The following is a 57671-nucleotide window of genomic DNA, read 5'->3' as shown; positions in this document are numbered from 1 at the left end:
GGGCAAAAGAAGATAGCCCTTGGCCTGATCTTCGGCTGGGACATCCGCATCAGCCGCAGCGAAACCTGGCTGCTGCGCACCAACCTGCGCTATACGCCCAACCTGCACCTTAAAGCAGAAGGAGAAAAGGTGATGTTTGACCAAATGGAGTTCAATTTCATCCAATTCGTCTGGTTTGCCGGACGCCGTAATGCCCTGAAAAACATCCATTAAAAACAATCGTTTGTCATCGCCAAGTACCCCCTACCAACTGTCAACTAAAAATGGAACCCTACAAAATTATTCTCCTTATTCACGTCGCCTTCGGCTTTTCGGCTCTCGCGACGGGCATTGTTCCCATGGTAGCCAAGAAAGGCGGCAAAGTCCACAAGTTTTGGGGCAATGTGTACTACTGGTCGATGTTCGGAGTGTTCGTGACCACGCTGATGCTCTTCGCCTTGAAACCCAAGGAATTGAAACTACAATTCTTCCTCGGCATCGCTGTATTAAGCTTTTATTTCACTTTCTCGGGCGACCGGGTTTTAAAGATGAAAAAATCGGCAACCCAAGCTACGGTGCTTGACCGCGTCGCGGCAGGGCTTGCTCTGGCGTGTGGGCTGGCAATGTTGGCCTACGCAGTGTACGGCATCATTGGGTTGCAGAATTACTTCATCGCCATTCTGTTTACCGTATTTGGGGTGTTAATTTCGGTCAACGCCCGGCACGATTTGCAGTTATTCTCGGGAAAAATTGAATCAGGAAAAATGCACTGGTACTTCGGCCACATTGCCAAGATCATGGGCGCGTACATTGCCACAGTCACAGCCTTTTGCGTAAACATGACACGCTATCTACCCGAAGATTCGTCAGTGTATTTGCAACTAATTCCATGGCTGGCACCCGGTATTCTGCTGGGCGTCGGTACAGCTTACTACAGCAAGCGGCAAAAGGAAAAACGAAATATGCCCGTCAAGTTTGGTTTCCTAACGGGCATGGTACGGCGGGTGCTGGTGCGGTAAAATCAGGCATAGCTCATTTCCTGCGCCCCGAAAATTTCTACGCACGATTGCAGGAACTCCCGGACCTCCCGCCGCCGCCGCCGCGCAATGGAAAGTACCGTGCCGTTGGTCAGGGTGATCTCGTCCTGGTCGTAGCTGGCGATATGGTCTTTGTTAATCAGGCCGGAGCGATTGACGCGGACGAAATCCCTAGCTGCCAGTCGCTCCTGAATAATTTTCAGAGTAGTGGCTACGGTGAGCTTGCGACCATTGGTAAAGTGAACATGGGTGTAGTTGCTGTCGCCCTTGCAGAGGACGATTTCCTCCGGACGGGCATGTTCGTAACCGCCAATGTGAACAGGAATCTGGGGAACGGATAGTGATGGAGTATTCATGGCTAACGGATTTAGAATTAAGTTTCTTTTCTAATCTGTTAGTCGGCAATAGGGTACTTTGGGGAAACAGCGGCAGGTTGGTTTTTTGAAAGAACTACAAACAAATGCTGTCCAGGCGAGCATCCGTCGATGGATGATCGGCCAGAAAAAATTCGGACGAAACGCCCTGAACCTTTATTTCATAACTACCCCCGGCGGGTAGCAGAAACCCTAGCAGCCAGTCCAGCGCCGCCCGACGACTACCTCCCGGCAGAAAATGAACCGGCGGATCACTTGAAGATGTGGCATGCAACGTTATCTGATAATGCGGACAGTAGCTTTGCAATTCCCCACCCAGCAAGGTTTGTGCACCCAGGGTACTTTGCGATAATCGCCAGGGAGAAGGTACTCCGAATGATTGAGAATTGGCTGACTGAAGTTGGATGTCGTAACCCGTCAAGGTACCCAATAACTCTATGGTTAGGTCATGCAATCGCGCCAAACTACCCCGTCCCAGAAGTGGCAATTTTACACTAATCGGCAGTAGCCAGCTCTCCGGCACAAAGGCAGGAATCTGCCAGAATTCCCGCAGGGTTTTAAAAAAACCCACGCCGGGTCGTAAATGGAACGCCCTGCTCTCCCGCTGCTCGTTGCGGATTTTGGCCAGAAATATTTCCTGTTCCAGCGGCAAAAAGAAAAGCCTCGATTTCATTTCCTTTTCCCGCTCACGCTTCACATCAGCCACTTTTTTGGCGACTGTGGGCGTGGGCTGGGTGCGCAGATGCAGCAGCGACTCGGGCAGATGATCGTACACACCGCTGCGATTCAGCTCCATGATCCGGCCCCGGAAGCGGTTGAGTTCCCCATCCTGCACGGCTGCGATATCAGGGCTGAACCTTCGCTTGAATGGGCCTATGGGCCGCGCCAACAGCTGCTCGGCCGGCAATCCCGCTTCCAACCAGCCAGCGGCCAGTACTTCGGCTTTTATATCCGAATCCGGTTTCTGCCCATTCCCGACCATAGTGGTATCTGATTTTTCCTTCATGGCTGAACACGGATGGGCAGCGCCAGCGAGCTGCGGCGGTCGATTTTGGTTTGCAAAAGTTGGCAGTGTACCCGCCAATCGCTAGGGTCCAGGACTCCGCCTGCGGGGTAAGGTTTTACCAGCACGCAACGCTCGAAACCTGCTTTGACCGACGCCCCCGGCATAAAGGCGGTAGTGACCTCCACTTTCCGCAGCAAATCACCCAGTTCGGCGTAACAGTAGGCGCGGAGGTCTTCCAGAGTCAGGAGGCGATCATGGGTGAGCAGGTTTTTACGGAGTTCGTGGACGTGTTCTTCGCCTTCGAGCGCGGCCCGCCCGCCCGCACTGCGAGTCAGGAGTGTGAGCGGACTCGAAATGCCCCCCGCTGCACCGTAGGGACTTAGCCGGCTGCCGGTGGGCAGTCCATTGGCGGCTTCGGCCTGGGTACTCCAAAAAGCCACCGCCAGCACATTCGCTTGTCGCTCGGGTGACTCTACCACCAGGAAAGGGGGAGGGCTGGTGTCGGCGGAACGTTTTGTGCCTAGTTTTTGCTCCATGCGAGCCAGATTCTGGTTGAGTTCGCGCAGTAGCGAAGCCAAAAACTCCTCTCCTTGCGCAGAAAAGGCATTCTGTTCGTCGCGCAGCAATTCCGTCAGCTGATACAGCAACTCTTTGGCCTCGCGACGGTCAAAGCGGCCCACGCCCCGGCGGCGCAACTGGTACGATGGCGTGGCTCCCTGCTGGTCGCTGACGCTGTGCATGGCCCAAAACGACTCGTCGGTGTCGAGCATAATCGCGTTCAGGCCCGTGCGCAGGCGGTAGGTAAAGCGATGCAGTTGGCGGTTGACGACCGGAAAGCCGTTGAGCGCCACGGTGATATTTTCCAAACCCACCAAGGGAAATGAGCCAGGAAAATCTACCCTGATCCAAAGAAGAGGCTGCGTGAGTTTTTTTAGTTTTTGTTCACCAAAAATCTCTCCTACTTCCTCGGGATAAGGCGCGGTGGCTTTTCCTGACCAATGGTTATTTTCATCGATATGAATAAACTGCTTTTCCCAAAGCGCGTCGAGGTCGGCCAGATGCGCATCGGATGAATTTTGTGGTACTTCCGGACCCATACCTATATGCACCGACAGCGGCGTTTTCGACAGTATCGACCAGGTAGTTTGTCCCAAGTGCCCGGCAAAGCGCGTTTGCTGCTCGGGCGTGGGCCAGTCAAAATAAAAGCGGAAGCCGCGCCACGATTCCACCGAAGCTGCCACGTCCAGCCCCAGCCAAAGGCAGCGGGCTCCCGAAGGCCGGGGCAACTCCGTTATCGGCCGGCGACTGTTATCCGCCTCATTCAGTTCAAAGATTGCCGAAGGCGTGACCACGCAGTGCAATGCCGCATTAACAACCGACACTGCCGCCGGGGGCGAAAAGTAAAATTCGCGCGACGCGGCATTCTTTCCGCCCCGTGCTTTAAGCAAAAACTGATTTTCCGGCACCAGCCGGCCCAGCGCCTCGGCAGGCTGCCCCTGCGCAATGGCCCAGGCAGGGCGCGGGCGAGTGGCGGCATCAGGCACCAGTAGGGCGGCCAACTGTTCTAGCATCCGCGTTTCGGAATCCTGCATGGCGTGGCCCACCTTCTCCAATTCCACCGCAGTGGCTTCCATCAACAGCCGCACCAGTGGGTCAAAGTTCTGCAATTCACCTTCGTCGTAGCCCCATAGCATGGCGGCCCGGCGAAGAAGGCGATCACGGATGGCTTCTTTGGTGAAGTTTGTCATAGTTAATTTGGAATTAGTGAATTAGTGAATGTCGGAATAGGGCGAAAGCTGTATTCTGACATTCACTAATTCCAAATTGAAACTTACTCCGCCGACATGGGCGAGATGAACACTCTTTCAAAAAACCGAAATGGTTCTTTGGTGCGGGTGATGGTCCCATCCACACTAACGCCGATACGCTTGCGGATGTAATGGTTGGCTTTGGTCATTACTTCGTATTCTTCCATCTCCACTTTCACTTTGAGGGCCGACAGGCGCGGCTCGTAGCGGGCGACGGTCTGCTCCACGCTTTCGCGAATGAGGTCTTTCCATTTCAGCGACGACATAATGGAAAAGTCATGATCCCAAAGGGCGCAGCCAAAGGTGGCGTCGTAGCGGGTTTCATCGAAGTGCGTGACCAGCAATAGATAGATATGCTGGTAGATGGACTTATGCAAAGTACAGCGCAAGTGGGCTCGTCCTTCGACAAGTTGATCCAGGTCCATCGGTAGAGTATAGTATTCTTCCTGCATGATATGCCGTACGCTAAAGTTAGGCTTGCAAAACTGGTTGGGAATCTTATTTTTGCCCACGCCCTTCCGAAACCCTTCTTCCTAAAAAGATAAAAAATGACGCCCTCTGTACCCCAGCCAAAAGCCGTGACCCGTTCCGCTGTTTACGCAGCCATTGCTGCTCTGCTGCTAACGCTCGCGGGTAGTCTGGGCCTGGCAAATACCGACTTCGGGAGCAGTTACGCCTTAATCATGTTTGCCTTTCTGGTCTTGGGGTGCGTGCATGTGTGGGCACTGCATCACTGGCTGCCGGAGAAAACGGGTTCGCTGGTTAAGGAATTCGGCTTTACGCTTCTCCTAACCTTGCTAACTACCGGGCTGCTGGCCGCTCTGTATCGTTTCGTGGCAGAAGAGCTGCCCAGGGGCCTGGGCGTAGCGACGGCTTTGGTAGCTTTCGTTTTTCCGATTGTAGCAGCCGGGGTTTACGCTGCTTTTTTGCGCATTCCTCCCAAAGAATACAAGCAGTGGTACTATCCCGTAGGTCAACCCCTGCCTGACATGGATCTGCTGGACCTGTCAAGAGTTCTGGTGATTCAGTTTGAATTTACGAAGCAGGCCGATGAAACGGCTTTTACCAATTTCCGGGCCAAGGCCCCGGTATCAATGCTGCTTGGCGAGCTTTTTTTCATCTTTCTCAACGATTACAACGATCGCAATCCCGACAGCCCCATTGCGTACCTCGACGCCGCACAGCGGCCTTACGGCTGGACTTTTTACAAAAAAACAAACTGGTACCAGCGCCGCCGTTATCTCGATCCCGATCTGACATTCCAGGCCAACAAAGTCGTGGATAATGAAACCATCGTGGCAGTTCGATCAACGTAATTGATGATGGTAGAACGGCGACACGGTAAGTGCGCGTCGCCGCCTTATTTCCTTACCATCGATTGAGGTGAGGCGTTCCGAACAGCTTGATTTCCTTGGCGGTAAGCGTCAGCGAGGTCGTCATGGGCGTGGAGCCTTGCTCGGTGAAGCTTTCACTGTACTGCACGCAGTACACATCCGAGAGTTCCAGTTCTTTCTGGGTCTGCTCTTCATCCACATTCTTGAAGGTGATCTTGGCTGTGGCTTTCTTGCCGTCGGGGTCCACCATCCATTCCCACAGGCTTTTGCTGTCGTCCTCGCCGGAGGAGTCCACTTGCAGAAAAACGGTTCCACCATAGACTTTGGACGACACGCGTCCTTTATCATCGATGGATTGCGACAGGGAGTAGTTGCAGGCAATCACGGCGATTCCGTCGCCGGAGGGGCCGCCCTCCCAGGTAAAATAGGCATCAAAACTTGAAGCTGGCATAATTGAAATTGGTTTGGTTGTGAAAAAAATTGATTAAGTTTTTATAGAGGGACAAAGGGGCAAAGTTCCAAAGGCACAAAGTGGCTTACGCCGGATCACGGACATTTCTTACACTTAATGGACTCTGCAACTTTGTCGCTTAAAATCTTTAGTTGATCTGGACCAGCGAGCCTTTGAGGATGGCTACGCCTGAGCTTTTTACCTCCGTGGTGGCGTCACCACTTATTTCTACCTGCCCGCCCTTCATTTTAGCGGCGGCGGTGCCCTCCATTTCAAGGTTAGCGTTGGCTTTGAGAGTGATGTTCTGGTCAGCATTGGCCTCGATGCTTCCGGCTTCCAGAGTAATATTCTGTCGGGCCTTTAATTCGATGTTTTCCGAGGCCGACATCTTTATGTTTCTTGAATTGACCTCCACCAATCCATTTCCTACGTTGATCTTGATCCGGCCATCATCGCTGAAATCCAGGAGAATGTGTGTTTCGGTCTGCTCCCGGTTGCTGATTTGGATCTGGGCTTCGCCGGCTTTATCCGAAAAAATGATCATGTTACCCGAGCGCGTCGCAATCACTTTAAGATCATTGTCGGGAGGAGAGTAATCAGTATCATCATCTGGTTTGCGGTAAAGGCTCGTGAGCACCACGGGGTTCTCAGCCAGATTCTGCTCGTAGCCCACCAGGACCTGAGCACCCAATTCCGGTATGAAGTTGGCCCCGCGCCCTTCGGACGAATGGAATGTCCCTACCCTGATCCAGTAGGATTCCTGATCTTCGGACTGCGGCTGCCCCCAGTCAAACCTGACACGCACCCGGCCCAGACTTTCCGGATCACCATTGTCGATGACTTCGGCCAGTTCGTTTTCGCCCAGCGGGTTGGTCACGCTTGGGTTGGCGGGCGGATGCCGTGCCGACTCCGGCACGGCCCGGAAGTCGTTCTGGTAACTACCCGCCGTGTTGACCCGATGAGTGATTTCGGTGACGCGGTACTTGCCGAAACTTTCCTCGTAGCGTTCGCCACGATCATTTATACGGTCACCCTTGACGTTCAGGATGGTACCTACACTCAGGTCAGGATTTTCACCCTGACCGCGAAAATCGACCATCGAAGAAGTAAGCGCCGAACGCCTCATGCGGGCCAGTTCGTCCGCTTCCTGCTGGCTACCCACGGTTTCGGGGGCGGTGAGCAGGGCACCTGCCGCGAAGAGCTCATCGGATTGTTGCAAAGCAAATTCGCTCAGAGTCGTCAACCCTTCCACATCCTGCGCACTCGACTCCCCCGTGAAGGTTTGGTGCTCGGTGTAGTCATAGCCGAACATTGCGAAGCGGGCGGGCTGCATGACCATTGCCAGGTCAAAATTCTGGGTGCCGTCCACCCGGAAGTCGGTTTCGGGGCTGTTGCCAGGCCCAAGTACCAGTTCACGACCGTCGTAGTAAAACCACTCGGCGCAGCGATCAGCCACGCGGCACAGGAAACGGTAGTTGCTTTCCTTGTATTGGATAAAGGGAATCTGGCGTCCGCCGTTGTTAGGATTCAGATTCCGACGTAGCAGATTTTGCGGGTAGGGCCGCAGTACTTGGTCGAAGAGTTCCTGCACGCTGCCCCGGATAAAGGACCGCCGCTGGGGCGAATCTTCCAGCAAGATCGTAGGACTGGCCCCTTTCAGCACGAAGGCGCTGCTCATATCGCTCAGGCTGCGCAACCTGATTTCAGTCACAATGCCCTGAAAGACATACTCGAATTCGTCGCCTTCCCGCCGCGGGCTAAACGTAAATGTGATCTTGCGCCCCAACGCATTGCGATGCGACTGATTGAAAAAATGCTCCCCCGACGTCTCCAGCTGATCGAATGGCACCAACAGCTCGAACCGGTGGTGATCGAACAATCGCTGCTCGATTACCAGCCCCAGGTGGCGAGAAATCTCATTTCCGCCTTCCAGTTCGATTTTTATGTTGACTTGCTTTGCCATCGGTTATTAATTTTAAATCGGTCCGCCGAAGCGAAGTGAGATATAGAATAATCTGGATAATTCGCCCTTGGACTCATGGACTTACTTAGCTTGGTACTTCGGCTCCTTCGATGAATAGATTATCGGCGGAAATGACCAGATCATAAGCACTAACTACCATACTGTTAGTAAAAAATTCGCCACCCCGGTATTGGGGTTGGTAGTTGGCCGAGTCAGGCACATAGACCATCGGTACTTCACGCAGCAAATTGAGTTGCTCGTTCTGAAAACATTCCCGAAAGCCCACGCAGGTAGCTCCCTCGAAATGTACCCGTCGTACCTCGGCCGTTCCTTCGTCCAGTTCCCCGAAAACCATGAAGCCGTCCATTTTCTTATCACTATTCAGTGCCCATTCGTAGAGTAGTCGCACGTAGTTTTCCTGATTCCCCCTTATCCTGATTTTGACTTTCACCATCGACCGCTTGGGCGCATCGGTGGGAGCGCCCCGCTCGTCGGCATTGCGGTTCAGGCCGTACTCCGCGCCTATGAGCAGAAAAGCGAAGTCTTCCATGTAAAGCTCGCCTTTGACAGCGTGGGAAAAGTCAACCTCGTTGGCCATGATTCAGAAATTGGTAAGGTTTATGTCCTCCAAATCCATACGGCCAAAAGTGACTGTCAGGCAAAGGATCATATTATATCCCTGGTTGATCCGGGTCCGGTTGACGTCTTCCGACAGTGACTCGAATTTCTCAACATAGCTGACACAGTACCCCCGCTCGAACTCCAGAGTCTTGAAAGGAATGTCCGGCGAATCGTGATACTGCTTCAACTTAAAATCCAGGGGCCGGCTCGCCGCCAGTGCCCATTCCAGCAGCATCAAATCATTCTTGGGCGGCAGATGCAGTTCCAGATACAAGTACGGGCACTGCACGGGCGTGTTGGTCTGCCCGTTGTCGTCCACGCCCTGATGCGCCTCCAACTGAGTGTAAAACGCCTCGTAGGTGTTGCCTTCTATTTCCAGATGCGCGAGGAATGACATTGTTGTTTGGGTGCTTGGTGACGTTAGTTTTTGGGTTAACGGTTAACGGTCAAAGGTTAAAAGGCTAAGCGTACTCAGATTTTTTGAGTTGGTAACTATATGCGCGAACTACCAAAGAACGCCGTTTGACCTTTTAACCCTTTGACCGTTGACCCCCTTCTTTCTACTGCTGCGCGTACTCTGCGGCCCACTCAGTCGCGTCCATGTCCTCGCCGCGTTGTCCGGTGAGGCCGATCATGAAGTTTTTGGCCGGAAAGTAGGGGATCATGTGAATATCGAGGTAGATTTTGTCCTTTTGCTTAGGGTCTTGCTCGAAGCGCATGACACTGAATTTCTCGATGAGTTTGCCAGGTCCCGTCACACTGTCCAGGAACTTAATGATCTGCTTTTTCAAGTCGTTCTTGGTGTTGTAATCAAAGTTTTCGAAAGCGCGGCGATTCAGGAAGTCGATAAGTACCTTGGTGATGTAGTCGAAAACCCGCACGACGGAGTAAGTCTGCAAGCCTGCGTTGTCGCCGTTGAAGAGCGTCTTGGCCGAAAAAGCCATCACCTTGCCGTACTCATTGACCATCGGAATCAGGCCCATCTTTTCCAAATCGGCGATTTCTGATTTTTTGAGCGGGAAGCGCACGCCGTCCACTTCGTTGAGGGTACCGTGCTTCTTGCCCGCCGCCACCTGCGACATCAGGGTTTTGTAGACATTCCCCGCCAGGGCCGACGAAGGCGGCAGGTACAGGTCGTCCTCCTCGTCGAGGTCGGCGTGTTTGGCCCGGCCCACCAGCCAGTTACAGGCCATCATCACGTTGGAAAGGTGCGCGTCGCCGCCCGTCAGGTTGGCCATCTCGAAGAGTTCCATCACGTCCTCAGGGGCGTCCAGGTGTTCGAAGTCGGTCACGAGCATCGTCTTGTTTTTGTGTGCCAGCTTGGCCCATTTATCAACTACCTTACTGGAACCCAGATAGCCCGGCACGCTCAGAATCGAGTAGTTCTCGCGCAAATCCAGGCGGTCGAACTTGGCGGCGAGTTCCTCGCCCACGGCGTCGATGAAGGTCGTCACGTCCAGATCTTTTAACTGGTCGGGATCGGCGTTTAGGAAGGTGACATTTTTGACTTTTTCCTGTTCGGTGTTTTTGAAAAACATCGCCACGGCCCGGTACGACTGTTCCAGCGTCCGTAGCTCCTCCACTGTTTTACCAAGATTTTTCTTCAAGAGTCCCGAAGCCTCCTCAACCTCTTTCTCACCTTTCTCGATCATGTCGGCCACCGATTCGGAGCTGCCGAGTAGTTCGGTCCAGAGCTGCAGGCGTTTTTTGAGTTGCTTGCGGTCGCTCTTTTTGTCAGCTTCGGTCAGGAAGATTCGCTTTCGGGCCTTCTTAGCGGGATTAATGTTGCCTACACCCTCGATAATGGTTTCGAGCAGATCGAAACTACCGTATTTGGCCAGGAGCGGCAGGCCTTTTTCCAGCGGAAGCGCTTCTATTTCACGGTAGCCTTTGTCTGCTTTTATGGTTTCTTCTTGTGCCATGAGTTCTTCAATTTTGAATGATAGAATGAGTGAATGATAGAATACCGGACTGCGCTTTCAGCTGGGCCTATGGAATTCGTCCGTAATCCAGTTGGGCGGGCTAGCCTAAAAACCTACTTGTCCGCTGCTTCGATCTCTTCGGCCAGGGCTTTTAGTACCCCGAGGAGCGCTTCTTTTGCTTCGGGCTTTTCCAGGGCGGCTTTCAGGATTTTGTTGGATTTCAGGTGGCGGATGATTTGCTGGAAATCCGTAGCGCGGGCGTTAAGATCTTGCAGGAAACCGCTCTGGGCGATGATGCCGCGCTGGCTGAAATCGCCCACGTTTCTGAACCGCAGCGTTTCGTTGATGAAGCCGCCGTCGGCGTCCTGAAACTCCACGTCGGCCTCGGGTTGGTAGTGCGCGAAAACTTCCTCCGTGGTTTTAAGGTCGTAAACCGTCTCAGGCCGCACGGGTGGGTCGTTGGTGAGCTTGGTCACAAAAAGTGTCCGGTTCTGGGGGATGTCGGCGATGCCTTCGCTTGCCTGATTCAAATCCCGTTCGTTTCCTCCTATTCCGTAGTTGAACATGGTTGATATTTTTGTTTAAGGGTTTAAATATTGAATTGTGTATGGGCAGCCTGTGCTGTTGTCCAATTGTTTGGTTAGGGGGCGTCAGGGGTTCCCTCGCGATAACACAGGTCAATTGCCCCCTTTAACCGCTTGACCCTTTACCCCCTGTTTCTTCTCATCCTCCAATCAAAACCGTCGGACAGCCGATCGTGATCGTGCCACCGTGTACCGTCGTGTCGCCCATTCGGGCAGCGGGTTTGCCGCCGATCAATACCGTCGCGGAGCCTATCGCGATGCTATCGGGCGGACCGACGCAAGTACACATATCCCCGGCGGTGACCGCAGGCATTCCGCCAATAAGTACCGTCGGTACGCCTGGCCCGATAACCGGGCCACCCACGTGCGGCACGGGCGGTGTGCCGGGCGTCACCATTGGGCAAATGTGCATATCTCCTATCCGGGCAGCTGGTTTCATTTTCGTTTAGTTGTAGGGGCGAACCTATGTGTTTGCCCTGGGTGCGTCAGCCATCGGGCGAACCTATGTGTTCGCCCCTACTGATATTCTTTCCTCCACTTCCTACCGCTTCGCCTTCTTGAAATTCCCCAATGACGTCAACCCTATCCCGACACCGACTGCGGCGGCGCCCGCTGAGATGTAAATTCCTGGTGCGGCGTAGGAGGTGATTCCTTCGGCATTAGAAATCCGTTTTTTGTAGTCGGCATGGTCGCTGTTCAGCATCAAAAATGTAGCAGTACCGAAGGCCAATGCAGCTACCCCTACTCCTACTTTGATCAGGGCCGTTGTCTTCTGTTTTTGGGCCGAGGCCGAACTGACCTGTTTGCCCAGATTTTTCACCGAAGCGGGCGTTTCTTTTTTCGGCTCGGCTTTGGCCATATCCGTGGGTTTCTCGGCGTTGGTCGAGGTACTTACGGGCAGGGCAGCGATGTTATCCTGCATGGCGGTCGGGCTTTGGAAAGCCAGGCGCGTTATGTAGACGATCCACTCGTCGTCCACGCTGGCGGCGATGAACTCCGCCACCCGTTGTGTGGGCTTGTAAGGTGTAGTGATGCTTTTATGCTTTCCTTTGAATTCCGAAGTGAAAAACACCTTCACGTAGGGATACTTTTCTCCAGCCTTCACATCGCCCACCACGATATTGGAAAACTCGATGGTGTTGGTGGTACTTTTCTGGTAAAACAAATCCAGATTGCTGAGGTAGCGGTCGATGACCGCATCTGACCCGGCAGCGGGGGCCGTGTGGGCGGGATCGATGTCGTCCTCCACGATCACGCCGTCGTTAAAAAAAAGCTGATCGTTACTCGGCATATAGCTATTCAGAATAACGTACTTACGATCGTAGGTAGTCAGGTCTTCATTGGCAATAGCATTTAGCAAATCGCTTAATGCCTTGACTTTCTCCCGCGCCAGCGCCCGGATCTGGTCCGTTGCCCGGCGGTTGAGTTCCGGCGTCGCGGTCGTTTTCTTCTGGGCTGACGCGGTATTCAGCGCGAAGCTCAGTATCAGAATGTAAGAAAGTATGATGCGTCGTTTCATAGCATTTTCAAAAATTATCCATTGTCAATTATCGCCACGGGGCTGCCCGCACTGTTCATTAAAAAATCACCTGAATACTCGCCCTTCGATTGGCTTGCTTGTTTTCCTCCGTGTCATTGGGGGCAATAGGGTACTTACTGCCCACGCCCGTCCAGTAGATACGCTCTGGCGGAATGCCCGCCCGGTGCAGGAAGTTGGCCGTTACCTTGGCCCGAAACTCTGATAGGGTCTGGTTCAGGCGGGAGTCGCCGACGTTGTCGGTATGGCCGACGATACGCACCGTCGGGCCGGGGTTGTCTCGCAGCCACTCGGCCAGTCGCTCCAACTTCCACTGCTCCACGGGCTGCAGCTTGTAATCGCTCTGGGCAAAATGAATGAGTTTTATCCCTTCCATGGAAGACGTGTCGACAAGGCTAGCTTCGGGAATCGTCTCTTTCTTCATCGATGCTGCGGCTTCTGAAGCTACCATTTCTTTGGCGGCGACCTCCTGCTTTTTCCCCTCGGAGATTTCCACGTAGCGCAGGTTGAGTCCGGCAGTCAGGGTAGCAGGGTACTCTTCGTGCAGGAGTTGTCCCGCTTCGTTGCGTAGCACTACCCGGTAGCGCTGCGGTAAGGTAATGTTGGCCGAAAAGTACTTTGTCCCGTTTTTTTCCATAGTAAAAGTCTTGTTAACGGCATCGACCAGGCGAATCTGTACGGTTTCCCGGGTTTTGCCCAGCGTCAGCGACAGGATCGAAATCTGGGGCTGCAGCCGAATTTCGTACAAGCGTTTGGTAGCATTCAGTTGGTCCATGATCAGGTTTCCGTTGTAGGGCTGGTAGCCCGTGGCCCGCACTTCGAGGGCGATGATATCTTTCTCCGCAAAAACTACCTCCCAGGTCGGATGGGTGATGTCCAGTTTCTGGCAGACTTTCTTTTGGGTCTTGGTAAAAAACAGGCATACCTCTGCCGCCAGGGCCTTGTTATTCGTCACGTCCGATACCCGCACGATTCGCGTAGCGGTCGCTTTTCCCCCAGACTCTGCCGTGTTAAGCACGAAGTGGGCCTGCTCCGATTGCTCGTAGGGCTGATCACTTATCTGCTTCTCCAATGCCCGCAATGTGAGCGGCACGAAGAAGTCAAGGGTACCTTTTCCATCCAGCGAAAGGGGTAGTTTGAGGGCCTGGTAATGACTGGCTTCCACAATCAGCATTTTACTCTCACAGTCCAGCTCGACCCGGTAATTTCCGGCGGCGTCCGTTTCGCCGATTTGGATTTTCCGGTTTCCCACTTTCCCAAACAATCTGGCTGCCAAGGGCTCTTGCGTTTCCGCATCTCTCACCGTTCCCACCAGTCGCGCGCATTCCGTGGCGGGCTGACTCACAGCACTTTCTGCTCCATGTTTGTCCCAAAAAAGTACCCAACCGAGATTGAGAAGAAGCGTACAGATTATGAATTGTCCGTTGTTCATTGTCACCTATCCATTAACTCAATCTCTCTCCGCCTCCAATCCAATATTTCCCAGCAACACGCCCCAGTTCGTCGTGGCCCTGCCATCGATGACCTTCTCGTACGATTCGAGCTTTACCTTGATGTTTTTCTTCGTTACGTCGCCGTAGGCGATGCTCTTGCCGTCGCGTCCGTACCCCTCGAAAACCTGCTGTCCGGTGATCGTACCATAGTAGTTGCCATCCGCTTCCTGTTTGAGTTCTTCGATGTAGCGTACTTCCGTCCAGGTGACGTTGATACGGCTGTACGGCAGAAGTTTCACGCGATTGAGATATTCCCGCACGGGGTAGCGGCTTACTCCCCGCGACCCGCTCACCGACACGGTGGCGCTGGGCTCAAATAGCTGGGCAGCCTGGTTCACTGCCTGATTGCGGTCGGAAAGGCTCTGCGATTTGTCCGCAATCACTTGCAGATAGTTGGCGAATTGATGCACTCTGGCAATTCCTTTCTCGCTGTATTCCTTATATTCCTCCGCGCTGAGAAAAGGATGAGCCGGTCCGGGCGGTGTGGCGACTTCTTTTTCCTTGGGTTCAGTTTTAGCCATTAGCTCTTCTACCTTTGGTTTCGGCTCGGGTTCAGATTCTTTTATTTTATACTCGGCTTCGGCCTGTCGGATATTGTCGTGGGCCAGGGCCAGCAGCGGGGCTACGTCGATGACATCGCGCAGGATTTCGTGCTTGCCGTCACGGTAGATTACCGCGCCTACCTGCTCCTTGTTGATCGAGGCCGGATCACCGCCAGGCGTTTGGTAGTTGAGCACCTCGTCGCTCTCGTAGGAAATGACGCCCGGGATTACCGTCAGCGGGACGGTCTTAAGGATTAGGTCAAACTCTACCTGGCGGGGTGGCAGGGCGTATAGCTCCTCCATCTGCTCCTGCGCCTTTTTGGGGTTATTTTCCAGATCGGTGATGACGATAAAATTCCCCTGCGCGTTGAACGCCACCAGAAACCGCTTGCGGTGGTAAATGCGCGGAATCCCGTCCGACGCCACCCATTCCAGCCGATTGTCTACCACCCGCGTGATCTTGGCCGTTACAGGGTTGCCGTTGTCCAGCCAAACCCGCTCCTGCGCCAGGCAGAAATTTGTGGTAATGATGAGGAATATGTAAAGCAAAATAAATCGCATAATTGGCGGACGGCCTTCGGCGGTTGGCTTTTTTATAAAAAAATCTAAGACAGGTTGTTGTGTCTTTTTCGCTGTGAAAAGGATTCTCGCTGAGCCAGAACTGACTTCACGCCTTTTTTCTTTTCTCCCTCCTTCCCTCCTCCTTTCTACTCAATCTTGAACCGCCAAATGCTAAACTGACCCGGCTTGCTCTCTCGATCGGAGGTGAAATAAACTTCGTTCTCTGCCGACCAGTAGGGCGCAAAATCAGTACTTTCCTCAAAGGTCAATTGGCGGAGATTGTCGCCCGAGAGATCCAGCACGTACAAATCGGCGTCGGGTTTATCGGTAGTTGTGAGGGTAAAAATCAATTGCTTACTATCGGGACTCCAGGCCGGGTGCGACACATAACCCAGCGACGCCTGCGTAAGCTGGTGCGGCGGCGAGCCGTCGCGGGGCAGCACCCACAGCGTCCCGATTTCATGTTTCAGACTACCGTCCAACTCGTATTTGATATAAGCAATGTATTTGTTATCGGGTGAAAACTTTGGGAAACTACCCTTCCCCAAAGCCTGCACTTCTCCGCTTTTTTTAGCCAGATCGATCAAGTACATTTGATTGGCGGCCAATTCCTTGCCTCCGCTACGGAGTCTTTTACTGCCACCGGCGCGGGACAGAAAATTGCGCGTGGCTACTCCCTTTTCAAAAACTACCCGCGTTCCCTCGCGGTCCCATGCCGGGTTGAATTCGTTTTCATCGGTATTAGTGAGCAGAAACAACTCTTCCTCGCTGTCATTATCAGCTTCCAGGTAGCCAATATCAAAGTTTTTTCCATTGAAATGCTGGAACGCGATGCGGTCATTGGCGGCGCAGTAATTAGGCGCCAGGTTAATATTCTGGCCCCGCGAGAGGGCGCGGGCCACCACTTTGTCGGTGGTACTTTTGATGTACAGATTATGGTTACCCTCGCTGTCGGCCATGACATATACCAGATTGCCGCCAAAATCACCGCCTTGAGCATCGCGCACCACCCGTTCGCCCGTCTCGATCCGGATTAGTCCGGGAAGAGCGGGCTGGGCGTAGGCCCAGATAGCGGTGAACAGGAAAATGAAGGTGAGTGCTTTCATGGTGCTAGAGGGCAAGAACGAAGTAGCTTGAGTTTGCGGGAATACTCGACTTGTCCTGGTTTTCGATAAACCAGAAAGTACCTCGTCCCGTGATTGAAAAATAGGAAATACCTACTTCTGAGGGATTGTAAACCCCTTTCCAATATTGCGTTATGAATACCTTAGCCTCTTTTTTGGGAGAAGGCGAGATATTGAAACTATTGCTTTTAGATGCCGCCGGGGCACTGGTTTCAAATATGCGATCATCGATTATTACATTGAACTCCGTCCCGGCAGTCATGGGCCGGGAAGTATTTTGATTGAATATTCTCCACCTTCCCCCGGAATAGTACACACCGATGGGGCTGGTGTTCGAAGTACCACCGGACCGTAACACTTTGGTTGCCATCATCCGGGCGTTGGGCTTGTCATTTAATAGGGGATGGTCGAGCGTGGTAACGTGACCACTTGTATTGCCCGCAGCGGCGGTATGGCTGAATGCCCGGTCGCCTGGCGTAGTGTAGTATATATTATATTCTGAGTTCACAGGAAGGGTCGAGCCATTTTGATTGATGACTGCCCATCTGTTGGAGTCGTACGTTAAGGCAAGTGGCTGGGGACTACTGGCTCCGGATGCGTTGAAAGTGAGGATCACGATCGCTTTGGGATTATTATTAAGACCCGGATCGTTGAGATAAGCCGCAGAAACTGCCTTTGCCAGTTTATATGAGAAAGTCCCGCTCGCGGGGATTGGAACGCCGGTAGTTACGTCCACGGCGGTACCCTGCGCGATACCCCCTCCTTCGTTTTTGGCATAGGCTTGAACGCTATAAGTAGTACTTCCGGCTAGTCCCGTGAAGATATGCTCAAAAGTCAGCGGACTGGCACTCAGAGAAGTACCTTTCTTAATAGTATCGCTGTTGCTGCCCCGACGCAGGATAAAGCCGTACTCCTGAATATCACCACTCTTTTTTTCCTGTCGGGTATTTTTGAAAGAGGGGGCGATGATGGTACCCTGCACTGTAAACCCAGTGGGCTGTACGTTGGAAGCTGCGTCGGTAGTTACCGCAGGTGGAATTGGATCCACGGGAGCAAACAGGTCGCAACCTTGCAGAATCAGCAGCAGGGCCAGAAAATGGATGCGTATCTTCATGGGTGATAGATTGTTTTACGTCGGTTTTGTTCTCCTGGTCCTTAGTCGTCGTTTGAATACGCTAGGGAAACACTTTACGGTAAAAAATTTGATTTTTCTCTAACGCTACTAGATATACGCAACCAGTATTTCACCTGAACATATGTAGCAGACTCTGTACTTAGGGCGAATCTGGTACTTCGGTGAATGGTACTATCCGATTAGTCGGGAAAGGAGCGAATAGGGAAACAACGGCTTCGACTTTTTCTGCTCCAGATGATAATATTCCGGCACTGCTTTGCCTAAGGTGAAAGAGTCTTTTTTGTCAATAACTCCACTCCTTCACTGTTTTCGCTTCCATCTTCTTCCACCAGGTCCCCTTCCGCTTTTTCAAAACAAACCTCCCCGGCTTCATCCAATACCAAATGAAGCGTATCCCCTTTCCCGACTTCGCCGCTGACGATCATGCGGCTGATGGGGCGGCGCAGCTGGTTGCGAATCACCCCTTTCAGCGGCCTGACGCCGTAGCGGGGCGTGAATCCCTGCAAAGCCACATGTTGCGTGGCTTCGGGACTAAGCGTGAGGGCGATGCCTTGTTTTTGCAATAGGTCGGTGAGGCCGCGCAAATGCAGATTGAAGATGCGTACCACATTTTCTTCGGAGATAGGCGCAAAGGGGACAATCTCGGTTAGCCGGGCCAAAAACTCGGGCCGGAAGTGGCGGGCCATTATCTCCATCAGATCGGTGGAGTTGGGCAGGCTGCCCTCGCCAAATTCCTCGATGATTCGCTCCTGCCCGATATTGGAGGTGAACAGGATCACGGCGTTCGAAAAATCGCCCTCTTTGCCCAGGCGGTCATGCAGTTTACCCTCGTCCAGAATTTGCAGGAAAAGGTCGAAGACCGATGGATGCGCTTTTTCTATTTCATCAAAAAGAACCACTGAGTAAGGTTTTTGCCGGATTTTATTCACCAGCAAGCCGCCTTCCTCGTAGCCGACGTAGCCCGGCGGTGCCCCGTAGAGCAGCGCGGCAGAGTGCTCTTCCTTGAATTCCGACATATCGAATCGAATCAGAAAGGACTCGTCGTTGAACAGGAAATCGGCCAGCGCCTTGGCGATTTCGGTCTTGCCCGTACCGGTAGGACCGAGTAGGAAAAACGAGCCGATCGGCTGCCCGGCCTTGATAAGTCCCGAACGTGATTCCAGGATGGCGTCGCTGAGGGCCTTCACCGCTCCATCCTGCCCGATGACGCGCCGTTTCAGTATTTCCTCCATGCCCAGCAGGCGATCGCGCTCGGTAGTTTGGAGCTTACCAAGCGGAATACCCGTCTTGTGCGCCACCACGGCGGCGACTTCGGTTTTGCCGACTTGGCGTTTCACTTCTCCCTCCGTGGCTTGCGAATGATGATTGGCTAATAGATGCAAAGCGTCAAGTTGGGCGGTGAGGTGCTGCCGCAGTTGGTCGGCGGTTTCGAGTTCGGAATTTTGTGGCATTTCCAGTTGACCCAACAATAACGGACTCAAACGGTGAGGTAGTTGGCGGAGCAGCCAACGCAGCTCGTGCTGGCCTTCGGCTTCTTCCATCGCCGCCAGCGCGTCGAGGTCGGCCTGCAAGGCATCGAGTTCGCGCAACGATACCTCGTCCATCAACTTCATGGCGGCCATGGTGCGGTCCAGCAAGTCGAGGGCGGCGTCGGGCAGGCGGCGTTCTTTCATATAGCGTTTCGAGAATCGCACGGCTTCGGCGGCGGTACCGGGCGCTATGGTCAGTCCGTGGTGGGCTTCGTAGGCGGGTAGTACGTGTTCGATCATACGTATGGCAGTCGGCTCGTCGGGTTCCTCCACTATAAGTACCTCGAAGCGGCGGCTGAAGGCCTCGTCTTTTTCAATGTACTTGCGAAATTCCTCGGGCGTAGTGGCCCCGATGAGCGTCAGTTCGCCCCGCGCCAGTTCGGGCTTCAGAAGTTGCGCCACACCCGGTCCGACCGAACCTTTTGGGTCGAGCAGGACGTGGATTTCGTCCACGAACAGGATGGCTTTGTCATAAGATTTCAATTCTTGCAAAATCCCTTTCAGCCGCTCTTCTACTTCGCCTTTATAGGAAGCTCCTGCTACCAATGCGCCCGTGTCCAGTTCGAGCAAACGGGCATTTTGTAAGAGCTGGGGTACTTTTTTCTGGTTGATTAGTTGGGCAAAACCTTCGACCAAAGCGGATTTGCCCACACCCGGCTCACCGATCAGCAGCACGTTGGGCTTACTGCGGCGACCCAGTATTTCGGCCATTTGGCGCGTTTCGCGGTCGCGACCCAGGACGGGATCGGTTTTACCTTCGGCGGCACGGGTAGTTTTGTCGGTCAGGAAACGACCCGCTCCGCCAGTGGCAGCCGGGGACGAGGGCTTCGCGGCAGGTTCGGAGCCATTAGAGGTACTTTTTTTATGGTCATTTTTCTCGGCATCTACCATTGAAATCCCCAATGCCATCACCTGGTTCTGAGTTACGGGGAACGATTTTAACTGATCGGTACTGAATGCCAAACCAGGTTTCAGCAAAGCCGCCAGCACACAAAGCGGATCGGTGTCACGGTTGAGTTGCAGTGCTATTAGTTCGGCCAGTTCCAGCGTGGCGCGGGCCGCTGCGTCGGCGTCGGGCTGCTCCGGTACCCGCAGCGACTTGGGGCTCTCTTCAAGCCGCACCTCGGCCCACTCACCCAGGTAGCCCGCATCGATGTCGGCCATGACCAGTTCTGACGCCAGGCCTACATCGTTATGCAGTACCGCCCTTAGCAAGTGCGGCGCGCCATAATATTCCTGGCGGTATTCCCGCGCCAGCGACTGGGCAACGGTGAAGGCGTATTGTAGCGTTTGGGTTATCATAATTTTGAATGAAAGGGTGGTGCGATGAGTGACCAGACTTTGATTCTATCATTCTCTAATTCACTCATTCAAAATTGTTTTAATCAAGTCGCCAGAACCACACTGCATCCGCCCGATTGAACAGGTTGCCCGTGGAGCGGCGGTCTTCTACGCCCGCAGCAAGACTCAGGATTTGGTTGTAATATTCCTGACCCGTCCACAGATCGATGTGGTCGCCGGCATTGGTAGTTTCGCCTGATCGTCGAAAACAATTGTTGAAATAGATTACGCCAAGTCGGCCATTGATGGAGGCCGCCGCCGAGCTACCCAAGCCAGGTCGATCAGGGTAACCCCATACCGTCCGCAGGTAATGGGCTAACTCCTGCGCGCCCAACACGTGAGGCACCGGAAGCCCGGTGCCTCCACCGCTCCGTACCCGTCTCTGATTACCGAAAGTTTCAAAGGAAAAGCCGCTCAGCGATAGGGCTACACTCATACGCACGGCGCATTCGTTAGCAATGCCCTCGCGTAAGTCCTGCCGGCTGGTATAGGTATTGTACACCCGGTACAAATCCATAAACGAAGGCTTGTAGCCCACAGGCTGCGTCGCGCGCAAAGGCTTTTCAATCAGAGCGAGGAGATCGGTAGAGGCAATCATAATTTTTGGAAAAGGTTAACGGTCAAAGGCGCGCGGATTGGCATGTATCAATGGTCAGCAGTTTTGAAATTTCTTTTTTGCCGGAGTCAAACGAAATCCGTTTGGGCAATAGATGCTGCGGAATGCATCGCTTTAACCCTTTTACCTTTAATCGTTTGACTTAAAACCGAACGTTACTCACAATCCCAACTTCCGCAGCTCCCCCATTCTTGCCGTAGCTTTGGTGCGCATTTCGGAATTTGCGGTGGAAAGTTGAAGGCCATCAAAGATCTGTTTAGCCTGGTCGTAGTACCCTTGTTTTTCGTTTTTGCGCAGGTCTCCTTTCTTAATCAGTTGCAGGTACCCCACACCTTCGGCGTAACGCTCCCATTCGGTATAGTTGATTTTTTCGTCCAGCGCTTTCTCGCATTCCTGCAACTTGCTTCTGAGTTGCGCCAAGGCGGCAGGATCGGGCCCAGCGCTGTTGCCACCGCCCTTTTTCAGGCAGTCGTCCAGGTTGCGCTGGGCGATGTTGAGCTTGGCCTGCAGTTCGCGGGCGGTGGGGTCGGCTCCGCCACCACCACCTCCCCCGCCGCCCCGTGGCGCGGCAGCGACTTGCCGCTCCAAACCCCGGATTTCAAGGTCTTTCATGTTTACTTGATTCCTTAGATCGTTGACCATTTGCATATCTATACCCTTTTCGGCCAGGGTTCGGCGGAGTTCGGCAATGGTTTGGCGGTAGGTAACGAGCCCCTCCGACAGCGAGGCAATACCAGCCGACAGGGCTTTGTTGTGTTCGTCGTCGGCCCGGATATCCACGGCTTTGATGTGCGCCATCAAGTTGTTAATCCTGTTTTCGAGCGATACCAACTGCGTCTGCGCCTCGGCGCGTGCCATCGCGTCGGAAGAACTACTGTACGCGCCGTCGTAACGGATAAGTTGCTTCACTAGGCTCCCCATCGTGTCGGTATCCACCACCAGCGGGCGCTGGGTTTCCACGATTTGCCTATAGCGGTCCCGCTCGGAGTCCGATACGCTGCCGGGCACACGCAGCAACATCCAGACACCCAGAATGGGAAATACCAGCGAGAAGGCGTAAACGCCCACAAAGCGGCCGATGAAAGATGTACGGGTACGTTGGTTAAGTGGCTCCATTGCTTTTAATAAATAATATTCTGCGGCATGGGTGAAGCCGCTGCGTAAAACAGCGCCTCCAGCGGATAATCGTATGCCTGACCGATGGATGTCAATAAATCGCTGGCAGGTACCATGACGTCCTTGTCGCCCCATGGATTATTGAAAAATGCGTTATTGCCTTCAATTCCCGTGAGTGCTACCGCGTGCAATCCTGCCGCGTTGGAGGCCTGCTTTCCGCCTCTGGTAGGCCCGTAATTAAAGTTGGCCACCCTATGGTTGAGAATGAGCGGCCCGTAATTCGTCAGGAGCGTTTTGATTCGTGCCTTCGTAATGGACGAAGGCCTGTCAATCGAAATGAATCCTGCATTGCGCAGACCGTTAAAAACGGTGCGATTAGAACTTGCGCCGGGAATGCAGGCTGTTAGCGGATTGAATCCACCCGTCAGCAGCGGAGTGTCGAAATCATTGCCAGCCGTTTGCTGCCAGTATTTCTGAATCATCGCTGCTGCCACTACATAGCAGATAGGATTTACAGATTGATTAAGGAGAGGCACATTGTATTTCATGATAGTAAAGGGTTTGGGGGTGACACAATTCAAAATCGTCTTGTCCATTTGCGAAGTAAAAAATATCCATTATCAGCTCTCCACTTACAACTAAATTGGACTCCATCGCGAACCCGGCTTCTCGGGCGAGGGTGGATCGTGGACTGGACTTTCCACAATGAATACCTGCTGGCCCTTGCGTTTGCCGATAAATTCGAGCTGGCTGAGCTTGTTGAAAAGGGTTGCCCAAAGCTCGAAAAATGACTCTATCGCCCGCAGCAACGGTAGACTATCCACGTGGACATAGGACATTTTCACTAATGCGTTCAGGTTGCTTTGCATTTGGCCGGGAGTTTCCTCGGCCCACTCAGCCAGGTAGTTGAGTAGTTCTTCCTTCTCACGTGAGGTCAGGCATTCGAGTTCAGTTTGGATAGCCTTCGCTATATTCAATACCGTGGTCAGCATTCGTATCGGCGGGTCGTTGGGCAGTTGCCAGCGGTATTCCAGACTGCTCCGACTGATTGTATCCACAAGCCGCTCTGCCAAGCTTTGTACGCTTTCGGACAAGGTGTTTTTCTGGCTTTTGTTCTTTATTTTCTGAATAATCCGGTAAGAGCATGTCTCCATCCCGCCCATCGCTTCACCAAACTTATGATGCCATTCCCGCAGCCCGGCATGGCTATTTATACTCGAACTGGCCGGGATGAAGTCACTCAGAATGCGGACTTCGCCGTTTTCAAGGGCACATTGCGCAATCATCAGGTGCGGCCCTGTCCATTGCTTTGGCTGTACCGTTGTCAGCGGCACGGCGCTGATATGGTAGGTCGCGTCAACGAATGGGTGCCGGGGTGGGATTTCCTCCATATCGGGTTCTCCGACGGGATGCATATCGAAAAGATTGACACTCAGCACTATTCCAAATTTTTGATCGCCCTCCAGACGGTACTCGGATAATAGCTGTGGTAGTGAGAGATCGTTCTGCAACGCGTTTTCTTCATTTATATCAATAAAACTCCCGTCGGAGGTCACGGCCCGGCATCGCCCCACCGCAACGTGCAGACCGCGATCAGGTGCCGCCTGGATGTCTGCCAGAAGTGCGTCGTCTTGTGACCCAACAGCGCATAAACCGAACGAATACGGTGTCAGGTCCACCGCGCGAACTTCCCGGATTGTGTGGCTCAGGTAGTGATTTGTGGCGATGAAATGTTCTTTCGAAACCTTCATGCCATCTATCCAGTTGACGGGCCGATAGCGCTTTGGCAGCATTGGTTTGGCAGATTTTTATTAAATGAATAGCTGTTTCCAACCCTTAGTCGTAGATACCCCGCCCATGGGAAACAGGTGGGGGAGCTTTTTTGTACGCTCTTTGAATGACGGCCAGAAATGGTCGCCCCGTAACACGGCCATGTTACAGGGCGAGGTCAATCCAGGGGATCTCGTCACGGGTATTCATTCCTGGCCCTGATGACCAAATCGACCATCTCCGAACCGCCCGAGGCGGAGTTTTCATCAGAAGCCTGTCCGCTCTGCACGGCTACCGCGTGGGGACCGTTGGACCACCAGGCAAAGTAGGGCCCGCCCGACTGACCGGGGAATACGTCGCCCCGATGGAAGATACGCGTGTGCCGTTCTGCATCCCAAAACGAACCGTCCATCGGAATACTGTTTTGAAAAGAGGGCCGATTTCCCGAATTCAAATCGCCGGGATAGCCGACGTGCGCCCAGTAGGGGTCATTGTCCCAGCTATCGGTCCAGCTTTTGGTACCCATCCAGCCGCAAATGTCACCCATGCGCCGATCCAATACCACCACGACGTAGTCATGTTGCCCTTCGTTGCGGTTGATGGTGGGGCCCGTGACTTTCACGCGGTAGTACACCCGCGTCCCCCAGGCCGTTCCAAAAGGCGCAGCCCCGTCGAATGAGGCTGGCGTGAAGCTTATCCAACCCGTGCTGTTGCTGTTCCATTGCACGATGTGGCTGACGGTGAGCAAGTGTCGCGGTCCGACCATTACGCCCGATCCTGACCCCAGGGCAGTACTGACCTTGCCCACCGTTCCCCAGGGATAAGATGAGTCCAGGAAGAGGCGTCTATTATCAGCCCCGAAGATGGTGGTAGCATAGTGAATGTCTTTGTCTTTGGTCTCGGGTAGTTTGTCAAAAAACTTCTTTCTGATCTCGAACTGCCTTGGTAGCGCGTCAGGTTTTAGGTTCAGGGCCAGGTGTCCGGGCCGATAGGGCGGCAACTCCACGAACGAATCAGGGTCGATAACGAAATCATCTTCTTTGATGAATCGGTGTTCGATATCCTTGGGGAAAACGTACTTTCCAAATTCGGGAACCTTCACCCGCAGGTCAATTTCGCTCGACTTGTCAGAAATATCCAGGCCGATCCTCACCACAGAGGTGCTGGGCGGAATACCAAGATTGCCGGTAAGCAAATTGACATCGAGCGTCGTAACGTCAAGCCTGGCCGTGGCCTTCTCAGATTTCAGCTTCTGTTCCAGTTCTTCTGGCCGAATGGGAGGCTCGATCCGGGGAGCATTTTCTTGCTGCATTTTGCTATCGTCTTTCATAATTTTGAGGATTGAGGAATAATTTATGTTTGATTGGAAAAGGACTAAAGGTCAGTCAGGAAGCCCGTAGGCTTTCTTAACTGCTTCGTAATTGGTGAAGTCGACGGCGGACAGGCGGCCGTTCCTGAGGTCGTTTGCGGGAATGATAAGGATCCGTACACTCTCCGCGTTGAGGATAGTTCCCGTCGATACCCGTCTGATACTTACTGTGCTGGTCGCTGCGGGAGTGAGGTATGTTCTGAACTCCCCATACGTACTAATCTCACCTGGTACTGAGTACCAAAGATTTCCATCCCGAATAAACGTAAAATAGGCACTCTTGCCAGCAACATCCGCATTGACACCCGTTAGGCTCAGGGTTACGATTGCGCCCACTGTGTTGGCCCAGGTTTTTGCCCCGTAAGTGATCTGAATCACGTTAGCGTTGCCATTTTGCCCGGCAGCTCCGGCTGGTCCTTGTGCACCTGCTGGCCCGGCCGGTCCTTGAGCACCCGCTGGTCCGGCCGGGCCCTGGGCGCCCACTTCGCCTTTCTCGGGCGAGCAGCTTTGGAAAGTGATTGGACTGCCGACCAGCAGGACGACAATAATGAGAAATGAGGTAAATTTGATCGTTTTCATGTCTTTTAGAGGTAGTTAGGGAAAAGAAGAGAAAAACTATTTATTAAGCTGGACCGAATACTTCCTGCTTTCTTGCCCATAGGTCGGGAAACCGGCCTTCCTTGGAAACAGAAGTCGGGTTGATTTTAATTAAACACGGGTTTTTACGTATATTCCCCCAGCCAATACACACACGTATGAGATTGCTCCAAAGATCCCCTCACGATTCAGACCTCATTCAGGGCATACGTGCTGGCGGAGTGGCACGGCGACTGCACGAAAACCAGCTTTTCAGCAAGTACGCCTACTTTATTGGCGAGGGTACTCGCAAACACCGCCTGTCGGAAGACGAGAGTTCGATGGCTTATTCGGACGCGGTGCTCACCGTGATCGAGCATATCTGTACCGACCGGTTTGAAGGCCGTTCGGAGCTCAAGACCTACCTCTTTCAGATATTTAATAATAAATGTGTTGACCATATTCGTAAAAACACGACTAAGAAGGCACAGGTACACAGGACCGACGGGTTTGACGACCGCTACATGAACCTGTTACCCGACGACACCCGCACCGCCGTGCAGCAGCTCATGCAGCAGCAGGACGCCGAACTACTCGGACAGCGTCTTGGCCAACTCGGTGACAAATGCCGACAAATGTTAATGGCCTGGGGTGAAGGGTACAAAGACGCGGATATCGCTGAGCAGATGAGCTACCAGTCTGCGGCTGTTGTAAAGACCAGCCGACTACGCTGCATGCAAAAGCTGAGAGAGTTGTACCTGAATGGTCAGGCGTGATTATTAACCTACGAAAGAAAAATGAACGACCACATCGAAGATTATTTTAACCAGGATTTACCTCCGCCCGAAAAGGCCAAGTTCGAGGAGGACCTGCGTCAAAATCCCCAGTTGCAGGAGGAAGTCGCTTTTTACCTGAAAACCAAGCAAGTACTACGGGAACAAACCTTGGCCGAACGCCACGCCGAATGGCAGAAGTCCGCCCCTGCCAAAACCCCTGTCCGTCGGATCCCCATCTGGCAATATGCCGCTGCCGCAGTGGTGGTTCTGGCAATGGGATGGGCGTGGCTGTGGCTTAGCGGCACTAAAGAGTTGACAGAGCCCCGGCTTGCCCAGGCCTATGTAGAGCAGGAACTTGATAGTCTTTCGGTACAAATGAGCGGTGCTGCCGATAGCCTGGAACTGGCCAAGGATCAGTACAACAAAAGCAAATACGACGATGCACTGACCATTGGCAATGACTTGCTGCGGCACAACCCAAACAACGGTGAAGCCCTGAAAGTAGCCGGACTCGCCGCTCTGCGTCAGCAGGATTATGATCTCGCCATTGAGTACTTTCATCGCCTGGCCGGGCAACCCGACCTGTTCTACAATCCAGGCAAGTTTTATGAAGCCATCGCTTACTTATACCGAAACCGACCGTCGGATAAAAAAAAGGCAAAAGATTTGCTGGAAGACGTAGCCACGAGCGATCAGGTAGGGAAGGCCGAAAAAGAGCAGGCCCGACAGTGGCTGGCAGAACTTGAAGGACAGTGAACGATTCTTACCATAACCCCTAAACCCTTGAAACTATGCCCCAAGATCCCGATTACAGTGATTCCGACTCAAAGAAACGAGCCGCTGATAATGATATTCTGACGCCCCCTCTGCGGCGTATTGGTGACCCGAAGGCACCCCACCGGGCTGTCCCTAATCAGAAAATCGTGGTGGTGAGCCCCGAGCTTCCGGGGCTTCAGGAATATATAGAACGCCAGAAAAGAATGGATCAGAGTGTCACGGGTAATCCAGATTCTTCCGGCCAAGTGATTCCCCGCCCCCCTGCCCTGGAAAACAGCGCGAACAACTTCTTCCGCAGTCTGGCAAATTTGATTGAGGGCTGGCTCCGCTGGCTGCTCGGCGGAAAGGAGCCGGAAACAAAACAGCCCGTCGTACGTGAGGATGGCTCTTTTGCCTGGTTTTTCGATCATGACCAGGGGAAAAATAAAAAGGTGCAATTCAGGATTGTTCGGGCGAGTGAATGTTTTAACGATAAGCGTGAACATCAGCAAGGGGCCAGTGTGGACGTGCTGCTGGAATGGGATGGGCGCGACGGGCAAGGCGAGCTTGCCGACTTTGCTCAACTCTACGCTCAGGCCGAGAATCATTTTATTGCCAATCCCCATCCCCCAAGTCACGAAACCGCGCCCCCCATTAACGCCAACGCAGTAATTACGAAAGTCTATGATTCGGATTTCAGGGTCTTCGAAAATAGCGATGGAGCGCATTATTCGAATAGTATTGAAAGAGCCAAAGACCCCATCGTAGCTGTCATGGATACGGGCCTCAAGTACAAATGGGAGTCTGCGGAACCGTTGATTGATACCGAAGGGAATCCTTTCAAGTTTAAAATAGCCCGGGCGCCCGCAGATTCTTGCCTTTCAGGAGCGGATTTTGGCTATTGCAGCATTGTTCATTATCTACAGAAGCCGGTATTCTTCCAGCAGTTGGCAGTACTTACTCCACTGACCGCGGCCCAAATCAAGTCAAGCCCCTACGACGACCATAAGGTGGATGAAGAGGTTGAAGACGAGCAGGCCAAAGGCGGAATCCGGCAGCGAAGAAACGTCGGGCGTCATGGCACGCTCATTACAGGCATCCTCAACCGGAACGGCTGTCAGGTGCTTCCTGTGAAATCATTTAACTGCGCGGCTCAGGGAACGCTCGCCGACGTACTGAGTGGTCTTAATTACCTTATCGCCAAAAAGACCGCCGGAATGCCCATCAAGGTACTTAACGCCAGCTTCGGCGGCAGGCTCGACTCGAATGCCCTGGATCTTTTGTATCGAAAAATAAAAACGCTGACCGATCTGGGCGTATGGGTAGTGGCCTCGTCGGGCAACGAAAATATTAGCCTTGACGGTACTTCGATCTATCCCGCCCAGTTTGGGGTATCGGAGGGTACCTACAGCCTGGAAAAAGTTATCACCGTCAACTCCTTCTATGATGGCAGCGTGCAGGGTAACACAGGCGCGGCGGTATCGCTCACGGCCAAGTCAGGCCGATTGGGCGGATTTCCGTCGGCCCTACCTTTGACGGACAGTCCTAATCATACGCTTCAGGGGACTTCCTTTGCGGCTCCTTACGTGGCTTGCGCTTTGGCCACTATCGAAACAGCTGGCCTTTCCCGACAGCAAGTACTGGATGAAATAACAGCCAAGACCATCGGGGAAGTTACATTCAGTAGAAACACCTGAATATAAATGACTGGAAATGCGAACGCTACTACTGGGCTTGGGACTTTACTTCCTGGCAAACATTCAGTTGTTTGCTCAATGCCAGGGTCGTACCGCTTTCCACTCCCGGTTGCAGGGAATCACCGCTACGGGCTTCGACAGCCTGGCACTGGTACGACAACGCCAGAATCTGGAAGGCTGGTTGTCAGACTACCAGAAATGCTACCCGGTGGCTGATTCGAACTACGTGAGTGCCCTCAATGAACTGGCCCGGGTGCATTATTATTTTGCTTATTCTTTCAACACAGACATAGCTCCGGCCATCGTCTGCTCCCAGCGGGTCATCGACGCCTACGCTCATCCCAACCTCACTCTGAAAAATAGTGACCTGGTCCTGGCCAATTACCGCCAGGGCGTTTACTATGACTATGACAACGCGGCCGAAAAATCCATTTTAGCTCTATCCAAGGCCATTGAGCTGGGAAAGGATCAGCCGCAGGCATCGCAGTCGCTCAACTCGGCTTATCCTTACGTCATCGGCCACTACCGCATGGTGGGTGATTACGACAGGGCACTGAATTACGCCGAAGAGGGAGAAAAAGTCGCTCTTCGGGTAGGCGATGATGTAATCACCTCCAAACTGCTGGTGCAAAAAAGCCAGGTGCTGGCCGAACTGGGTCGGTTGCCCGAAGCCAGACAAACTCTTGAAAGGGCCATTGCCCTGATTCTCCAATTTCCCGAACACCACCGTACGCTTAGCGGCGAGGAAAGGATGCTGGGAGGTATTCTGTACGACATGGGCCAACTGGACGAAAGCCTGTCGCATTACCATTTGGCCTACGCGATGGCCAAAAAGAATAACAATGAGAACCTGTCCGATTACGCCACTTCCCTGGGCGCTGCCTATCTGGACATGGGTAATGATGCCAAGGCGCAAAACTATTTTCAAGAAGCATTGCGGATTAATAAAAGTAAGTCCAGTAAGAGTATTCTGTTGGACTACATGGCCTTGCTGCAACGTAAGCGCAAAAATTTCGAACGGGCACTCAACTACCACCAGCAGGGGCTCAACGCTTTATCAATTGGGTTCGACCAGACGAGCGTTGCTTCCCTACCCGCGGCCAGACTAATCCGTCTGGCTTCCCATCGGGATTACTTCCTCAGCATAGTCCAGGACAAAGCCGATACCTGGCTCGACTACGCCAGACACACAGGTGATGACAGAGTAAAACTCAAACACGCCCTGCGCACCTATATGCTGGCCGACAGCCTGATTGACCTCATGCGCCGGGACCATACCGGCGAAGGCACCAAGCTGCACTGGCGCAGCAAGGCACGCACCACCTACGAGCGGGCCATTCAAACATGCTACCTGCTCAATGACCCCGTAGCAGCCTTGCATTTCTTCGAGAAAAGTCGTGCCGTGTTGCTCAACGATCAATTGAATGAACATACGGCGGAGGCGAAACTTAATGCCCAACAGAAAACTGAGGAGCAAAAGCTACGGCAGGCCACCCGGAACTTGGAAAAGCTGCTGACTGATGAGACGCTTTCCGACACGAGCCTCACCCGGTTGCGCGGGGAATTGTTGGCGATGATGGAAGAGCAGGATGCTTTTATCGACCGGCTGGAGAAAACCAACCCCAGGTATTTCTACGCCCGCTACGACAACCGCGTTCCGGGCCTGTCGGCCATCCGGCAAAAGCTCATTGATGGTCAGGCGAAGAAGTCAGCCGCTTTCTTATCCTATTTTGTGGGAGACAGCGCAGTATATGGGATCTGCGTCAGCCCCGAACGCATAACTTTTCAACAACTCAACCGGGAGAAATACTGGAACTACCTGAACGAAATGAACAGGCTGCTGATCAGCCGAGAGGCTCAGAATGGCCACTTTCCCGATTATCTCAAGGCAGCTTATGGCCTTTACCAGGTGTTGGTAGAACCGTTCGAGCTGGAAGCCCATACCAAATTGATCATTTCTCCCGATGGGCCCCTCATCCCCTTTGCCGCCCTCAGCCTTTCGCCCACCAAGCCCAACTACCTCGTACTGCACCACGCGATCAGTTATACTTACTCCGCTGGTTTTCTGGAACGCGCCCCCCGCCAGGCGGAAGGCTGGTGGCCCTCTTCGCGTACTTTTCTGGGCATGGCTCCCGTTGACTTCGCGCCTGACTTGAAACAGGTCTCGCTCACGCAGTCGGACCAATCCCTGGATAATGTGAGTAAAGAATTCTTTTTTGCCAAAAATCTGGTAAAGACCGCCGCGTCACGGGGGGCCTTTTTAAAACAAGCGCCCCGCCATCGAGTTGTGCAGCTTTTCACCCACGCTACCGCCGATAGCAGCCGGGTGGAGCCAAAGCTCTACTTCGCCGATTCGCTCCTTCGCCTTTCAGAAGTACCCGGCACCCCATTCCTTACCCAACTTATGGTACTTTCGGCCTGCAGAACGGGCATCGGCCAAAACCAGCGTGGTGAGGGTGTATTTAGCTTGGCCCGCGGCTTTGCGGCGGTCGGAATTCCCAGCACTCTCACCACACTGTGGAGTGTGGAAGACAAGCCTACCTACCGGCTAACCGAGCTTTTTCACCAAAATGTCAGCCGGGGCCTTTCTTTGGACGAAGCCCTGCAAAATGCCCAAAGGGCGTGGTTGGCTGACGCAGATCCCGAAGATCAACTACCGTACGCCTGGGCGGGGCTGGTATTGATTGGTCAGGCCGAGCCGGTCTGCCAGAAACATTATGCCGGCATCTGGATCGTGGGAGGCATTTTGCTGCTTGGTCTGGGAGTACTGGTTTTCTGGAATAAGAGAAGGAATTGGCTGAGCAGCTTTGCGACTTTGCGCGATTCCCCGTAATTTTCCGGCATGACCGAAACCAACCCCCACGAACTCCGCGACCTCATCCGCCTCGCCCTGCGCGAGGATATTGGCGATGGCGACCACTCCTCCCTTTCCTGCGTACCCGAAACCGCCACAAAACGTGCCCGACTGCTGGTAAAGCAAGCCGGCGTGCTGGCGGGCGTGGAAGTGGCTCTCGTCGTTTTCGATGAAGTCGATCCTGCACTGAAAGTAGAGGTTAAAATTCAGGATGGCGCCCGCATCGAAGTTGGCGACATCGTTCTTACCGTCGAAGGAAGCGCGCGTTCCATCCTGCAGGCTGAGCGGTTGATGCTTAATATCATGCAACGCATGAGCGGTATCGCTACCTACACCCGGAGCATGGTAGACCTGATTGCCGACCTGCCCGTAAAGCTACTTGACACCCGAAAGACGACGCCTAATTTTCGCCTTTTTGAAAAAATGGCCACCCGCATTGGTGGAGCACACAATCACCGCATGGGTCTTTACGACATGATCATGCTGAAAGATAACCACCTCGATTACGCCGGGGGCATTCAGGCAGCGCTCGTCCGTGCCCATCAGTACCTTGAGAAAACAGGTCGCGATCTTAAAATAGAGATCGAAACCCGCAACTTAGGCGAGGTGGACGAGGTTTTGCGCCTGGGCGGGGCAGACATTGTCATGCTGGATAATTTTTCACTGGAAGACATGCGTGAGGCAGTCAGAAAGATCGGCGGACGCATCGAAACCGAGGCTTCGGGCAATATCAACGAAACTACCTTGCGTGCCGTGGCCGAAACAGGCGTGGACAGCATTTCAAGCGGCGCACTGACCCATCAGATTAAGAGTCTGGATTTGAGTCTGAAGGCTTTTTAAAGCGAGGACTTGCGGGCGTTGAGATATCCTTTGACCACTGTGAAGGTTGTGATAGCCAGGAAGAATATAATCACATAGTGAACGTAGTTCACTATCCACGGAAACTGCTCTCCGAAAAGGTACCCACCGCCCGTAAGCGTCAGTATCCATATCATCCCTCCCACTACATTATAGGTCATAAAGGAAGGGATGGGCATGCGCACCAAACCCGCCAGAATGGGAGCAAAAGTGCGGACAATTGGCAGGAAACGGCTGATGATGAGCGTGCGACTGCCGTATTTGTCAAAGTACTTCCGGGTAGTTTCGATATTTTTCTTTTTGAAAAAGAAAGACTCTCGCTGCGTTTCAAGCCGGTCACCGAAGAAGCGACCAAACAAATAGCCTACCAACGAGCCCAATATCGCCGCTGCAATCATACTTATCAGGAGCGTCGAGATCGGGACGTCCAGTGTTCGGGTGCCACAAAAAACACCCGCCAGAAAAACGAGGTAGTCGCCCGGCAGGAAGAAGGCGAAGAAGAGGCCATTCTCAGCAAACACGATGAGTGTGATGACAATCAGTCCGCCTGTGCGGATGATTTCTTCGGAATTGAGAATGTATTGAAAAAACTCGACAATAGCGTCCATAGGTGGGAATTTGCCCAAAGCTACGCAATTTCCGAAAGCTCCAGCCAGCGCATCTCCTTTTCCGACAGTGAGTCGTTGATTGCCTCGATTTCGACCGACCATTCCATGAGCTCTTCGTGCGAGCCGCCCGTACCGAGCTTTTCGACCAGTTGCGCTTTGCGCTTTTCCAGTTTCGGCATTTCGGTTTCCAGTTGCTCCATCTCGCGCCGCTCCTTAAAACTCAACTTGCGTTTCGTGGTATCGGTTTTAGCTACGCTTTCCTGAACAAGGGGTACTTCCTGGCCATTTGCCGGAGTTTTAGCCCCTGATTGGCTGCTGTTTTCTTTCCTTTCGGCGGCCTCCTGCTCTTCCAGCCACAGGCGGTAGTCGGAGTAGTTGCCGGGGAAATCCTTGATTCTTCCGTCTCCCTCAAAAACAAAAAGGTGGTCAACCAGTTGGTCGAGGAAGTAACGGTCGTGCGAAACGATCATCAGACAGCCCGGAAAATTGGAAAGAAACTCTTCCAATACGTTCAGGCTACTGATGTCAAGGTCATTGGTTGGTTCATCCAGAATCAGGAAATTAGGTTCCTTCATCAGCATCAGCAACAATTGAAGCCGTCGCTTTTCGCCTCCGCTAAGCTTCTCGATATAATCGTACTGTTTTTCGGGGGGGAAGAGAAATGTTTCCAGAAACTTCGACGCCATGACGGTTTGCCCATTGCCGAGCCGCACCACATCAGCTATCTCTTTCACAATCTCGATGACCCGCTGTCCCGGCTCAAAATCCAGGTCTGATTGCGTGTAGTGGCCAAACTGCACCGTATCGCCGCGTATTACCTGGCCATTATCGGGCCGTACCTCGCCCGTGATCATTTTCAGCAGCGTGGTCTTGCCCATGCCGTTCGGCCCGACGATGCCGATACGGTCGCCTTTCCGAAAAGTATAGACGAAATTGTGGATCAGTTCACGACCATCGTACCCTTTTCCTACGCTTTCCAGTTCGATGATCTTGCTACCCAGCCGCGTGGAACGCACATTCAGTTCCAGTTGGTTATCGAATTTTTTCTGACTGGCCTTATCTTTCAGGCCTTCAAAAGCATCCACCCGGTACTTGGCCTTAGTACCCCGCGCCTTGGGTTGCCGCCTGATCCAGTCCAGTTCCTTTCGCATGAGGTTGCGGGCCTTGTCGATTTCGGCGGCTTCCACTTCCTCCCGTTCCGATTTTTTTTCCAGAAAATAGGCATAATTGCCTTTATAGGTGTATGCCGAGCCGTGATCCAATTCCAGCACATTGTTACACACTTTATCTAAAAAATAACGGTCGTGCGTAACTACCAGCAACGTGGTATTCTGGGTATTCAGGTGATTTTCCAACCATTCGACGGTAGCAAGATCCAGGTGGTTGGTAGGCTCATCCAGCAACAGCAAATCGGGCTCTTCCAGCAGTACTTTGGCCAGTGCCACGCGCTTACGCTGACCGCCCGAAAGCGTCCCGAAGCGGGCGTCTACGTCGTGAATACCCAGTCGGCCCAGAATTTCCTTAGCGCGAGCTTCGAAATCCCACGCTTTCAGGTGATCCATTTCTTCCAAGATATCCGTCAGGGCATCGTTATTTCCCGTAGCGAGGGCATGCTCATAGCGTCTGACTACATTGGCCACCGGGTTGGAAGAGACGAAGATCACCTCAATGACCGGTAGTTCATCGTCAAAAAGAGGGTTCTGATCCAAGTACCCCACCCTGATTTCCTTGCGAATATTAACCTCACCGCTGTCGGGAGAAATGCGCCCGGCCAGGATATTCATGAAGGTAGTTTTCCCTGTGCCGTTGGTGCCAATCAATGCCACCTTATCGCCCCGACTCATGCCGAAGGTCACGTTTTTAAAAAGCCATTTTTCTCCAAAAGACTTGGAGACGTTTTCTGCCGAAAGATAATTCAATGAGTTGGAATTTGGTAAGTGGATGCGTAGGACAGCATCTGCCGTGTTACGGCTTCTTTTTTTGACAAAGCTAGTGATTTAGTGTCCACTAGTCAAAGCGTCTGCTGATACTTCAGCGTTTCGCTCGAAGAAAAGATATTTAATATTCCCTCAACCGAAAACTCTCCCCAAATCAATCAGCATATCAGGAAAAGAAGGCGAAATGATATGGCGGGTGGCGGGTTTTAAACCAATGTACTTTTCCTCATCATTCAGGACATACTCGAAAACTGCTTTTTCGGCAGGTTCCACCAACCAGTATTCCGTTACTTGATGGACGTACACTTCATTATTCCAAAGCGAAAAATAATAGGGCAGATTAATATCGATCAGATAGTTAGGCATAGATTATGCGGCAATCTGTTTGATCGTATGCTGCCGATCTGCACTAGCTAAGGCAAATTGCAGACACGCCTCAATATCCTCTGCTTCCAGATCAGGATACTGAGAAAGAATATCTTCATGGCTATCACCAGCAAAAACAAACTCTAAAATAGTCCTGACGGTGATCCCCATTCCTCTAATCGTGGGTCCACCATTACAAAGGTTCCCATCAATTGTAATTCTATCGCTGATGTACATTTTTTGATTTTTTATCAAATCTAACGATTATCAGACAGTCAATCAAACCATTCACTTCAAAGCCACCAACTCCTTCAAATCCGCATTGGAGTACTCCCCGATCCAGGTTTCGCCGTTGGCGACGGTGAGATTGGCGAGTTCTTTCTTGTTTTGGATCAGCTGATTGATCTTTTCCTCGAAAGTACCTTCGGTGATGAGACGATGCACCAGCACGTTGCGGGTCTGTCCGATGCGGAAGGCGCGGTCGGTGGCCTGGGCTTCCACGGCGGGGTTCCACCACAGGTCATAGTGAATCACATTGTTGGCTGCAGTCAGGTTGAGGCCCGTGCCCCCTGCTTTCAGTGATAGCAGCAGTAATCGCGTCGCGCGGTTGGTCTGGAAATCCTCCACCATTTCGTCGCGGTTTTTGCGACTCACGGCGCCGTGCAGGAAAGGTACTTCCAGGTCGAGCTGCTCTTCAAACATGGTTTGCAACAGGATTCCCATTTCTTCGTACTGCGTGAAAATCAAAGCTTTCTCGCCGTTTTCCAGCAATTGTTGCACCAGGTCGAGTAGCAACGCACTCTTGCCGGAGGCTGCCGGGTCGGTGCCGCCTTTTTTCAGATAATGTGTAGGATGGTTGCAGATTTGTTTCAGGGCCGTCATCATCTTGAAAATCATACCGCTGCGCTTGAAGCCATCCTTTGCGCCTTCAATGCCGCGCAGGGCCGTGTCCACGACGCTCTGATACAAGGCTGCCTGCTCGCCCGATAGCTGACAACTCTGGTCCATCTCGATCTTGTCGGGCAGATCCTGGATAATGCTCTTGTCCGTCTTAACGCGCCGCAGAATAAACGGCTCAGTTATGCGCCGAAAAACGTCGAGACGATGCTGATCGCGGTCCACTTCGATGGGAATGGAGAAATCCTGGCTGAATTTTTTGAGCGAACCGAGGTAGCCCTTATTGGCAAAGTCGATGATGCTCCAGTACTCACTCAGCCGGTTTTCGACGGGCGTGCCACTCATGGCAATACGAACACCCGCCTTTATCTTCTTTACTGCCTTGGTTTGGGCCGTGGCGGGGTTCTTGATGTTCTGGGCTTCATCGATCACCACCACGGGCCAGTTGGTTTTGGTAAACGTATCTTCCTCGCTGCGCACTACCCCGTAGGTAGTTAGCACCAGATCGGTATCCTTGAAACCCAATTTGCTGCGATTGGGGCCGTGATACACATGCGCTCTCAGGCCGGGCGCAAAGCGGGCGATTTCCTTGCTCCAGTTGGTAAGTAGCGTCGTGGGCAGAATCACCAAACCCTTATTTTTCTTAAAGGCCCCCTCTTCCTTGAATTTCTGCAAGGCGGCGATCACCTGCAACGTTTTGCCCAGGCCCATGTCGTCGGCGATGAGGCTCCCAAAACCAATGCGGGCATTTTTATACAGCCACTCGTAACCGCGTACCTGGTAAGGTCTCAGGGTGGCGTCGAGTTGTTTGGGCAGATTCACGGCCTCGGGGCCTGTGAGATTTTTTATAAGCTTGCGGGCGGCATCTGTCAGCTTTACACCTGAGCCCTGGTACTCTTCGGTCAGGGCCGTCTGCAGGAGTGTTTGCGAATCCAGTTCGGGCGGATTTTTGAGTTTATCCAGCAGCGAGCGGATTTCATTTTCATCCAGATAAACGTACTGATCCTTGATCTTGACCAGTCCGCGGTACTTTTCGACAATATTTACGAACTCCCTGGTATCCACGTGCTGGTCGCCGATGGCGACTTCCCAGCGGAAACCCAGCATCTCTTCCAGACTAATCACCGAACTGGCCGACACCCTGCCATTTTCCTCATCGTCGAGCGTCATGGAAAGCTGCGGACGGGCCAGCTTACGCAACGATTTGGGCAGCATGATGCGGATGCCAAACAGCTTTAAGGGCGGGAGCATCTTGAAAAGTACCTCGGGGAATTGCCGTGCGCTGAAGGCAAGTTCCTCCAGGCCTTTGGATGAGATAAGCGTATTGAGCTGAGGAAAGTGCTCGGCCATCATTGACAAGTCACGCAGCACACCCATCCTGACAGGCGCATAATCGGGCTGCTCCATAAAGTCCGTGAAGGCAATGGGGGCCGTCATTGACTGCTCCTTATTTTCCACCAAAATATGAACCACGAAGGTTCCGGTGTCATGGTCGTCCTCCACCTGAATGACAGGGACGAAATCGCGCTGGGCAATAAAAAACTTATTGAGCCATAGCTGAATATTGGCCGGAATCTCGCGGCTGTCGAAACCACTGAACCGTATGAACTCGCGCCGGAAAAACATGTCTTCAACCTCAGTATCCTTATAATGGTACCGATCGTTGAACTGCCGCATGCGCTCGGTCAACAGCAGCGAGCACAGTAGCGGGAACCACTCGCTTTCAAGGGGTTCATATATATCGTTCCGGCCGATTTTATAAAACAAAAAATCCGGTGGAAGCAGCCTTTTGAGGTGTTCTGCGACCTGAGCGATATCTTCATTGAGCAAAGCCGGAACCCAGCGCACAAAATAGGCTTCTTTCTTGAGTTGCACCCGCAGAAGCTGCGGCAGAACACCACCTGTCTCCAGCAATTTGTTGGTGAAGCGGTTAGTCAAATACAACCCCCGTAGCAGGGGGGAAAGTTGCGGCAGCTGACTGACGGGAAAATGCTGCAACCATTCCAGTAGTTTACCTACTTCATTGAATTGCTGCACAAGCCGCTCGTTAACATCACGAAAATTGGCCTGTAAAAATCCCATTGCCTCGTCGCAGATGATCTCGCCGCTCTCCACAGCATCAAGGTCCTTATCATAGTCGTGCTTGCGTTCTTCTGATTCGGGTGGCGTTCTGTCATCATCCGAGGCATCGGCAATAGCCAGAGCATGGGCTTTTTTCTGGGCGTCTATGTAAGCATCACGCAAAACGATTTTGAAATTCCCTGATTTATAAAAAAGCGGTGCGTCGGCCAGCAGCGACAGCAGGTCATCACGGCAATCAGGTAGTTTAGAGAAATCTACAACGTCATAGAGCCCCTCGTCAGGCCGGAATTCGATTTCCTCCCCCAGCTCGGCGGGCTTGCGTAGCGCGGAAACGTCCAGAATTTCCACGTCCTTCTGCTCGGCAGATGCCAGCCCCAGGCCCTCTAACGCTTTGAACAAATCAAAGTCGCGAAGTTCAAAAATCAGAAAAGGGTTTTTGTCGATTTCGTTGGCTACCAGATAAAGTACAGCGGCCTGATGCTTGCAGGGTACACTCCAGTCAGGACAGGTGCAGGCCGCGTCGAATTCGTTCCAGCTCTCAGGAAACAGATCGACGCCAATGCTCCGGCAGGCTTCGTACAGGTCAGCGGGTAGTTGGCGATTGAGAAGTTGAGTAAGGAAAAGTGGGTTGTCAGTAATCAGACTAATTGTTTTGGCCTTGTCTGAAGCCGACAAAGGTTCAATTCTGAACTTGACTTTATAGGGGATTGGCCTGGTACCACGAACTTTACCTTTAACTGTATTGCCCTCGAAATCTATCGATTGCACGGCACCACCATTGGCATAGGTGCGGCCCCGCGCCAGGCGTCCGCTTTGATCCATACCTTCCAGCACACTGATCCACTGCTGGCCCCACCAGGTCTGCCCGTACTTGATTCGTTTTGCCATTTGCCTGGCTGAATTCTATTTTTGGATAAAAAAGCAAAGGTAGGCAAAAAGGGGAAGGCCATGTGATGAGATTCAGGAACCTCTGTCTTTTTACAAATAGTATAACCTAGTTACCTTTTCCACCTTCTATAAAAAATGGTCACTTTCCCCAACGCCAAAATCAACATCGGGCTAAACATTGTCGGAAAGCGCCCCGATGGATTCCACAATCTTGAGTCGTGCTTTTATCCGGTAGGCTGGGCAGATGCGCTGGAAATTTTGCCTCAAACAGATTGGCATCACCAGGTAGTTTCCTTCACTTCTTCCGGCCTGAGCATTCCGGGCAATCAAGATTCTAACTTATGCCTGAAAGCTTATCGTCTCTTGGCCGAGGATTTTGCTTTGCCGCCCGTCAGCATTCATCTACTCAAAGCAGTACCTATCGGGGCAGGACTCGGCGGCGGCTCGGCGGACGCCGCCTTTACGATTAAAGCATTGAACCAGCTTTTCTCTCTGGACATTTCCACCGAAAATCAACAGAAATACGCTCGCTCGCTGGGCAGCGATTGCGCTTTTTTTATTGAAAACAAACCGATGTACTGTTTTGGCAAAGGAGATCAATTTGAAGAAACATCCCTACGACTGACCGGAAAGTGGATTTTGTTGGTAAATCCGGGCCTGCACATTTCAACTGCCGAAGCTTACTCAGGCATCACGCCACGGGTGCCTACTCAGGATTTACGTGAGCTTTTACAAAAACCCATCGGGCAGTGGCGCGATTTTGTTAAGAACGATTTTGAAGAAAGCTTATTTAAAAATCACTCCGTTTTGCCCCAAATTAAAGCGAAAATCTACGACCTTGGGGCTCAGTACGCCAGTATGAGTGGCTCGGGTTCCACGGTTTATGGAATCTTTGACCACGAGCCTGATCCGGCGAACAATTTCCAGAACTCAACCGTTTGGAAAGGGGAGTTAAATTGAGTTTTTGCATTAACACCAACTTTTTGAGTTGTGATTGAACCGGCTCTACTCACTCACCAGACAGCGCCCCTGTCACTCATATCTAACTGATCGATGCCTACCAGGCCTAAAATCTCTTCAAAAGAAAACCCATTCACCAAGCGCCGCGAGCCGCTGCATTTCCTGCTGTGGCTGGGTATCGTGAGCAGCGTACTCATATTTACCGTCATTTTGGGGATTTACATCGTCCGCAAGGTGGGGCCAAGCTGGAACAACACACCTCTGCCCGGCGTATTTTGGCTGAGCACGGTAGTCATTATTCTGAGTAGCATTAGTTTACACGAAGCCAAAGATGCTTTTTATAAAGAGCGCTTCGCGCTATATCGTACTTGCCTGAGCATTACACTCTTTCTGGGAATGGCTTTCGTAGGAATGCAGGGCTACGGCTGGCTGCAAATGACGGAGCAGGGAATCATCATGCAGGATAACCCCTCAGCAGGATTCGTGTATGTGCTCACGGGGCTGCATGTCCTTCATATTCTGGGCGGGCTGATCTTTATGGGGTTCTTGTTCCGGGAAGCTACCAAGAATCGCTCTTACATAGACTCGTTCGTGTACAGCGTCAACCCACCCAACCAGCTGAAAGTAAGCCTGATGACCATTTACTGGCATTTCGTGGACGTACTTTGGCTGTACCTCTTTCTCTTTTTACTTTACCACCACTCCAACTGAGATTCGAGCGCAGCTTGATGGCTGCGCTCGTCAGACCATGTACTTCAACTGCGAGCGGTAGAGAAAGGCAAAAATAATGCTGAAAAAAGCGCCGCCGAAAGCCGTCATTCCCCCTAGCCAACCGCCAATCAGGACGATTGGGCCAAGGATGGCCACTGCTACGCCTGCCAGATAGAGATGAAATCCCCGTTTCTGCAAGCCCCACATCAGGTATGCGCCAAACAACGTGAGTGATTCGTAAATCAGCATGATGATGGCACTCGTGCGGATTTTATCGGCAGAGAGTTCGTCATACATCGAATCAAAAAAACTCTCGACCATTTGGGCACTTTCCGGGTTGTTTTGCGCTTCCATGCCTTCCTGCACCCGTTCAAAGAATTGGCGGGTCTGGTCGGCCACTACGCCGGGACTCCACAGCCGGTCGGCCTGAGTCCATAGTCCTGAAATGGCGCTCAGGAAAGTCAGCATACAAATAAAGGTCAGAAATCGTGGTCGTCCGACCGGCATATCATTATCAGGCATAAAAGGAATTTTGAAAGCTAACTTCCGAACTGCGTCTCAGCGTATCGGGCCGCAAAAGTTGCGCATTTAGCTGAAAATAGCAAGTCTGCGAGCGCGAGGGTTTCTAAACCTTAAAGATCATTTTTCTCCGGTAGAAAATGTACAGAATCAAGAACCAAATCGCCAGATAAACCAATGCTCCCGCTAATGATGCGGCTTTGGGGTCGGAAAAGTACGGGGCAATCTGGAATTTGTAAATGTACGTTTGCAATCCAATGCGATCATCTGTAATCTGGGTACTTGGATTATTGACTTTGATGCTCCCTAAAACGCGGGGAATAATTCCCGAGAAGAAAAATACAACCATGGGATTTACCCCAAAAACTATAAATGGCGTGATCCAGCCTTTGCTTCCTTTATAGTCAATGACAAAATAAAGTACCGCGAGCAGTAGTAATGCGATACCCGCTGCGTACAGCACATACGAGCTCGTCCAGAGGGCTTTGTTGATGGGAAAAGCCGTGTTCCACAGCAAGCCGAGCAAAACACCCGCAACACCACCCGCCAGTAAATATCCAAATTTCTTTTGCTCGGAGAGATTTGCGGTCAGCAATGCGCCAGTCAGCAACCCGGCGATGCCCGTACCGACAGCGGGCAACGTACTGAGGAGCCCCTCGGGGTCCCAGGTTTTGGAAGTTACCCAGAGGTGGTTGGGTAGCACGAGATAGTCCAGCCAGGCTGCCAGGTTTGTTCCTTTCTCTACGTTTGCCTCCCCCACCCCCGGCACCGGAATGAGCGTCATGATAGCCCAGTATGCCAATAAAATCCCGATGCCGATCAGTGCCTGCGTAGACACGGAGGTAGTCAGGTACAGCAGCGAAACTACCAGATAAACTACCGCGATGCGCTGCAGTACCCCGGGAAGCCGGACGTTCTGATAGTCCTCAAAGCCTCCGAAGGCCAGGACAAACATCAAGCTGAAAACCCCCAAAGCCACATAAAGCTCTCGTCGGCGGTCATATTTACCAAATAAGGCAGCCACCACCAAAGCAGTAATCAGCAGCTTCACAGCTAACAGGGCTACGTCGTCCAGACCAAAAATCTGGATTTTAGAAAAGAAATTCAGAAACAGTCCCAGGGAGAAAATCCGCAGAAAGCGCGTCAGGATTTTTTCCCCTGCCGCACGGTCGAGTACTTTCCGGGGCGTAGCCAATACGGTAGTGATGCCGACGATAAAAAGAAACGTGGGAAAAACCAGGTCAGTGGGCGTGAAGCCATGCCACTCGGCGTGCAGGAATGGCGGATAGACGTTCCCCCAGTCGCCGGGATTGTTCACGATCGTCATCAGCATGATCGTCAGGCCGCGCAGGACGTCAAGGGAGAGCAGACGGTTCTTCACAGGCTGGCCGTAGTGTTTCCCCACAGCAGCGAAGAATCTCCGTAGCTTAAGAAGCGATAATCCCCTGTCAGGGCTTCATCGTACACCTTATGCCAATCCTCGCCAATAAAGGCCGCTACCAGCAAAATGAGGGTTGAGCCAGGTTGATGGTAGTTAGTAATCAATCCTTTACACAAACGAAAGCGGTAACCTGGGAAAATAAAGATCTCCGTCTGACCGGTGATTTCGTCCCGGTTGTTTTTTTCCAGAAAATCAAGTACTGCCCCCAAAGCTTCGGCGGCAGTTGGGAGTTCAATATCCGAGAACTGATAAGGGTATAGTTTTTCAATCCAGAATTCTTCTGTTTCCTGCCGCAGCAGCTTAACCCCGAACCAATACAAACTTTCCAGCGAACGTAGCGAAGTAGTCCCTACCGACACAATATGCCGGACCCGTTTGAGGAGTTGCTGTACCAATTCGCGGGTATATACAACCTGTTCGGAGTGCATGTGGTGTTCCTGTACGTTTTCAACCTTAATAGGCTGAAAAGTACCTGCCCCCACGTGCAGGGTCAGGAAGGTTTTTTCTATACCTTTTGCGGCAAGAGCTGAAAGTACTGCATCCGTAAAATGCAGGCCGGCGGTGGGGGCGGCGACGGCCCCTTCCTGCCGGGCGTATACGGTCTGGTAAGACTGCGTGTCCTGCGCTTCGGTGTCGCGACGCAAGTAGGGCGGCAACGGAATTTCGCCCAGCGCCTTCACGATTTCCAGGAAAGGCACTTCGCTATCCCAGTCGAGCTGTACTAAATTCTGATCATAATCTGCATAGCTGGCTTCCAGTGTGATGGTCTGTCCACCTATTTGCAGGTCACTGATTAGTTTTTCGCCAAATTTCCAGCGTTTTTTGTTCCCGATCATGCAGGTCCAGATGCTCTGCCGCGTGACCAGCATGGCGTCATTGATGACCCCGGTTGGCGCTTCGGGGTTGAGCAGCAACAGTTGGATGGTCGCGCCCGTAGGCTTCTGGAAATACACCCGCGCTGGAATGACTTTGGTATCGTTAAACACCAGCAGACTTTCAGCGGGTAGTTGTTCGGTAAGTTGGTGGAATCGGTGATGGCTGATCTCACCGTTCTCGTACACCAGCAACCTGGAAGAGTCGCGTGGCGAAACGGGGTAACGGGCGATGCGCTCGTCGGGTAGTTCGTAGGTGTAGTCGCTGAGGTGAATTTCCGGCATGTTCAGTCCAGCGAGATTTCCGGCACAGGTGGGCGCATCAGCCGGACCGGCAAAGCGATGAAAATTACGATCAGCATTCCAAAACCCAGATAGAACAGCCAGGCAAATGAGAACACGTCCTGCCTGAACTGATTACTGTTCAAAGTACCTAGGGCAAACAAACTCAGGGCCACAATGGTATTGATGGCAGCGACCAAACAATACAGCCAATTGGTCAGATGCTCGTCCAGCTCCTCGCGATGGTCAGCCCAGACACGGCGGTTGGGTAAAGGCAGTAGGTTGATCGGAACTTTACCAATTTGCTTGGCCACGGCCCGGATGACTACATTGTTAAAAATGATCAGTCCCATGGCGATGTAAAAAATCGTCGATTTTTCCAGGTAGTTTTCGGCTGCGCCGGAGGGGGCGAAGTTCACCGCCACCAGATCCGGCAACAGCGAATACGTCCACCCTAAGGCCCCGACTACCAAAAGAATAGAGAACCAGCGCCAAATTTTTATGCTAAATGTAGAGACTTTCAATTTGATGGAGACGGATGGACACCCCAAAGTGCCAATCCGTGCTGTTGACAGTTGATGATAGAGAATAAGAGGTACTTTCCCAGGTGTCTGTGCCTCAAAATTATGTTCTGGGACAGAATCTAAATTTCCGGCAAAATTAGGGCTGCGCAATCCTAAAACCTAATCGTAATGACTGGTATGTCAGAGCGGAAGCATACCGAAAACCTAACCATAAAGCCCAACCTCCTTCGAAAACCATGAAAATATACACTAAAACCGGCGACAGCGGCACTACGGCCCTTATCGGTGGCACTCGCTTGAGCAAGGCCCATATCCGAATCGATGCATACGGAACGGTCGATGAGCTCAACGCTTATATAGGTCTATTGCGCGACCAACCGGTAAACTCCACACGACGGGATTTGTTGAAGGAAATCCAGGACCGGCTATTTACGATCGGTTCGCACCTGGCCAGCGAACCTGACCAAACCCGCAAAAAACTACCCGACTTCCATGAGGAAGACGTCACGCTTCTGGAAACTGAAATGGATGCGATGGACGCCGAATTACCCACTTTGCGAGCCTTCGTACTCCCGGGCGGTCACGAATCTGTTTCATTCGGCCATGTGGCCCGCACTGTCTGTCGGCGCGCCGAGCGTGCGGTTATTCTGCTGCACGAGCACGAACCCGTGGAGGAGATCGTTATTCGGTACCTCAATCGTCTGTCGGATTATCTGTTTATGCTCTGCCGGATGATGACGCAGGAACTGGGCGCGGAGGAAGTGGCATGGCAGGCAAGGATGTAGCGCTTCGGAAGTAGGGCTCCTTTGGTGATGAAGTGGCACGGTTTTAATTCATTTCGCGATAAATTAACTGACGCACTACCTTGTTAAAAGAACATTCAACCCGATATTTGTTATATAAGTATGCACGCATACTACCTGGAAGGCGGGCGAAGCTGAGAATACAGATCAGCATCTGAGCGGCCACGACGATGCGGATTTCACGAGTTATCGTTATTAAAACCAATGGAATATATTCAACAAATTCTTTTTGCCGTTGTCTTGGGCGCCGCCATCTGGCTCATCGCCAGGCGAATCGGAATCATCAAGAAGACCATCCAGTTAGGCCGCTCAGAAGATCGGACCGACCACCCTTCCGAGCGATTGGGGATGATGTTACGCGTAGCTTTCGGGCAAAAGAAAATGTTCGACCGCCCGCTCGTAGGTATCATGCACTTTATCCTTTATGCCGGATTTTTACTTATCAATATCGAGGTACTGGAAATTATTCTGGACGGTTTGTCGGGGCAGCATCGGATGTTTGCCCCCTTTTTCGGTTCGGGTTATTTGTATTTGCTGGGCTTCTTTGAGTTTCTGGCCGTGGGCGTACTGGCGGTTTGCGTCATTTTCCTGCTGCGGCGCGATGTCGTAAAAGTGGATCGCCTGCAAGCCAGCAAGCACCGCGAAATGAAAGGCTGGCCCAAACTGGACGGCAATCTGATTCTTATTTTCGAGATCGTGCTGATGGTAGCCATTCTTACCATGAATGCGGCAGATTCAGTTTTGCAGGACATTAACAGTGTCCACTACACCAAAGCGGGCGACTTTCTATTCAGCCAATTTCTGAAGCCACTCTTCTCCGGATGGAGCGAGAGCTCGCTCATCGCGCTGGAACGCGGAGCGTGGTGGTTTCACATTGTCGGCATTTTGGGCTTTGCAGTTTATGTGACGTACTCCAAGCACCTGCACATCGCGCTGGCGTTCCCCAATACGTACTTCGCCCGGTTGATTCCGAAGGGGGAAATGAATAATATGCCCGAGATCACGAAGGAAGTCAAGATTATGCTGGGCATGGAAGCTGATGCCGCCGGCACACCTCCGGCTGCCGCCGAAGCGCCAGGCCGATTCGGAGCCAAGGACGTGCAGGACTTAAGCTGGAAAAATCTTATGGATTCCTACTCCTGCACTGAGTGCGGCCGTTGTACGGCGGCTTGTCCGGCCAATATTACGGGCAAAAAACTGTCGCCCCGCAAGATTATGATGGACACCCGTGACCGCCTGGAAGACGTGGGTCGCAACATGCAGGCCAACAGCGGCGAGTTCGTGGATGACGGCAAAAGTTTGCTGGGCGACTATATTCTGGAAGAGGAAATACTGGCCTGCACTACCTGTAATGCCTGCGTGCAGGAATGCCCGATTCTGATCAATCCACTGGACATTATCCTGCAATTGCGCCGTTTTCAAATCATGGAAGAAGCCAAGGCTCCCGCTTCCTGGAACGGAATGTTCAGCAATCTGGAAACGAGCCAGGCACCGTGGAAATTCTCTCCGGCGGATCGATTCAATTGGGCGGATGAGTTGAAGTAAGCAGGCAGCTGGATAGGATCATGAGTAGTTAATTTAAAAAAGAATGAGCGAAACGCATTATAAAGTACCCACCATGGCCGAGATGGCGGCCGAAGGCAAATCACCCGAAATTCTTTTCTGGGTGGGCTGCGCGGGTTCATTTGACGACCGCAGCAAGAAAATTACGGTGGCTTTTGTAAAAATCCTGAACAAGATCGGCATCGACTTTGCCGTGCTGGGGACCGAGGAAGGCTGCACCGGCGACCCTGCCCGCCGGGCGGGTAACGAGTTTCTGTTCCAGATGCAGGCAATGGCCAACATCCAGATGCTGGATATGTATAGTGTCAGGAAAATCGTGACGGCGTGCCCTCATTGTTTCAACACGCTTAAAAATGAGTACCCCGAACTGGGCGGCAACTACGAAGTGATCCACCATTCCGTCTTTCTGCAGCAGCTCATCGACGAAGGACGCGTGAAAGTGCAGGGCGGAGACAACTTCAAAGGCCGCAAAATCACTTTCCACGACTCCTGCTATCTGGGCCGCGCCAATGGTATCTACGAAGCCCCGCGCACAGTACTTGAAGCCCTCGACGCCGATTTGGTAGAGATGAAGCGCAGCCGAGCCAAGGGGCTTTGTTGCGGGGCGGGCGGTGCCCAGATGTTCAAAGACGCCGAGCCGGGCCGCAAGGAAGTGAATATCGAGCGCATCGAAGAAGCGCTCGGCACCGGTGCCGACACCATTGCAGTTTCCTGTCCGTTTTGTATGGTGATGATGACCGATGGAGTCAAAAACAAGGAGAAAGAAGACTCTGTCCGCGTACTCGACCTTGCCGAACTCATTGCCCAGGCGGAGGGTTTGTAAAGCGCTGAGGCCGCTTTTGCTGGCTTTTCTGAAAAATCGGGTAAGATGCCCGTACCACTTGCCACTTCGAATAGTTAGTTTTGCACCTTGCCGCCTAAACTTATGTTTGGCTTTGCGCAACTCATGAACTTTATTTTCTTAAACTTATAAGTACCATGTACATTCGTTTTGACGATATAGATTTCGATTCGCGCCTGTGGATTTATCAGGCCGATCGTTCCCTCACAGATCAGGAAGTGAGCCTGATCAACCAGACCCTGGAAGCTGCCATTGATGGGTGGGAGGCTCACAATCAGTCTCTGCTTGCTTCGGGAAAGGTTTTTCACAATCGCTTTGTAGTGCTTGCCGTGGACGAGTCGCACGAAATGCCCAGCGGCTGCTCTATCGACAAGTCGGTGCATTGGCTGCAGGAGTTGGGAGGCAGGTTGAATGTTGATTTCTTCGACCGCTCGGTCGCTTACCTTGATGCTTCGAAAGCTGTACAGACACTGCCTGTTGCAGCGGTCAAGCAAGCCATTGCCGACGAGGTCCTCTTCTCCAATACGCCCGTGTTTGATAACCTCGTCTCGACCAAAGCCCAGTGGATGAAACGCTGGAAAGTACCCGCCGACCAGACCTGGCTGAAGCGTTTTTTTAAGGAAGAAAACGCTTAATCAATGGATAGTGCAAATGGGATATTAGATAGGACGCATTGCTCCATCATGGCCGATGGTGCATTTATCAGGCATTCCAAAGGGTTACTGAAGAGATTTTCAAAGGCTGCCGTTCTGTTTACCTTCGTTTTTATCGGTTTTGGTTGCGAGGATAAGCACACGCTTTACAAAGCCTATGAAGACATCGAAGACGGACAGTGGTTTGTGGAAAAGAAGTTCGATTTTCGGTTTGAGATTAGCGACACCACGCAGGCTTACAATCTCTACTACCTGGTACGAAATGCGCAGCAGTATCCTTATTACAACCTTTACCTTGATCGTGTGATGCGGGGGCCGGATGGGAAAGTCATCTTTTCCCGGCTGGATGAAATGTACCTTTCAGACGAAGTGACGGGAAAGCCGCGCGGTAGCGGACTGGGCGACCTATTCGATCACAAGTTTGTTTTTCAACGCAACTATCGTTTCCCCAGGCCCGGAAAGTACACCATCACCATTGCCCAATCCATGCGGCAGAACCCGCTCCCCTTCGTTTTAGGAGTTGGTCTGAGCATCGAGAAAACACCCAACGGCTCAATTGCCAATTGATACGGCAACCCGGATATCATTCATCATTCATCACTCGTCATTAAAAGTGCCCACCCTATTACCTTTCTTCCCTTTGAATCTCGTCGCCTACCCCGGCGAAAAATTGAATCTTCATATTTTTGAAGAACGTTACCGGCAGCTCATCAATGAATGCCTGGAAGAGGAAAAAACGTTTGGCATCCCTGTTTTCCTCGACGACCGGCTGCCTGGGTGCGGTACCGAAATGAAAGTGACCGCCCTGCACGAACGCCATCCCGATGGAAGTATGGATATTTCAACCGAAGGAATCAGAGTGTTTAAGCTGGAAACGTTCGACAACCCAATGGGGGATAAACTTTACGCTGGTGGCGAAATCACTTTCCTGCCCGAAGAAACCGACCTGATTCGGCCTCTGCCGCAATTGGCTGAACTACTGGACACTCTTTACAGTCTGCTAACTACCCCCGTTGAATATGACGCAGAGCAAAAGCCATTTTCCTTTCAGATAGCACACAAGGTGGGGCTGTCGCTGACTGACGAATACGAACTACTTACTTTACAGCGAGAGAGCGCCCGGCAGCAATTTCTGATTCAGCATTTACAAAAAGTAATTCCGGTCGTGGCCGAAATGGAGCAGACCAAGAGCCGCATCAGAATGAACGGTCATTTCAGGAATCTTGATCCCCTGAATTTTTAGGTGCCCCCGGGTTTCCATCGTTGCCAGGTCGTGGCTTCCGCCGCTGCGGACGGCGGCGTTTGGGAGGATTCGGTTTGTTTTCGGCAGTTTTTATGACCAGATCAGTCCCTTCGAGGGCTTCCTTCGCAATGGACAACGGTTCATCGACAGGTGTAACCTCAAAGCCTTTGTCTTCTTTCTGAGTTTTTGATCGGGGTTTGCGTTTTGACCGCTGCGGGTTGCCGGGCCGGCGGCGGTTCTCCCTAACCTCCTGCACCTGCACCCGTTCTTTTTCTTTTTCCTCTTGTACCTCTTTGCCAGGTTCCCCCAGCAAGAATCCGAATGGCTCCGTACTTTTATTGGCATCAAGAATAACTTTCAAAATAGCCGTCAGCGGCAAAGCCAGTATCAGTCCAGGCAAACCCCAGAGCTGCCCGCCCAGCAGCAACATGACGATGGCAGCCAGGGGGTTGATGCTCACTTTGGAACCGACAATGTTGGGCGTAATAAAATTCCCTTCCAGAAACTGCACGAAGCTCATCACACCGATGACGCCCGCGGCATACCAGGCAGAGTCTTCGGTGATGATGCTCATCAAAGCCGGAAACAACGACCCGATCAGGATACCAATGTAGGGAATCAAGATTAGAAAAGCCGCCAAAAAACCGAAGAAGACGGCATAGTCGATGCCCAGGATCAGCAAGCCGATGGTGTTGAGCACTCCTACAATAAAAATGACCAGGACCAGTCCTGCCAGGTAGCTTTGAATGACCTCGTATATTTTGTTCAGGATTGTGTTCAGTTTGTACTTGGGTACTTTGTGAAATGCTTTGTGGACAAACCGACGGAAGAAATCGCGGTACAGCAGAAAGAAAAACACATACAGCGGCACCAAAGTAGCCGTGGCGAGAGTGCCCGTGGTAGCCATTACCGTATTGAGCAACGTGGTGCGACTTTCAGCAAGGGCGTTTATGAGGTACCCCTTGGCCCGGCTGACCTGCTCCGTACGGCTTACGTTGAAATAGCGCTCCACCATGGCAGTCGTCTGCTCCAGCAGTACTTCGGCTTTTTGAGTGAGGCGCGGGATTTCGTCGGCGAATGCCCCGACCTGGATGGTTACCAGCCAGATAAGAGCGGCGATAATAACAATGAATAGCAGGATGCTGAGGATGATAGCCAGTATCCGGGGAAACTTCCAGCGCTCCAGCCGCTCACAAACCGGAAAAAGCAGAATGGAAACCAGCACGGCGAACAGGAGCGGAATCAGCGTTTCGTGCAGCGCATGTAGTATATACACCCCTGCAATGAGCGTAACCAGGATAGCCGCCGACTTAATGTACGCGGGCCTTTTCTTACCTTTGTGGGCTACGGTCTCGGCGGAAGAATTCATGGGAAAGTTTGTTTATTTTTGGTTTGCGTTGAAAGTGGCCCTTTGTGGCTGCGGTACTGACAAACGTGAAAACGGCTTTGATAAAGCCCGTTCGGCGCACAAAGTTAGTAAAATAGGCAGGCTTCCGGCTATTGCCAACGAAAGTTCGGGCTTAGCCCGTAACGACGCGCGTGGCACGTTGTGGACGCACAACGACAGCGGCGGTCAACCCGAACTTTATGAAGTGGACATGAAAGGCAACCTGCTGTCCACGCTGCCTGTACCGGATGCCCGAAATGTAGACTGGGAAGACATGGCCCAAAGCCCCGATGGAACGCTCTACATCGGCGATCTGGGCAATAACGCCAACGAACGGCGCGACCTGACGATCTATGCGCTTTCGCTCGGAGCCAAAACCACTGCCGCATTACACATCCAATATGCTGATCAAAAAGACTTCCCACCCGTACCTGACGCCCGGAATTTCGACTGTGAAGCATTTTTTTACCATAATAATCACCTCTACCTTTTCTCAAAAAACCGAAGTAAGACCAACCAATACGTTAAGCTATACGAGTCCCCTGTCCAGCCGGGAGACTACACCTTGCCTGTTAAGGATAGTGTGCTGGTAAAAGACATGGTGACGGCAGCGGATATCAATCCTTCGGGAACCGCCTTTGCCTTGCTCACTTATGGCAGGATTCTGATATTTGAAATAAAGGAGGGGAGAATCGATTTCAATAGCCCCAGCGAATGCATCAAGATCGGGAAAGCGCAGCAGGAGGCGCTTATTTTTCTGAACGACAATGACTTGTTAATGACTAACGAGCAGGGACAAATGTACCGAATCCGGCGGCGCTGATGTTAAATTTATGTTATGAATGCCTTTTCTTAGATAATCCAAGCTACACATCTACTAATTTCGGTCATGCATACACTTCAAACTACCTTCCTCGCATGAGTGCCGCAAAAGCTACCCAACCCGCCCAGAAAATTCTAGTTGTGGATGATGACGAAGACATCGTGGAATTGTTGGAATACAATCTGGAAAAGGAAGGATATGAAGTAAAAACGGCTCTTGATGGTAAGAAAGGCCTGAAAATAGCCCGCGAATTCCGGCCCGACCTCATCCTGCTCGACATCATGATGCCCCGGCAGGACGGCATCGAAACGGCCCGTATGATCCGGGACGATAGTGATCTGCGGGATACCTACATTCTGTTTCTCACCGCCCGCTCGGAGGAATATTCCGAAATTGCCGCCTTCGAGATCGGGGCCGATGACTACATCACCAAGCCTATCAAGCCCCGCGCGCTGATGAGCCGTATCAATGCGCTGTTCCGCCGCGAAGCTCAGAAGTCAGATCCCGGCGAGTTGATTGAAATTGCCGGATTATCCATTGACCGAAAAAACTACACCGTTACGCAGAACGGAAAATCGGTTATCCTGCCCAAGAAGGAGTTTGAACTACTGTTTTTTCTTGCGCAAAGTCCCAACAAAGTATTCAGCCGGGAGGAGCTGCTCCAAAAAATATGGGGAGCCGACATTTATGTGCTTGAACGTACCGTGGACGTCCATATTCGCAAGCTTCGCGAAAAACTCGGCGAAGGCTTTATCAAAACCCTGAAAGGGGTGGGATATATGTTTACGGACCAGGCGGAGTAAAAAGAGGGGTAAACGGTCAAAAGGTTGAGGGTTACCGGCGCGCAAGTTTCAAAAAACGCCAGGATGATTGTCGATTACCCATTCACCCTTAACCGCTTAACCGCTTAACCGCTTAACCCAATCAATTGCTTCCCTTCCGCCCCGCCTTGTACGCGTCGTATTCTTCCAGCAGTTTCACCATATCGCCTTCGGTCTTAAAGTTCAGCTGCTCTTCTTTGATTATGTAGTTCATCAAATTTTTCTCGTCGCTCAATAATTTCAGGAGTTCTTTCTTGTCATTTTTCTTGATGGGGTACATTCTGCCGCCTTTGAGGACGTAGAGCTGCTCAACATCGTCAAAACGTTTCGTAGCTGTGGCGGAGTTATAGGCTTTCTCTTCCCGCATCCGCTTGCTGTAATGTTTAAGCATCTTGGTATTTCCATCGTGCAGTACCTGGTAGAAGCTATTTTCGGTCAAATCGCCAACCGCCGGAAAACCTCGTTGGAATTCATAAAGTGCGTCACCCGTGGGTATGGAAAAAGAAATGATTTCCGGTCCCAGACGATAACGCTTGCCGTCTTTCTCGTATTCCAGTTCGTCTTTATAAGCATCGTAGCGCATTGGCACGCCGTCATAAACCTGCTCGTCTTTAGCTGTCCTTACTATACCTTTGTTAAACTCCTCAACCAGATAAGGTGAGCCATCTACATCGGTATAGGCCATTTCGGTCACTACGCGGCCGTTGATGTCCTGCATGAATTGTGCCTGGGCCACGGAGGCAAGGCATATAATTCCCATTAAGGGGGCTATGATCTTCTTCATGATTTCATAATAATTTGGGGTGAGAGAGAATTCCGTACTTTTGTCAAAAAAATTGTTCCACTCGACTTGCAACTGAACGAACAACTCAACCAGATCGGTCAAAGCCTGGCCGGAATCGTCCCCGAACTATTTCTGGCCATTTTCTTTTTGGGCTATTTGGTGGCGGAATTATTGGTCAATCGTACTCCAGATAAAGAAAAATCCGCTTCCTGGCTCTTTTTCATTAGTCTGGGGGGAGCCATCATTGCGCTGGGACTGATTGCGGGCCAGTGGGATACGCCGCCCGATTTCCGCTTTCGGCCTTTGCTTTTCCTGGATAACAAAGCCGTTTTTTTCAAGATACTGGTCGTTACGGCCTGGTTATTCACGCTGTTGCATATACGACTCCTGCGCTACCGCTTCCCCCCGGAGCTTAACGGCCTGCTCATTGCCGCTGTGTTGGGCATGTGCCTGCTGAGCATGGCCACACACTGGCTCACGGTCTATCTGGCATTGGAATTGCTTTCGCTAAGCTCCTATTTGCTCGTGGCGCTTTCTCCCGCTAAAAAAGCGGCCGAAGGGGCCTTGAAGTACCTGCTTTTCGGAGCCATCAGTTCAGCCATCATGCTGTACGGAATTTCTTTCCTTTACGGACTGACGGGTACTTTAGACTTCACCAATCCAGCCATGCAGCTGGGCCTGGCCGCCAACACCCCACTCGTAATGAACGTGGCGATGCTGATGACCCTGGGCGGATTACTCTTCAAACTTTCGCTCGTCCCCTTCCACGTCTGGACGCCCGATGTGTACGAAGCGGCTCCCACGCCTCTGGTGTCGTTTCTGTCGGTGGCTCCCAAGGCGGCCGTGCTATTGGTACTTATGCGCGTGGCTACGGCTTTTCCCGCCGAACTGCTCCCGCTGCTGGGCGGCATCGCGCTGGTGAGCATCACCGTAGGCAACGTCGCCGCGCTTTGGCAGCAAAATGCCCGCCGACTCCTGGCTTATTCTTCCATTGCGCAGGCGGGTTACCTCATCGTGGGAGTTGTAGCCTTCAACCAGCTGGGTTTCGAAGGTGCTACTTTTTATGTCGCGGCTTATCTGCTGTTGAACATGACGGCCTTCCTGCTGGTGGATCTGCTCCTCCCCCGGTCCGACACGCCGCTGGCCGATTACAAAGGTCTGGGCAAACAACACGCCTTGGTAGCTACCGGACTGACGGTAGTTATGGTAGCCTTGGCCGGGTTGCCACCCACGGTGGGTTTTACGGCCAAATGGCTGGTTTTTTCCGCTTTGTGGGACAGCTACCAGCAACAAGAACAGCCGTGGCTGATGTGGCTACTCATCGGCGGCATCGTCAACGCCGCCATTTCGCTGGCCTACTACCTACGGCTGCCCTATTTGCTTTTTTTCAAGAATGCCACCAACCAGCCCCTCCCTGCCATCTATTCTTCCGGTGGAAAAATAATCTCGGGCATTCTGCTGGCAGCGATCCTGGTGCTGTTCTTCAAACCCGAATGGTTGATGGGGCTGATTCAGGTCATTTAGCGCCAGTCAATATTCCCTATACCGCGTCTGACAAACTCGTGAATGTGAACTCCCGGATCTTCATGGGCGGAATCAGGTAGTTGCGGTTCGATTCCGTGCTGACGGTGCGCTCGGGTTTGCCGAGGGCTTCGAGGTTGTTGAGCATGATGATCGGGCTTTCGTTGAAACGGAAGTTCTTCACGGGGTACTTTATCTTCCCATCCTCGATAAAAAACGTTCCGTCGCGGGTCAGGCCCGTAAGCAGCAGCGTTTGCGGGTCGACTGTGCGAATGTACCAAAGCTTCGTGACCAGAATGCCGCGCTTGGTACTTTTGATCATGTCTTCCAGCGACGAACTACCTCCCTCCATAATCAGATTGTTGGGAAAAGGCGTTGCCTTCACCCCTTTCTCTTTGGCCCAAAAACGCGAATAGGCCAGGTTTTTCATGACGCCTTTCTCAATCCAGTTGATTTTTTCCTGCGCTCGTCCGTCACCCGACCAGGGCGAGGCGGGTAGTTCAGCATTGGCAGGATCGGAGTAAATCGTCACGCGCTCGTCCACGATTTTATCGCCCAGCTTGCTCTTGCCACCGGGTTTGCTTAGAAAAGAGCGGCCTTCGTCGGTAGAGCGGGCGTCGAGGTTGAAGAAGATATTTTCCAGCAAGACCGAAGCCGCCGTAGGTTCCAGAATCACGGTGTATTTACCGGGTTCCAGCGCCCTCGCATCCACCGAGCCGAGGCACTTCTGCACGGCGATTTGCGTGGCCGACTTTGTATCAAGTTTGTCAAAATCGCTGAACCCACGAATGACGTAGCCCGAACCCTGCCCGTCTTCGGTACGAACGGTCAGCGAAAAATTGACATTTGTGCTGGGGTAGTAGGCAAAAAGTCCCTTGGAATTCATCATCGCCGAATAGCCTTTGACATCATCCAGAAAACCCGCTCCGACCAGTTTTTTATCCCGTGTTTGTTGCAAACTCATCGCCACGGCCTCCGCCCGTTTATCAGGGTCGACGCTGGCGGTAGACTCAAAAAACCCTTTGGACTTCATGTACGTTTGCGGTTCCAGTACACCTACGTACTCCGGGTTTTCGGGCGCAAGCTGCGCCAGCTCTTCCGAACGACGAACGCACTTTTCCAGCGATGCATCATCAAATTCATCCACAGTGGCAGTGCCTACTTTCTTGCCAAAAGACGACTGTACTTCCAGATTCTGGTTGATTAACCCACCACTCGTGGATACTTCGTTGCGGGCGTAGCGGATATTGCCGCGCTGTTCGCCCAGGATGTTGGCCTCGCATTCGTCGGCTTTAGAGAACGCAAGTACTTTTTGCAGAAGGGCTTTGGCCTCTGCTTCGGTTAGGATTACGGACATGGCTATTTATATTTTTCTGGCTGTATTGATCACATTGACTCCATTGAAACGCGTGGTGGAACTACCATGCGATACGGCGCTCGACTGGCTGGGTTGACCCTTGCCATCGAAAAACGAACCGCCGAGGCGGTAGTCGCGCTCGTCGCAAATTTTGGTGCAGGAGTTCCAAAATTCCTGTGTATTGGACTGGTAGGAAACGTCTTTTAGCATCCCGGCGATTTTCCCGTCTTTGATTTCGTAGAACAGCTGACCACCAAACTGGAAATTGTACCGCTGCTGGTCAATGGAAAAAGAGCCGTCACCGATGATGTAAATGCCTTTTTCGACGTCTTTGATCATATCCTCGACCGACAGCGGCGTCTTGCCCGGCGCGAGCGATACGTTGGCCATCCGCTGGAATTGCACCGAGCTCCAGCTATCGGCGTAGCAGCAACCCTGCGAACGCTCCTCGCCAATGATGTGCGCCTGATCGCGGATAGCCTGGTAGTTGACCAGCACACCATCCTTTACCAAATCCCACTTTTGGGTATCGACGCCCTCGTCGTCCCAGCCAACGGCTCCCAGCGAACCGACCTGCGTTTTGTCAGCAAAAAGCGTCACTTCCGGGCTGCCGTACTTGAAGTCGCCCGCCTTCCACTTATCCAATGTGGCGAAGCTCGTTCCGGCGTAGTTGGCCTCGTAGCCCAGTACGCGATCCAATTCCAGTGGGTGGCCGACCGACTCGTGAATCGTGAGCCAAAGGTGTGAGGGATCGAGGACGAGGTCGTACTTTCCGGCTTCGACCGACTTAGCGGTGAGTTTTTCTTTAGCCTGTTTAGCCGCTGAAACTACGTCTTCCAGCATGTCGTAGCCTTTATTATAGCGCGTCGTGATGCCCTTGATGCTGTCCGTCGGATTAGCCTGCAGGTAGTCGTAGCCCATACCCATCGGCGCGCTCAATGACTGCCGCGTCTCGAACTTGCCGCTCTTGGGATCGATGGCCGTAACATTAAAAATCGGCCACATCCGGTGAATGTCCTGATCGATATACGAGCCGTCGGTACTGGCAAAGTACTTCTG

The 57671-nt window shown here is 52.3% G+C and carries 55 protein-coding genes (2 of these 55 cut by a window edge); 19 read left to right on the top strand and 36 right to left on the bottom strand.

Features of this window, described 5'->3' with window-relative positions; translation table 11 throughout:
- Both IE117_RS00510 and IE117_RS00505 read left to right on the top strand, forming a co-directional pair.
- A protein-coding gene (locus IE117_RS00510; RefSeq protein WP_189562341.1) for a hypothetical protein crosses the window boundary here: on the top strand, positions 1–213 show its 3' portion. Its footprint begins 1125 nt before the window's first position; only the last 213 of its 1338 coding nucleotides appear in the window; its start codon lies beyond the left edge, outside the window; it ends in the stop codon at positions 211–213.
- Between the two features lie 50 nt (positions 214–263).
- A complete protein-coding gene (locus tag IE117_RS00505) occupies positions 264–998 on the top strand; it encodes a DUF2306 domain-containing protein (protein ID WP_189562339.1) in 735 nt (244 codons plus the stop codon).
- 2 nt (positions 999–1000) lie between these two features.
- On the opposite strand, the gene IE117_RS00500 is transcribed toward IE117_RS00505, so the two are convergent.
- The 4 genes from IE117_RS00500 to IE117_RS00485 all read right to left on the bottom strand — a co-directional run bounded on the left by IE117_RS00500 (position 1001) and on the right by IE117_RS00485 (position 4656).
- On the bottom strand, positions 1001–1372 hold the full coding sequence (locus tag IE117_RS00500) for a LytR/AlgR family response regulator transcription factor (protein WP_189562338.1): 372 nt from the start codon (positions 1370–1372) through the stop codon (positions 1001–1003).
- Positions 1373–1466: 94 nt separating this feature from the next.
- Positions 1467–2396 carry a hypothetical protein gene (locus IE117_RS00495; protein ID WP_189562336.1) on the bottom strand — a complete coding sequence of 310 codons (930 nt, stop codon included), beginning with the start codon at positions 2394–2396 and terminating at the stop codon, positions 1467–1469.
- On the bottom strand, positions 2393–4144 hold the full coding sequence (locus IE117_RS00490) for a type VI secretion system baseplate subunit TssF (RefSeq protein ID WP_189562335.1): 1752 nt from the start codon (positions 4142–4144) through the stop codon (positions 2393–2395). Before IE117_RS00490 ends, IE117_RS00495 begins: the two co-directional genes overlap by 4 nt.
- An 83-nt stretch (positions 4145–4227) precedes the next feature.
- Positions 4228–4656, bottom strand: a complete 429-nt coding sequence (locus IE117_RS00485; protein ID WP_189562326.1) for a GPW/gp25 family protein — start codon at positions 4654–4656, stop codon at positions 4228–4230.
- 96 nt (positions 4657–4752) lie between these two features.
- Between IE117_RS00485 and IE117_RS00480 the strand changes: the two genes are divergently transcribed.
- Positions 4753–5520: a TssN family type VI secretion system protein gene (locus IE117_RS00480; RefSeq protein WP_189562325.1), complete on the top strand. Its 768-nt coding sequence runs from the start codon at positions 4753–4755 to the stop codon at positions 5518–5520.
- Positions 5521–5572: 52 nt separating this feature from the next.
- Here the strand turns inward: IE117_RS00480 and tssD (IE117_RS00475) are convergent, their stop codons facing one another.
- The 19 genes from tssD (IE117_RS00475) to IE117_RS00385 all read right to left on the bottom strand — a co-directional run bounded on the left by tssD (IE117_RS00475) (position 5573) and on the right by IE117_RS00385 (position 25791).
- Positions 5573–5989: a type VI secretion system tube protein TssD gene (gene tssD, locus IE117_RS00475; protein WP_189562323.1), complete on the bottom strand. Its 417-nt coding sequence runs from the start codon at positions 5987–5989 to the stop codon at positions 5573–5575.
- 148 nt (positions 5990–6137) lie between these two features.
- Positions 6138–7952 carry a type VI secretion system Vgr family protein gene (locus IE117_RS00470; protein WP_189562321.1) on the bottom strand — a complete coding sequence of 605 codons (1815 nt, stop codon included), beginning with the start codon at positions 7950–7952 and terminating at the stop codon, positions 6138–6140.
- A gap of 85 nt (positions 7953–8037) precedes the next feature.
- Positions 8038–8550: a type VI secretion system tube protein TssD gene (tssD, locus tag IE117_RS00465; RefSeq protein WP_189562319.1), complete on the bottom strand. Its 513-nt coding sequence runs from the start codon at positions 8548–8550 to the stop codon at positions 8038–8040.
- A 3-nt stretch (positions 8551–8553) separates the two neighbouring features.
- Positions 8554–8970 carry a type VI secretion system tube protein TssD gene (gene tssD, locus IE117_RS00460; protein WP_189562318.1) on the bottom strand — a complete coding sequence of 139 codons (417 nt, stop codon included), beginning with the start codon at positions 8968–8970 and terminating at the stop codon, positions 8554–8556.
- A 163-nt stretch (positions 8971–9133) separates the two neighbouring features.
- Positions 9134–10495, bottom strand: a complete 1362-nt coding sequence (locus IE117_RS00455; RefSeq protein WP_189562316.1) for a DUF5458 family protein — start codon at positions 10493–10495, stop codon at positions 9134–9136.
- 113 nt (positions 10496–10608) lie between these two features.
- Positions 10609–11061 (bottom strand): hypothetical protein, encoded by a 453-nt coding sequence (locus tag IE117_RS00450; protein ID WP_189562314.1) that lies wholly within the window; start codon positions 11059–11061, stop codon positions 10609–10611.
- Positions 11062–11218: 157 nt separating this feature from the next.
- Positions 11219–11518 carry a PAAR domain-containing contractile injection system baseplate protein gene (locus IE117_RS00445; RefSeq protein ID WP_189562312.1) on the bottom strand — a complete coding sequence of 100 codons (300 nt, stop codon included), beginning with the start codon at positions 11516–11518 and terminating at the stop codon, positions 11219–11221.
- Positions 11519–11620: 102 nt separating this feature from the next.
- Complete coding sequence (locus IE117_RS00440; protein WP_189562311.1) at positions 11621–12598, bottom strand: hypothetical protein; 978 nt, start codon at positions 12596–12598, stop codon at positions 11621–11623.
- Between the two features lie 58 nt (positions 12599–12656).
- Entirely contained in the window at positions 12657–14048 is a 1392-nt protein-coding gene (locus IE117_RS00435) for an OmpA family protein (RefSeq protein ID WP_189562309.1), read from the bottom strand.
- 18 nt (positions 14049–14066) lie between these two features.
- On the bottom strand, positions 14067–15212 hold the full coding sequence (locus IE117_RS00430; protein ID WP_229580082.1) for a hypothetical protein: 1146 nt from the start codon (positions 15210–15212) through the stop codon (positions 14067–14069).
- Between the two features lie 146 nt (positions 15213–15358).
- Positions 15359–16318 carry a TolB family protein gene (locus tag IE117_RS00425; RefSeq protein ID WP_189562307.1) on the bottom strand — a complete coding sequence of 320 codons (960 nt, stop codon included), beginning with the start codon at positions 16316–16318 and terminating at the stop codon, positions 15359–15361.
- A 4-nt stretch (positions 16319–16322) separates the two neighbouring features.
- Entirely contained in the window at positions 16323–17450 is a 1128-nt protein-coding gene (locus tag IE117_RS00420; RefSeq protein WP_189562306.1) for a DUF7452 domain-containing protein, read from the bottom strand.
- Between the two features lie 281 nt (positions 17451–17731).
- Positions 17732–20302: an ATP-dependent Clp protease ATP-binding subunit gene (locus IE117_RS00415; RefSeq protein ID WP_189562304.1), complete on the bottom strand. Its 2571-nt coding sequence runs from the start codon at positions 20300–20302 to the stop codon at positions 17732–17734.
- A gap of 79 nt (positions 20303–20381) precedes the next feature.
- On the bottom strand, positions 20382–20939 hold the full coding sequence (locus IE117_RS00410) for a T6SS effector amidase Tae4 family protein (RefSeq protein ID WP_189562302.1): 558 nt from the start codon (positions 20937–20939) through the stop codon (positions 20382–20384).
- A 177-nt stretch (positions 20940–21116) separates the two neighbouring features.
- Positions 21117–22073 (bottom strand): hypothetical protein, encoded by a 957-nt coding sequence (locus IE117_RS00405; RefSeq protein WP_189562300.1) that lies wholly within the window; start codon positions 22071–22073, stop codon positions 21117–21119.
- A 5-nt stretch (positions 22074–22078) separates the two neighbouring features.
- Complete coding sequence (locus tag IE117_RS00400; protein ID WP_189562298.1) at positions 22079–22621, bottom strand: papain-like cysteine protease family protein; 543 nt, start codon at positions 22619–22621, stop codon at positions 22079–22081.
- 90 nt (positions 22622–22711) lie between these two features.
- Complete coding sequence (locus tag IE117_RS00395) at positions 22712–23866, bottom strand: hypothetical protein (RefSeq protein WP_189562297.1); 1155 nt, start codon at positions 23864–23866, stop codon at positions 22712–22714.
- A gap of 173 nt (positions 23867–24039) precedes the next feature.
- Positions 24040–25173 (bottom strand): trypsin-like serine peptidase, encoded by a 1134-nt coding sequence (locus IE117_RS00390; protein ID WP_189562296.1) that lies wholly within the window; start codon positions 25171–25173, stop codon positions 24040–24042.
- A 51-nt stretch (positions 25174–25224) separates the two neighbouring features.
- Entirely contained in the window at positions 25225–25791 is a 567-nt protein-coding gene (locus IE117_RS00385) for a collagen-like protein (protein ID WP_189562294.1), read from the bottom strand.
- 176 nt (positions 25792–25967) lie between these two features.
- Here IE117_RS00385 and IE117_RS00380 point away from each other — a divergent pair, with 176 nt between their 5' ends.
- The 5 genes from IE117_RS00380 to nadC are packed head-to-tail and all read left to right on the top strand — an operon-like array spanning position 25968 to position 32711.
- Entirely contained in the window at positions 25968–26564 is a 597-nt protein-coding gene (locus IE117_RS00380; RefSeq protein ID WP_189562292.1) for an RNA polymerase sigma factor, read from the top strand.
- A gap of 21 nt (positions 26565–26585) precedes the next feature.
- Complete coding sequence (locus IE117_RS00375; protein ID WP_189562291.1) at positions 26586–27320, top strand: tetratricopeptide repeat protein; 735 nt, start codon at positions 26586–26588, stop codon at positions 27318–27320.
- A 35-nt stretch (positions 27321–27355) separates the two neighbouring features.
- Positions 27356–29017 carry a S8 family serine peptidase gene (locus IE117_RS00370; protein ID WP_189562290.1) on the top strand — a complete coding sequence of 554 codons (1662 nt, stop codon included), beginning with the start codon at positions 27356–27358 and terminating at the stop codon, positions 29015–29017.
- Positions 29018–29033: 16 nt separating this feature from the next.
- A complete protein-coding gene (locus tag IE117_RS00365; RefSeq protein WP_189562288.1) occupies positions 29034–31850 on the top strand; it encodes a CHAT domain-containing protein in 2817 nt (938 codons plus the stop codon).
- 9 nt (positions 31851–31859) lie between these two features.
- Positions 31860–32711 carry a carboxylating nicotinate-nucleotide diphosphorylase gene (gene nadC, locus IE117_RS00360; RefSeq protein WP_189562287.1) on the top strand — a complete coding sequence of 284 codons (852 nt, stop codon included), beginning with the start codon at positions 31860–31862 and terminating at the stop codon, positions 32709–32711.
- Here the strand turns inward: nadC and IE117_RS00355 are convergent.
- The 5 genes from IE117_RS00355 to IE117_RS00335 all read right to left on the bottom strand — a co-directional run bounded on the left by IE117_RS00355 (position 32708) and on the right by IE117_RS00335 (position 39507).
- Positions 32708–33337 carry a DedA family protein gene (locus IE117_RS00355; protein WP_189562285.1) on the bottom strand — a complete coding sequence of 210 codons (630 nt, stop codon included), beginning with the start codon at positions 33335–33337 and terminating at the stop codon, positions 32708–32710. The genes nadC and IE117_RS00355 overlap by 4 nt on opposite strands.
- Positions 33338–33357: 20 nt before the next feature.
- Positions 33358–35256 carry an ABC-F family ATP-binding cassette domain-containing protein gene (locus IE117_RS00350; protein ID WP_189562283.1) on the bottom strand — a complete coding sequence of 633 codons (1899 nt, stop codon included), beginning with the start codon at positions 35254–35256 and terminating at the stop codon, positions 33358–33360.
- Between the two features lie 150 nt (positions 35257–35406).
- Positions 35407–35640 (bottom strand): hypothetical protein, encoded by a 234-nt coding sequence (locus IE117_RS00345; RefSeq protein ID WP_189562281.1) that lies wholly within the window; start codon positions 35638–35640, stop codon positions 35407–35409.
- Positions 35641–35643: 3 nt separating this feature from the next.
- A complete protein-coding gene (locus IE117_RS00340; RefSeq protein ID WP_189562279.1) occupies positions 35644–35877 on the bottom strand; it encodes a DUF433 domain-containing protein in 234 nt (77 codons plus the stop codon).
- A gap of 51 nt (positions 35878–35928) precedes the next feature.
- Complete coding sequence (locus IE117_RS00335) at positions 35929–39507, bottom strand: DEAD/DEAH box helicase (RefSeq protein ID WP_189562278.1); 3579 nt, start codon at positions 39505–39507, stop codon at positions 35929–35931.
- 135 nt (positions 39508–39642) lie between these two features.
- On the opposite strand from IE117_RS00335, the gene ispE reads away from it, so the two are divergent.
- Entirely contained in the window at positions 39643–40467 is an 825-nt protein-coding gene (ispE, locus tag IE117_RS00330; RefSeq protein ID WP_189562277.1) for a 4-(cytidine 5'-diphospho)-2-C-methyl-D-erythritol kinase, read from the top strand.
- Positions 40468–40560: 93 nt separating this feature from the next.
- Positions 40561–41178 carry a cytochrome c oxidase subunit 3 gene (locus tag IE117_RS00325; protein WP_189562276.1) on the top strand — a complete coding sequence of 206 codons (618 nt, stop codon included), beginning with the start codon at positions 40561–40563 and terminating at the stop codon, positions 41176–41178.
- Positions 41179–41208: 30 nt separating this feature from the next.
- Here the strand turns inward: IE117_RS00325 and IE117_RS00320 are convergent, their stop codons facing one another.
- The 4 genes from IE117_RS00320 to IE117_RS00305 all read right to left on the bottom strand — a co-directional run bounded on the left by IE117_RS00320 (position 41209) and on the right by IE117_RS00305 (position 44816).
- Positions 41209–41700, bottom strand: coding sequence for a hypothetical protein (locus tag IE117_RS00320; protein ID WP_229580080.1), 492 nt, complete (start codon positions 41698–41700; stop codon positions 41209–41211).
- Positions 41701–41803: 103 nt separating this feature from the next.
- Positions 41804–43102, bottom strand: coding sequence for an acyltransferase family protein (locus tag IE117_RS00315; RefSeq protein ID WP_229580078.1), 1299 nt, complete (start codon positions 43100–43102; stop codon positions 41804–41806).
- Complete coding sequence (locus IE117_RS00310; RefSeq protein ID WP_189562275.1) at positions 43075–44295, bottom strand: S-adenosylmethionine:tRNA ribosyltransferase-isomerase; 1221 nt, start codon at positions 44293–44295, stop codon at positions 43075–43077. Before IE117_RS00310 ends, IE117_RS00315 begins: the two co-directional genes overlap by 28 nt.
- Positions 44296–44297: 2 nt before the next feature.
- Positions 44298–44816 carry a hypothetical protein gene (locus IE117_RS00305; RefSeq protein ID WP_189562271.1) on the bottom strand — a complete coding sequence of 173 codons (519 nt, stop codon included), beginning with the start codon at positions 44814–44816 and terminating at the stop codon, positions 44298–44300.
- A 236-nt stretch (positions 44817–45052) separates the two neighbouring features.
- Between IE117_RS00305 and IE117_RS00300 the strand changes: the two genes are divergently transcribed.
- The 6 genes from IE117_RS00300 (at position 45053) to IE117_RS00275 (ending at position 49919) form a co-directional block, all read left to right on the top strand.
- The gene (locus IE117_RS00300; protein WP_189562269.1) at positions 45053–45601 is read left to right on the top strand and encodes a cob(I)yrinic acid a,c-diamide adenosyltransferase; all 549 of its coding nucleotides are present in this window, start codon (positions 45053–45055) and stop codon (positions 45599–45601) included.
- A 222-nt stretch (positions 45602–45823) separates the two neighbouring features.
- Positions 45824–47164, top strand: coding sequence for a 4Fe-4S dicluster domain-containing protein (locus tag IE117_RS00295; protein WP_189562267.1), 1341 nt, complete (start codon positions 45824–45826; stop codon positions 47162–47164).
- Between the two features lie 43 nt (positions 47165–47207).
- Positions 47208–48005 (top strand): (Fe-S)-binding protein, encoded by a 798-nt coding sequence (locus IE117_RS00290; RefSeq protein ID WP_189562266.1) that lies wholly within the window; start codon positions 47208–47210, stop codon positions 48003–48005.
- 155 nt (positions 48006–48160) lie between these two features.
- Positions 48161–48658 carry a hypothetical protein gene (locus IE117_RS00285; protein ID WP_189562264.1) on the top strand — a complete coding sequence of 166 codons (498 nt, stop codon included), beginning with the start codon at positions 48161–48163 and terminating at the stop codon, positions 48656–48658.
- A gap of 48 nt (positions 48659–48706) precedes the next feature.
- Positions 48707–49243: a gliding motility lipoprotein GldH gene (locus IE117_RS00280; RefSeq protein WP_189564162.1), complete on the top strand. Its 537-nt coding sequence runs from the start codon at positions 48707–48709 to the stop codon at positions 49241–49243.
- Positions 49244–49289: 46 nt separating this feature from the next.
- The gene (locus IE117_RS00275; protein ID WP_189562262.1) at positions 49290–49919 is read left to right on the top strand and encodes an LON peptidase substrate-binding domain-containing protein; all 630 of its coding nucleotides are present in this window, start codon (positions 49290–49292) and stop codon (positions 49917–49919) included.
- Here the strand turns inward: IE117_RS00275 and IE117_RS00270 are convergent.
- On the bottom strand, positions 49891–51288 hold the full coding sequence (locus IE117_RS00270) for an AI-2E family transporter (protein ID WP_189562260.1): 1398 nt from the start codon (positions 51286–51288) through the stop codon (positions 49891–49893). The genes IE117_RS00275 and IE117_RS00270 overlap by 29 nt on opposite strands.
- Between IE117_RS00270 and IE117_RS00265 the strand changes: the two genes are divergently transcribed.
- Both IE117_RS00265 and IE117_RS00260 read left to right on the top strand, forming a co-directional pair.
- Positions 51287–52129 (top strand): SdiA-regulated domain-containing protein, encoded by an 843-nt coding sequence (locus IE117_RS00265; protein WP_189562259.1) that lies wholly within the window; start codon positions 51287–51289, stop codon positions 52127–52129. The two genes, IE117_RS00270 and IE117_RS00265, sit on opposite strands and share 2 nt — an antisense overlap.
- A gap of 95 nt (positions 52130–52224) precedes the next feature.
- A complete protein-coding gene (locus IE117_RS00260; RefSeq protein WP_189562256.1) occupies positions 52225–52932 on the top strand; it encodes a response regulator transcription factor in 708 nt (235 codons plus the stop codon).
- A 121-nt stretch (positions 52933–53053) separates the two neighbouring features.
- On the opposite strand, the gene IE117_RS00255 is transcribed toward IE117_RS00260, so the two are convergent.
- On the bottom strand, positions 53054–53734 hold the full coding sequence (locus tag IE117_RS00255; protein WP_189562254.1) for a hypothetical protein: 681 nt from the start codon (positions 53732–53734) through the stop codon (positions 53054–53056).
- Positions 53735–53800: 66 nt separating this feature from the next.
- Between IE117_RS00255 and IE117_RS00250 the strand changes: the two genes are divergently transcribed.
- The gene (locus tag IE117_RS00250) at positions 53801–55258 is read left to right on the top strand and encodes an NADH-quinone oxidoreductase subunit N (protein WP_189562248.1); all 1458 of its coding nucleotides are present in this window, start codon (positions 53801–53803) and stop codon (positions 55256–55258) included.
- Positions 55259–55274: 16 nt separating this feature from the next.
- Here the strand turns inward: IE117_RS00250 and IE117_RS00245 are convergent, their stop codons facing one another.
- Together IE117_RS00245 and IE117_RS00240 are read right to left on the bottom strand one after the other, a co-directional pair.
- Positions 55275–56612, bottom strand: coding sequence for a TldD/PmbA family protein (locus IE117_RS00245; RefSeq protein ID WP_189562245.1), 1338 nt, complete (start codon positions 56610–56612; stop codon positions 55275–55277).
- A gap of 6 nt (positions 56613–56618) precedes the next feature.
- On the bottom strand, positions 56619–57671 hold the 3' portion of the coding sequence (locus IE117_RS00240) for a TldD/PmbA family protein (RefSeq protein ID WP_189562244.1). Its footprint extends 588 nt past the window's final position; only the last 1053 of its 1641 coding nucleotides appear in the window; its start codon lies beyond the right edge, outside the window; its stop codon occupies positions 56619–56621.

Source organism: Persicitalea jodogahamensis (assembly GCF_014651615.1).
Lineage (GTDB): Bacteria > Bacteroidota > Bacteroidia > Cytophagales > Spirosomataceae > Persicitalea > Persicitalea jodogahamensis.
The sequence above is the reverse complement of the archived record's forward strand: the minus strand, read 5'-3'. Positions and strand labels throughout refer to the sequence as shown.

Excerpts from the sequence above, each read along its gene's own strand:
- IE117_RS00505 (WP_189562339.1), top strand. The coding sequence starts at position 264 with ATGGAACCCTACAAAATTATTCTCCTTATTCACGTCGCCTTCGGCTTT.
- IE117_RS00500 (WP_189562338.1), bottom strand. The coding sequence starts at position 1,372 with ATGAATACTCCATCACTATCCGTTCCCCAGATTCCTGTTCACATTGGC.
- IE117_RS00495 (WP_189562336.1), bottom strand. The coding sequence starts at position 2,396 with ATGAAGGAAAAATCAGATACCACTATGGTCGGGAATGGGCAGAAACCG.
- IE117_RS00490 (WP_189562335.1), bottom strand. The coding sequence starts at position 4,144 with ATGACAAACTTCACCAAAGAAGCCATCCGTGATCGCCTTCTTCGCCGG.
- IE117_RS00485 (WP_189562326.1), bottom strand. The coding sequence starts at position 4,656 with ATGCAGGAAGAATACTATACTCTACCGATGGACCTGGATCAACTTGTC.
- IE117_RS00480 (WP_189562325.1), top strand. The coding sequence starts at position 4,753 with ATGACGCCCTCTGTACCCCAGCCAAAAGCCGTGACCCGTTCCGCTGTT.
- tssD (WP_189562323.1), bottom strand. The coding sequence starts at position 5,989 with ATGCCAGCTTCAAGTTTTGATGCCTATTTTACCTGGGAGGGCGGCCCC.
- IE117_RS00470 (WP_189562321.1), bottom strand. The coding sequence starts at position 7,952 with ATGGCAAAGCAAGTCAACATAAAAATCGAACTGGAAGGCGGAAATGAG.
- tssD (WP_189562319.1), bottom strand. The coding sequence starts at position 8,550 with ATGGCCAACGAGGTTGACTTTTCCCACGCTGTCAAAGGCGAGCTTTAC.
- tssD (WP_189562318.1), bottom strand. The coding sequence starts at position 8,970 with ATGTCATTCCTCGCGCATCTGGAAATAGAAGGCAACACCTACGAGGCG.
- IE117_RS00455 (WP_189562316.1), bottom strand. The coding sequence starts at position 10,495 with ATGGCACAAGAAGAAACCATAAAAGCAGACAAAGGCTACCGTGAAATA.
- IE117_RS00450 (WP_189562314.1), bottom strand. The coding sequence starts at position 11,061 with ATGTTCAACTACGGAATAGGAGGAAACGAACGGGATTTGAATCAGGCA.
- IE117_RS00445 (WP_189562312.1), bottom strand. The coding sequence starts at position 11,518 with ATGAAACCAGCTGCCCGGATAGGAGATATGCACATTTGCCCAATGGTG.
- IE117_RS00440 (WP_189562311.1), bottom strand. The coding sequence starts at position 12,598 with ATGAAACGACGCATCATACTTTCTTACATTCTGATACTGAGCTTCGCG.
- IE117_RS00435 (WP_189562309.1), bottom strand. The coding sequence starts at position 14,048 with ATGAACAACGGACAATTCATAATCTGTACGCTTCTTCTCAATCTCGGT.
- IE117_RS00430 (WP_229580082.1), bottom strand. The coding sequence starts at position 15,212 with ATGCGATTTATTTTGCTTTACATATTCCTCATCATTACCACAAATTTC.
- IE117_RS00425 (WP_189562307.1), bottom strand. The coding sequence starts at position 16,318 with ATGAAAGCACTCACCTTCATTTTCCTGTTCACCGCTATCTGGGCCTAC.
- IE117_RS00420 (WP_189562306.1), bottom strand. The coding sequence starts at position 17,450 with ATGAAGATACGCATCCATTTTCTGGCCCTGCTGCTGATTCTGCAAGGT.
- IE117_RS00415 (WP_189562304.1), bottom strand. The coding sequence starts at position 20,302 with ATGATAACCCAAACGCTACAATACGCCTTCACCGTTGCCCAGTCGCTG.
- IE117_RS00410 (WP_189562302.1), bottom strand. The coding sequence starts at position 20,939 with ATGATTGCCTCTACCGATCTCCTCGCTCTGATTGAAAAGCCTTTGCGC.
- IE117_RS00405 (WP_189562300.1), bottom strand. The coding sequence starts at position 22,073 with ATGGAGCCACTTAACCAACGTACCCGTACATCTTTCATCGGCCGCTTT.
- IE117_RS00400 (WP_189562298.1), bottom strand. The coding sequence starts at position 22,621 with ATGAAATACAATGTGCCTCTCCTTAATCAATCTGTAAATCCTATCTGC.
- IE117_RS00395 (WP_189562297.1), bottom strand. The coding sequence starts at position 23,866 with ATGCTGCCAAAGCGCTATCGGCCCGTCAACTGGATAGATGGCATGAAG.
- IE117_RS00390 (WP_189562296.1), bottom strand. The coding sequence starts at position 25,173 with ATGAAAGACGATAGCAAAATGCAGCAAGAAAATGCTCCCCGGATCGAG.
- IE117_RS00385 (WP_189562294.1), bottom strand. The coding sequence starts at position 25,791 with ATGAAAACGATCAAATTTACCTCATTTCTCATTATTGTCGTCCTGCTG.
- IE117_RS00380 (WP_189562292.1), top strand. The coding sequence starts at position 25,968 with ATGAGATTGCTCCAAAGATCCCCTCACGATTCAGACCTCATTCAGGGC.
- IE117_RS00375 (WP_189562291.1), top strand. The coding sequence starts at position 26,586 with ATGAACGACCACATCGAAGATTATTTTAACCAGGATTTACCTCCGCCC.
- IE117_RS00370 (WP_189562290.1), top strand. The coding sequence starts at position 27,356 with ATGCCCCAAGATCCCGATTACAGTGATTCCGACTCAAAGAAACGAGCC.
- IE117_RS00365 (WP_189562288.1), top strand. The coding sequence starts at position 29,034 with ATGCGAACGCTACTACTGGGCTTGGGACTTTACTTCCTGGCAAACATT.
- nadC (WP_189562287.1), top strand. The coding sequence starts at position 31,860 with ATGACCGAAACCAACCCCCACGAACTCCGCGACCTCATCCGCCTCGCC.
- IE117_RS00355 (WP_189562285.1), bottom strand. The coding sequence starts at position 33,337 with ATGGACGCTATTGTCGAGTTTTTTCAATACATTCTCAATTCCGAAGAA.
- IE117_RS00345 (WP_189562281.1), bottom strand. The coding sequence starts at position 35,640 with ATGCCTAACTATCTGATCGATATTAATCTGCCCTATTATTTTTCGCTT.
- IE117_RS00340 (WP_189562279.1), bottom strand. The coding sequence starts at position 35,877 with ATGTACATCAGCGATAGAATTACAATTGATGGGAACCTTTGTAATGGT.
- IE117_RS00335 (WP_189562278.1), bottom strand. The coding sequence starts at position 39,507 with ATGGCAAAACGAATCAAGTACGGGCAGACCTGGTGGGGCCAGCAGTGG.
- ispE (WP_189562277.1), top strand. The coding sequence starts at position 39,643 with ATGGTCACTTTCCCCAACGCCAAAATCAACATCGGGCTAAACATTGTC.
- IE117_RS00325 (WP_189562276.1), top strand. The coding sequence starts at position 40,561 with ATGCCTACCAGGCCTAAAATCTCTTCAAAAGAAAACCCATTCACCAAG.
- IE117_RS00320 (WP_229580080.1), bottom strand. The coding sequence starts at position 41,700 with ATGCCTGATAATGATATGCCGGTCGGACGACCACGATTTCTGACCTTT.
- IE117_RS00310 (WP_189562275.1), bottom strand. The coding sequence starts at position 44,295 with ATGCCGGAAATTCACCTCAGCGACTACACCTACGAACTACCCGACGAG.
- IE117_RS00300 (WP_189562269.1), top strand. The coding sequence starts at position 45,053 with ATGAAAATATACACTAAAACCGGCGACAGCGGCACTACGGCCCTTATC.
- IE117_RS00295 (WP_189562267.1), top strand. The coding sequence starts at position 45,824 with ATGGAATATATTCAACAAATTCTTTTTGCCGTTGTCTTGGGCGCCGCC.
- IE117_RS00290 (WP_189562266.1), top strand. The coding sequence starts at position 47,208 with ATGAGCGAAACGCATTATAAAGTACCCACCATGGCCGAGATGGCGGCC.
- IE117_RS00285 (WP_189562264.1), top strand. The coding sequence starts at position 48,161 with ATGTACATTCGTTTTGACGATATAGATTTCGATTCGCGCCTGTGGATT.
- IE117_RS00280 (WP_189564162.1), top strand. The coding sequence starts at position 48,707 with ATGGCCGATGGTGCATTTATCAGGCATTCCAAAGGGTTACTGAAGAGA.
- IE117_RS00265 (WP_189562259.1), top strand. The coding sequence starts at position 51,287 with ATGGGAAAGTTTGTTTATTTTTGGTTTGCGTTGAAAGTGGCCCTTTGT.
- IE117_RS00270 (WP_189562260.1), bottom strand. The coding sequence starts at position 51,288 with ATGAATTCTTCCGCCGAGACCGTAGCCCACAAAGGTAAGAAAAGGCCC.
- IE117_RS00260 (WP_189562256.1), top strand. The coding sequence starts at position 52,225 with ATGAGTGCCGCAAAAGCTACCCAACCCGCCCAGAAAATTCTAGTTGTG.
- IE117_RS00255 (WP_189562254.1), bottom strand. The coding sequence starts at position 53,734 with ATGAAGAAGATCATAGCCCCCTTAATGGGAATTATATGCCTTGCCTCC.
- IE117_RS00245 (WP_189562245.1), bottom strand. The coding sequence starts at position 56,612 with ATGTCCGTAATCCTAACCGAAGCAGAGGCCAAAGCCCTTCTGCAAAAA.